The organism is Kribbella sp. NPDC054772, from assembly GCF_053611945.1.
This window is the reverse complement of sequence record NZ_JBSHBJ010000039.1, coordinates 1-42,148: the sequence shown is the minus strand read 5'-3', so window position 1 is coordinate 42,148 and position 42,148 is coordinate 1. Positions and strand designations below refer to the sequence as shown.

34 protein-coding genes and 1 pseudogene are annotated in these 42,148 nt (G+C 69.3%); 16 read left to right on the top strand and 19 right to left on the bottom strand.

What is annotated here, in order from left to right; all coding sequences use genetic code 11:
* Positions 1 to 117 precede the first annotated feature (117 nt).
* The 6 genes and pseudogenes from ACWGID_RS36490 to ACWGID_RS36465 all read left to right on the top strand — a co-directional run.
* Positions 118 to 888, top strand: a pseudogene (locus ACWGID_RS36490) (LacI family DNA-binding transcriptional regulator); the annotation flags it as partial.
* Positions 889 to 1,204: 316 nt separating this feature from the next.
* Positions 1,205 to 2,191: an ABC transporter permease gene (locus tag ACWGID_RS36485; protein ID WP_452203926.1), complete on the top strand. Its 987-nt coding sequence runs from the start codon at positions 1,205 to 1,207 to the stop codon at positions 2,189 to 2,191.
* On the top strand, positions 2,188 to 3,063 hold the full coding sequence (locus ACWGID_RS36480) for a carbohydrate ABC transporter permease (protein WP_452203925.1): 876 nt from the start codon (positions 2,188 to 2,190) through the stop codon (positions 3,061 to 3,063). Before ACWGID_RS36485 ends, ACWGID_RS36480 begins: the two co-directional genes overlap by 4 nt.
* Before the next feature lie 25 nt (positions 3,064 to 3,088).
* A complete protein-coding gene (locus ACWGID_RS36475) occupies positions 3,089 to 4,708 on the top strand; it encodes a substrate-binding domain-containing protein (protein ID WP_452203924.1) in 1,620 nt (539 codons plus the stop codon).
* Positions 4,709 to 4,720: 12 nt separating this feature from the next.
* A complete protein-coding gene (locus tag ACWGID_RS36470) occupies positions 4,721 to 6,511 on the top strand; it encodes a hypothetical protein (RefSeq protein ID WP_452203923.1) in 1,791 nt (596 codons plus the stop codon).
* Positions 6,508 to 7,206: a polysaccharide deacetylase family protein gene (locus ACWGID_RS36465; RefSeq protein ID WP_452203922.1), complete on the top strand. Its 699-nt coding sequence runs from the start codon at positions 6,508 to 6,510 to the stop codon at positions 7,204 to 7,206. The genes ACWGID_RS36470 and ACWGID_RS36465 overlap by 4 nt, the downstream gene beginning before the upstream one ends.
* On the opposite strand, the gene ACWGID_RS36460 is transcribed toward ACWGID_RS36465, so the two are convergent.
* The 3 genes from ACWGID_RS36460 to ACWGID_RS36450 form a co-directional block, all read right to left on the bottom strand.
* On the bottom strand, positions 7,182 to 8,162 hold the full coding sequence (locus ACWGID_RS36460; RefSeq protein WP_452203921.1) for a hypothetical protein: 981 nt from the start codon (positions 8,160 to 8,162) through the stop codon (positions 7,182 to 7,184). The two genes, ACWGID_RS36465 and ACWGID_RS36460, sit on opposite strands and share 25 nt — an antisense overlap.
* An 83-nt stretch (positions 8,163 to 8,245) precedes the next feature.
* Entirely contained in the window at positions 8,246 to 9,205 is a 960-nt protein-coding gene (locus ACWGID_RS36455; protein ID WP_452203920.1) for a hypothetical protein, read from the bottom strand.
* A 126-nt stretch (positions 9,206 to 9,331) separates the two neighbouring features.
* Positions 9,332 to 12,148 carry a helix-turn-helix transcriptional regulator gene (locus ACWGID_RS36450; RefSeq protein WP_452203919.1) on the bottom strand — a complete coding sequence of 939 codons (2,817 nt, stop codon included), beginning with the start codon at positions 12,146 to 12,148 and terminating at the stop codon, positions 9,332 to 9,334.
* Between the two features lie 116 nt (positions 12,149 to 12,264).
* Between ACWGID_RS36450 and ACWGID_RS36445 the strand changes: the two genes are divergently transcribed.
* Complete coding sequence (locus ACWGID_RS36445) at positions 12,265 to 12,852, top strand: dihydrofolate reductase family protein (RefSeq protein WP_452203918.1); 588 nt, start codon at positions 12,265 to 12,267, stop codon at positions 12,850 to 12,852.
* A gap of 61 nt (positions 12,853 to 12,913) precedes the next feature.
* Here the strand turns inward: ACWGID_RS36445 and ACWGID_RS36440 are convergent, their stop codons facing one another.
* The 5 genes from ACWGID_RS36440 to ACWGID_RS36420 all read right to left on the bottom strand — a co-directional run bounded on the left by ACWGID_RS36440 (position 12,914) and on the right by ACWGID_RS36420 (position 22,284).
* Positions 12,914 to 18,772, bottom strand: coding sequence for a COG1361 S-layer family protein (locus ACWGID_RS36440; protein ID WP_452203917.1), 5,859 nt, complete (start codon positions 18,770 to 18,772; stop codon positions 12,914 to 12,916).
* A gap of 115 nt (positions 18,773 to 18,887) precedes the next feature.
* Complete coding sequence (locus ACWGID_RS36435; RefSeq protein ID WP_452203916.1) at positions 18,888 to 19,514, bottom strand: 3-oxoacid CoA-transferase subunit B; 627 nt, start codon at positions 19,512 to 19,514, stop codon at positions 18,888 to 18,890.
* Between the two features lies 1 nt (position 19,515).
* Positions 19,516 to 20,286, bottom strand: coding sequence for a CoA transferase subunit A (locus ACWGID_RS36430; protein WP_452203915.1), 771 nt, complete (start codon positions 20,284 to 20,286; stop codon positions 19,516 to 19,518).
* On the bottom strand, positions 20,283 to 21,047 hold the full coding sequence (gene pcaD / locus ACWGID_RS36425; RefSeq protein ID WP_452203914.1) for a 3-oxoadipate enol-lactonase: 765 nt from the start codon (positions 21,045 to 21,047) through the stop codon (positions 20,283 to 20,285). The genes ACWGID_RS36430 and pcaD overlap by 4 nt, the downstream gene beginning before the upstream one ends.
* Positions 21,048 to 21,075: 28 nt before the next feature.
* A complete protein-coding gene (locus ACWGID_RS36420; RefSeq protein ID WP_452203913.1) occupies positions 21,076 to 22,284 on the bottom strand; it encodes an acetyl-CoA C-acetyltransferase in 1,209 nt (402 codons plus the stop codon).
* An 80-nt stretch (positions 22,285 to 22,364) separates the two neighbouring features.
* Here ACWGID_RS36420 and ACWGID_RS36415 point away from each other — a divergent pair, with 80 nt between their 5' ends.
* Positions 22,365 to 23,246, top strand: coding sequence for a LysR family transcriptional regulator (locus ACWGID_RS36415; RefSeq protein ID WP_452203912.1), 882 nt, complete (start codon positions 22,365 to 22,367; stop codon positions 23,244 to 23,246).
* Here ACWGID_RS36415 and ACWGID_RS36410 read toward each other — a convergent pair.
* A complete protein-coding gene (locus ACWGID_RS36410; RefSeq protein WP_452203911.1) occupies positions 23,240 to 24,055 on the bottom strand; it encodes an IclR family transcriptional regulator domain-containing protein in 816 nt (271 codons plus the stop codon). The genes ACWGID_RS36415 and ACWGID_RS36410 overlap by 7 nt on opposite strands.
* Positions 24,056 to 24,176: 121 nt before the next feature.
* Between ACWGID_RS36410 and ACWGID_RS36405 the strand changes: the two genes are divergently transcribed.
* Genes ACWGID_RS36405 through catC form a run of 4 tightly spaced genes read left to right on the top strand, consistent with a single transcriptional unit; the run spans position 24,177 to position 27,447 of the window.
* The gene (locus ACWGID_RS36405; protein WP_452203910.1) at positions 24,177 to 24,731 is read left to right on the top strand and encodes a flavin reductase family protein; all 555 of its coding nucleotides are present in this window, start codon (positions 24,177 to 24,179) and stop codon (positions 24,729 to 24,731) included.
* Positions 24,732 to 24,742: 11 nt separating this feature from the next.
* On the top strand, positions 24,743 to 26,296 hold the full coding sequence (locus tag ACWGID_RS36400) for a 4-hydroxyphenylacetate 3-hydroxylase family protein (RefSeq protein WP_452203909.1): 1,554 nt from the start codon (positions 24,743 to 24,745) through the stop codon (positions 26,294 to 26,296).
* Between the two features lie 12 nt (positions 26,297 to 26,308).
* On the top strand, positions 26,309 to 27,172 hold the full coding sequence (catA, locus tag ACWGID_RS36395) for a catechol 1,2-dioxygenase (protein WP_452203908.1): 864 nt from the start codon (positions 26,309 to 26,311) through the stop codon (positions 27,170 to 27,172).
* Complete coding sequence (gene catC, locus ACWGID_RS36390) at positions 27,172 to 27,447, top strand: muconolactone Delta-isomerase (protein WP_452203907.1); 276 nt, start codon at positions 27,172 to 27,174, stop codon at positions 27,445 to 27,447. Before catA ends, catC begins: the two co-directional genes overlap by 1 nt.
* On the opposite strand, the gene ACWGID_RS36385 is transcribed toward catC, so the two are convergent.
* The 4 genes from ACWGID_RS36385 to ACWGID_RS36370 all read right to left on the bottom strand — a co-directional run bounded on the left by ACWGID_RS36385 (position 27,413) and on the right by ACWGID_RS36370 (position 31,242).
* Positions 27,413 to 28,741, bottom strand: a complete 1,329-nt coding sequence (locus ACWGID_RS36385; protein ID WP_452203906.1) for a sensor histidine kinase — start codon at positions 28,739 to 28,741, stop codon at positions 27,413 to 27,415. The two genes, catC and ACWGID_RS36385, sit on opposite strands and share 35 nt — an antisense overlap.
* Before the next feature lie 2 nt (positions 28,742 to 28,743).
* Positions 28,744 to 29,430: a response regulator transcription factor gene (locus ACWGID_RS36380; RefSeq protein WP_452203905.1), complete on the bottom strand. Its 687-nt coding sequence runs from the start codon at positions 29,428 to 29,430 to the stop codon at positions 28,744 to 28,746.
* Positions 29,431 to 29,559: 129 nt separating this feature from the next.
* Entirely contained in the window at positions 29,560 to 30,171 is a 612-nt protein-coding gene (locus ACWGID_RS36375; protein WP_452203904.1) for a hypothetical protein, read from the bottom strand.
* 249 nt (positions 30,172 to 30,420) lie between these two features.
* The gene (locus ACWGID_RS36370; protein WP_452203903.1) at positions 30,421 to 31,242 is read right to left on the bottom strand and encodes a tryptophan 2,3-dioxygenase; all 822 of its coding nucleotides are present in this window, start codon (positions 31,240 to 31,242) and stop codon (positions 30,421 to 30,423) included.
* An 81-nt stretch (positions 31,243 to 31,323) separates the two neighbouring features.
* Here ACWGID_RS36370 and ACWGID_RS36365 point away from each other — a divergent pair, with 81 nt between their 5' ends.
* The 4 genes from ACWGID_RS36365 (at position 31,324) to ACWGID_RS36350 (ending at position 35,405) form a co-directional block, all read left to right on the top strand.
* Positions 31,324 to 31,839 (top strand): hypothetical protein, encoded by a 516-nt coding sequence (locus ACWGID_RS36365; protein ID WP_452203902.1) that lies wholly within the window; start codon positions 31,324 to 31,326, stop codon positions 31,837 to 31,839.
* Positions 31,840 to 31,933: 94 nt separating this feature from the next.
* Positions 31,934 to 33,397, top strand: coding sequence for a glycoside hydrolase family 76 protein (locus ACWGID_RS36360; RefSeq protein WP_452203901.1), 1,464 nt, complete (start codon positions 31,934 to 31,936; stop codon positions 33,395 to 33,397).
* 18 nt (positions 33,398 to 33,415) lie between these two features.
* Complete coding sequence (locus ACWGID_RS36355; RefSeq protein ID WP_452203900.1) at positions 33,416 to 34,864, top strand: hypothetical protein; 1,449 nt, start codon at positions 33,416 to 33,418, stop codon at positions 34,862 to 34,864.
* Positions 34,865 to 34,913: 49 nt separating this feature from the next.
* Entirely contained in the window at positions 34,914 to 35,405 is a 492-nt protein-coding gene (locus ACWGID_RS36350) for a DUF2505 domain-containing protein (protein ID WP_452203899.1), read from the top strand.
* 46 nt (positions 35,406 to 35,451) lie between these two features.
* On the opposite strand, the gene ACWGID_RS36345 is transcribed toward ACWGID_RS36350, so the two are convergent.
* The 6 genes from ACWGID_RS36345 to ACWGID_RS36320 all read right to left on the bottom strand — a co-directional run bounded on the left by ACWGID_RS36345 (position 35,452) and on the right by ACWGID_RS36320 (position 41,916).
* Positions 35,452 to 36,525 (bottom strand): hypothetical protein, encoded by a 1,074-nt coding sequence (locus ACWGID_RS36345; RefSeq protein WP_452203898.1) that lies wholly within the window; start codon positions 36,523 to 36,525, stop codon positions 35,452 to 35,454.
* Between the two features lie 192 nt (positions 36,526 to 36,717).
* On the bottom strand, positions 36,718 to 38,346 hold the full coding sequence (pruA, locus tag ACWGID_RS36340) for an L-glutamate gamma-semialdehyde dehydrogenase (protein WP_452203897.1): 1,629 nt from the start codon (positions 38,344 to 38,346) through the stop codon (positions 36,718 to 36,720).
* A 142-nt stretch (positions 38,347 to 38,488) separates the two neighbouring features.
* Entirely contained in the window at positions 38,489 to 38,959 is a 471-nt protein-coding gene (locus ACWGID_RS36335) for a VOC family protein (protein WP_452203896.1), read from the bottom strand.
* Between the two features lie 21 nt (positions 38,960 to 38,980).
* Complete coding sequence (gene ku / locus ACWGID_RS36330; RefSeq protein ID WP_452203895.1) at positions 38,981 to 39,910, bottom strand: non-homologous end joining protein Ku; 930 nt, start codon at positions 39,908 to 39,910, stop codon at positions 38,981 to 38,983.
* A 15-nt stretch (positions 39,911 to 39,925) separates the two neighbouring features.
* Positions 39,926 to 40,453: a DUF6912 family protein gene (locus ACWGID_RS36325; protein WP_452203894.1), complete on the bottom strand. Its 528-nt coding sequence runs from the start codon at positions 40,451 to 40,453 to the stop codon at positions 39,926 to 39,928.
* A complete protein-coding gene (locus tag ACWGID_RS36320; RefSeq protein ID WP_452203893.1) occupies positions 40,450 to 41,916 on the bottom strand; it encodes a WS/DGAT/MGAT family O-acyltransferase in 1,467 nt (488 codons plus the stop codon). The genes ACWGID_RS36325 and ACWGID_RS36320 overlap by 4 nt, the downstream gene beginning before the upstream one ends.
* Positions 41,917 to 42,148: the final 232 nt, after the last annotated feature.

Genomic DNA, 42,148 nt, shown 5'->3' with positions numbered 1-42,148 from the left:
GCCCCCCCCGCGCCCCCCCCCCGGGCCCCCCCCCCCGTCCGGGGGGGGGGGGGGGGGACAGGCCGCCACTTGTAGGCCGCCGGTCGGGGGGGGGGCCCCCCCGGCGAGGCCGCCCGCCGCGGGTACGTGCTCAACCTGCTGTCCACCGAGGGCGACACCGACCGCGAGCGCAGCCTCGTGCACGACCTGCGCCGGCAGCGGCCGGAAGCGCTGATCCTGGTGCGGAAACGCGACACCACGCCGACGGCGGGCTCGATGCTGCTGCAGGAGCTGATGGAGTTCGAGCGGGAGAGCGGCCGGGTGGTGATCGTCGGCGAGCCGTCGGAGCCGGTGCTGGCGATCCGCCCGCCGGACTTCGACGGCGCGAAGGACCTCGCCACCGCGATGCTGGGGCTTGGCTACCGCGACTTCGTGGTGTTCAAGGCCGATCCGCTCGTGCCGTCCGCGCAAGACCGGCTGGACGGTTTCCGCGCGGGCCTGTCGGCCGGCGGTGTCGCCTTGCCGGACAGCCGCGTCTATCCCGCCGAGCGGAGCTTCCGGGGCGGTGCCGCAGCGGCCGCGGCCTACCTCGCCGACGGGCGGGAGACCGAGCTGCTCTTCTGCACCGAGGACGAGGTCGCGCTCGGGGCGATCCAGCACTTGCGCTCGCAGGGGTACGCCGTCCCCGAGCAGCTGGCGTTCGCCGGGTACGGGCGGAGGCGCGTGAACCCGTTCGGCGAGGAGGACTGGCTGACCACGGTCCGCTCACCGTTCGAGGAGATGGGCGCGGCCGCCGTCGACGCCGCCCTCGGCCCGGCCGTTGCCGGCGTACCCCGCTCGGCCCCCGAGGTCCACATCGGCCCCAGCACGCCACCCCGCACCTCCACGACCGACCCAACCCCAGCCTGAGCCCACCACAGCCCGAGCCAGCCCCGCCCGGGCCCCGGTCTGAACCACCACGGGCCTGAGCCGACCCCGGCCGGTCCGGCCTCGGTCGCGGCCCGCCCTCCCCCGCGTGCGGCGAGCGCGCACACGCGCCGGCCGGCGCGTGTGATGGCGGTGGGAATGTGTCCGGGAATGCTTCCCGTGGGTGAGTTCGGGATGGGTGACGCCGTGCTGAATTCGTAGCGCTACGACCAAATCTTCGGTCTTGACATCGTTGATCGGCGGACCGTAGCTTTCGGGAAAGCGCGTTCCCACTTTGTTTCCCGGACGGAGCACCTCGATGACGATGACCGGTCAGCGGGCTGATCAGGGATCTCCGCCGTCCGCGTCCGCCGGTCCGCCGGCGCGTGCGCGCCGGCTGAGCCTGGCCGCCCGGATCCGGCGGGACCGGATGCTGCTGCTGTTCGCCGCGCCCGGAATGCTATTGCTGCTGGTGTTCCACTACCTGCCGCTGCTCGGGAACGTGATCGCCTTCCAGGACTACCTGCCGTTCCTCGGGTTCCGCGGCAGCGAGTGGGCCGGGCTGCACAACTTCTCGGTCCTGGTCAGTGGCGACAGCGACTTCCTGACCGCGCTGCGGAACACGCTGGTGCTGTCGCTGATCCAGACCGTGTTCGTGTTCCCGATCCCGATCCTGCTCGCGCTGGCGCTGAACAGCCTGCTCTCGGAGCGCGTGAAGAAGCTCGTCCAGTCGATCCTGTACCTGCCGCATTTCCTCTCCTGGGTGATCGTGGTCTCACTGTTCCAGCAAATCCTCGGCGGCAGCGGGATGGTCAACCAGTTCCTCCGCCAGCAGGGCTGGGGCGTACTGAACGTGGTCGGCAACCCGGACGCGTTCTTCACGCTGCTGACCAGCCAGGTGGTCTGGAAGGACAGCGGCTGGGCGACGATCCTGTTCCTCGCCGCACTGTCCCGGATCGACGTCGAGCAGTACGAGGCGGCGGCCGTGGACGGCGCGTCTCGGTGGCGCCAGCTCTGGCACGTGACGCTGCCGGGTCTGCGCGGGATCATCGTGCTGCTGCTGATCCTGAAGCTCGGCGACTCGCTCACGGTCGGGTTCGAGCAGATCATCCTGCAGCAGCCGGCCGTCGGTCAGCAGGCCAGCGAGGTTCTCGACACGTACGTCTACAACAACGGAATCGTCAACGGGGACTGGGGTACGGCGGCCGCGGTCGGCCTGGTCAAGGGCCTCGTCGGTGCCGCGCTGGTCTTCGGCGCGAACAAGATCGCCCACCTCTTCGGCGAGGCGGGGGTGTACCAGCGATGAGGAACGGACAACCTCTGCCCGGGCTGATGTCCCGCACCTTCCGCGGGGTCGCGCTGACGGTCTGCTGTTTCCTCGTACTGTTCCCGTTCGTCGGCGTGGTGACCACGAGCTTCGCCGGTCAGGACGACGTAAACCGGACCGGCGGCCTGGTGATGCTGCCGCGCGAGTGGACGTTCGAGGCGTACCACGCGATCTTCTCCGGCGGTGTGGTAACGCGCGCGTTGCTGGTCAGCGTGTTCGTCACCGCGGTCGGGACGCTGTGCTCGATGGCAGTCAGCACCCTGCTCGGCTATGCGTTGGCCTCGCCAACGATGGTCGGCCGGAGCTGGATGCTGATGCTGGTCCTGCTCAGCCTGCTGTTCTCGCCGGGCCTGATCCCGAGCTACCTGATGGTCAAGCAGCTCGGGCTGATCGACACCCTATGGGCGCTGATCGTGCCGACGATGCTCAGCGGCTTCAACGTGATCGTGGTCCGCGCGTTCTTCATGGGCATCCCGGACGAGCTGCTGCAGAGCGCCCGGATCGACGGCGCCGGCGAGTGGGCGATCTTCCGGCTGATCGTGCTGCCGCTGTCGAAGGCGGTGCTCGCGGTGGTCGGCCTGTTCTACGCGGTCGGCTACTGGAACGCGTTCTTCAACGTGATGCTCTACATCAACGACCAGTCCAAGTGGACCCTGCAGTACGTGCTCCGGACGTACGTCGTGAACAACACCCGGATCGGCAGCGACCAGGTCAACGTCGACGCGCTGCCGCCACAACCCGCACTCCAGATGGCCGTCCTGGTGGCGTCCATCGTGCCGGTGCTCCTCGTCTACCCGTTCCTCCAGCGGCACTTCGCCAAGGGTGCCCTGACCGGCGCCGTCAAGGGCTGAACCACCTTCACCACAAGGAGAAATCATGACTTCAGGCCTGTCCCGACGGGACCTGCTGAAGCTCGGTGCCGGCCTCGGCGCGATGGCAGCCCTGGGCGGCTGCGGCGGTGGTACGTCGCCGCAGGCGAACTCGCCGCAGAGCAAGGCGGGCGCGTTGCCGAAGTACCTCCGCTTCCCCGGACTGCCGGCGCCGGATCTGCCCGGCAACGACCAGGGTCTGCTCGACGCGTTCACGAAGTACCCGACGACGCTCGTGGACGCCTGGAAGGGGCGGACGCCGGGTGACGGGAAGCCGGTCACCGGGCTCGCGCAGCTGAACGGCGCCGCACCGCCCGGGCTGCCGGGCAACGTGTTCTGGAAGACAGTCAACGAGCGGCTCGGGTCGCCTGTGCAGATGCAGCTGGTGAACGCGGGCGACGACTTCAACACGAAGATCGCCACCATGAGCGCCGGGAACGACTTCCCAGACATCATGCAGATCAACAACTCGATCCCGTCGCTGGACCGGTTCCTGGCCGCGAAGATGCTGGACCTGACGCCGTACCTGTCCGGCGAGAACGTGCGGAAGTACCCGGCGCTGGCGAACATCCCGACCCGCTACTGGGAGGCCTGCGTCTTCGACGGCAAGCTGTTCGGGCTGCCGATCGCGCGCGGCCTGCTGTCCGCCTGGGGCCTGTACTACCGGTCCGACCTGATCGAGGAGGCCGGCGGCCAGGCGAAGGTAGAGAACTTCGACGACCTCTACCAGTTGGCCAAGGCAACGACCAACCCGAAGGCCGGTGTCTGGGCGTTCGCGAACAGCCCGCTGGACTACCTCCGGATGATGCTCGCGATCCCGGCCGGATGGCAGCAGTCCGGCGGCTCGATGGTGAACATGATCGAGCACGAGCACCAGCAGCAGGCGCTGGAGTCGGCCCGGAAGATCGTCGTCGGCGGTCTGGTGAATCCGGACATGGCGGCCGCACCGCCGTCGCAGTGGCAGCAGTGGTTCGGCAGCAAGAAGGCCGCCCTGCTGGGCGGGACGTACAGCGCCTGGGTCAGCCTCACCCAGCAAGGAGTACCGGTCGACAAGATCGGGATGTTCCCGGTCGCCGGGTACGACGGCGGCAGCGCGCCGGGCTGGAAGGGCGGCCTGAACAACAACATCGCGGTCATCCCGGCCAAGAACAAGGACCGCGCCGAGACCCTGCTGAAGATCGCGGACTTCCTCGCGTCCCCGTTCGGTACGTCGGAGAACCGGCTGCTGACCAGCGGCGTCGAGGGCCACAACTACACGCTCGACGGCACCAAGATCGTGCTGAACCAGGACCTCACGAACGAGCGCAGCCTGGGCCTGAACTACCTGGCCGCACCGCCGCCGGTGGTCGCGTCCTCCACCGACCCGCGGTACGTCCAGCTCGAGTACGCCGCGCAGAAGAAGCTCGCCGCCGACGGAACCATGGACCTCGCGCAGACGCTGTTCTCGGACACGAACTCGCGCAAGTTCCCGCAACTGGAGAAGGAACGCCAGAACGTGGAGTTCGACATCATCCTCGGCCGCAAACCGGTGTCGGCCTGGAAGGAGTACGTCGAGCGCTGGAGGAGCTCGGGCGGCGACAAGATCCGCCAGGAGCTGCAGAAGGCGTCCGAAGTCGCAGGCGGCTAGGACGCCCCGAGGATGAGGAACGAGATCGTGCACGAGTCCAACGACCGATTCGACACCGAGCTGATCCGGCTGGCCCGGGTCGCCGGTGACCAGGCGTACGACGCGGCGGCCGGGCTGATCGCGCAGGACGCGAAGTACAACCCGATCCACACCCGGATGTGGACCGGCGTCCGGCACCCGCACCGGGAGAGCGTGGTCTACGCGCTGGTGCTGCTCGAGTCGGGTACGGCCGCAGACGTGCCGCTCGCCGAGGAGATCCTGCTGCGCGTGCTCGCGGAGCAGGACGCCGACGACGCGTCCCCGACGTACGGGATCTGGAGCTACTACCACGAAGAGCCGCTCGACCGGATGGTTCCGCCGGACTGGAACTGGGCGGACTTCATCGGGCGGGAGCTGGCGTTCGTACTGCTCCGGCACGAGCCGCAGCTGTCCGAGGAGACCCGTACCGCGGTGCGGGTCGCGCTCGGGCACGCGGCCCGGTCGATCATCCGCCGCAACGTGACGATGAGCTACACGAACATCGCGGCGAAGGGCACGTTCGTGACCCTGGCCGCCGGTCAGCTGCTGAAGGACCCGGAGCTGACCGAGTACGCCGTACGCCGGGTCGGCCGGCTCCGGGAGCAGATCGAGGCGGCCGGGAGCTTCGCGGAGTACAACAGCGCCGGGTACTGGACCATCACGATGGAGGCGATCGCCGCGATCGTCCAGTACGTCGACGAACCTCAGGCGGTGGCCGGGGCGCGGTGGATCGTCGAGCGGCTGTGGGGGCACCTGGCCGGCCGGTGGCACTCGCGGACCGGGCAGCTGAGCGGTCCGATGGCCCGCGTGTACACGGACGAGCCCGCGCGGACGCCGGACCTGCTCGCGCTGCTCGCGAAGGCGACCGGTTTCCGGGGATTGTTCGCGGAGCTGCCGGCGCTCACGCCGACGCTCGGGCTGGCCGGACCGGCGCTGGTCGACGTCGAGGCGCCCGCCGCGGTCGTCGAGCGGTTGCTGGACACGCCAACAGGAGTGGTTCGGGAACGGTTCAGCTACCTCGAGGGACAGGTGCCGGTGGTCGGGACCACCTGGCACGGCTCGGACGCGACGCTGGGCAGTGCGAGCGTCGGCGAGTACTGGCTGCAGCGCCGCCCGCTGATGGGGTACTGGCGCGAGCCGGAGGACCCGGCCTGGGGACCCTCGCGGTTCGTTAAGCTGCACCTGATGAAGGACGACCACGACTTCTCGTCGGCCGTGTTCGCGTCGGTGCAGTCCGGCAGCCAGGTCCTGTGGTCGGTGAGCTTCGTGTCGCCGGGCGGTGACGAGCATATCGGGCTGCATCAGATCGAGGCGGGACAGGCGTTCTCCGTCTCGTCACTCCGGTTGGTACTGGAGATCGCGGGCGCCGACGGCGCGACTGTTTCGGAAGGGCCGGTGGCGGTCGGTCAGAAGTTCCGGGTGCGTACGCCGGGTGCGGACCTGGTCGGGAGTGTGGACTCGATCAGCTTCGGCGATCATCGGCCGACGTTGCGGATGGAGCGTACGGACGACCGGATCCTGCTGGTCGCGGAGCTGCTGGAGGGTCCGGCGTCGATGACGATGCAGGACATCGCCCCGGCGGAGCTGACCGGTACGTTCTCCCTGTTCGAGGGCGCCGACCGGCCTGACGTGACGGCGCCCTCGATCACGGTGTACGACGGGGACGTGCAGGCGCACTGGGTCACCGCCGACGGCACCCAGTTGCGGCTGGTGGCTCCGGCTCGGGTCACCACGAAGACGGGGCATCCGCAAGCCGTCCGTACGTCGATCGACGTACGCGCGTGACAGGGACGCTCCTGCTGACGTTCGACGATCGGCACGTCGCGGGCTGGGAGGAGGCGCTGCCGGTGTTCGACGCGGCCGGGGCACGCGTGACGTTCTTCGTCGTGGAAGCGGACTTGCTCGACGACGCGGAGCAGGCAGGTGTACGGCGGCTACTGTCCGCCGGGCATTCCGTCGGGTCGCACGGCGCCCGGCATCGCAACGCCGACGAGACGATCGCGGAGTTGGGCGCCGTGGAGTACCTGCGGACCGAGATCACCGGCAGTGTGGCGGCGTTGCGGTCGCTGGGTGCGTCGGCGAGCAGCTTCGCGTACCCGAACAGCCGGCGGGATGAGACGACGGATGCCGTGCTGCTGGAGGTGTTCAACCACCTACGGGCCGGGAGCCCGCGCACGACCGATCTCGGTACGGCGTTGGCGTCGGTCGTGCACGGGGACGCGAAGGTGTTTCCCGGGCGCGGCATCGACACCGGGCGGGGCGGCGTACCGCAACTGAACGACGCCGTCGCCCTCAGCGAGCTCTTACGGGAGCTCGCCGAGGCCGACGGGACGCTGGCGCTGTACGCCCACGAGATAGCACCGGTTGCCCAAGGCAATCATATCCACCCGGACCGCCTTCGCGCCGTACTTGCCGAGGCGCGGAGGCTGAGCCTCCGGATGATCGGATTCGACGACTACTCGCCGGTCAGCTGGTTGTAGTGCGTGGTGATCGCCGCGTGACTGGCCACGTTGAAAACGGCCGGGACCTTGCCGTACGCCGTGATCGCGGTCGCGGTGCCGTTCGTCTTGCTCAGCGCGAACTGGTAGCCGGACTGCGTGTCGTTGTCGACCGCCACGAGCAGCGAACCGCCGCGGGTCCCGCAGCCCTGGACGACGAGCGACTCGTACGCCGACCAACCCGACGAGCGGATCAGCTTCATCACCGGCTTCGCCCCGGCGGCGACCGGGATGCGCGCGGTCCAGAGCGCTCCCGCGTTCGTCGTCATCAGCAGCGTGTCGTACGTCGCCGTCTCGCTGATCACCGTCACCGTCTTGAAACCGCGGAACCCGGGGATCGGACCGAGCGCCCGGAAACCGGCGCCGACGATCTGGTAGCGGTACAGGCTGCCGTTCGTGTTCAGGCCGTACAGGTACGCGTGCCGCGGTGCGGCGACGCTGAAGTTCGACGTGGCGATCAACTTGAAGCTGGTCCAGCCGGAACCGACCTTCTTGAAGGTGGGCGACCAGGTGAAGGTGTCACCGCCGTCCCGCACGTAAGTTGTGTGCCGGTACAGGTTGCCGCCCTGCAGGAGCAACCCGTAGTAGTAGTACACCTGCGTGCCGACGGCGTTCACCGCGCCGTACCAGGTCGTGTTCGCACGGCTGCCGGCGAGCTTGAACGGCGTGTCCTGGAACGCCTGGACCTGGCGTCCCGGCATCGCCAGGGTCTCCTGCGACGTACCCGTCACGGTCGGGGACATGACGTCGCTGATGCACGGTTCACCGGCCGCCTTGAGCATGTTCGGGTTCACGTTCTTGGCGAACGGGTGCTTCGGGTCGGCCTGGCCGGTGGCGGCGGCCGGGACGGACGCGACGGCGGCGGCCAGCAGGCCGGCGCGGCGATCGCCAGTGCAAAACGCTGCAACTTCATTGGGTCTGCTCTGGAAAGATCTCACTAGCCCCCGAGATCGCGCTGACTATAGCCGCGCCCGGGGACACCGCGAGTGGCGATGTCCCCGGCTGCGGGGTACTGCGGGTGTTACTCGCCGACCAGCTGGTCGTAGTGCGTGGTGATCGAGACCTCGTTGACACCGTCGAAGACGGCCCCCGGGATCTTGCCGTACCCCGTCATCGCGGTGGCCGTGCCGTTCGCCTTGCTCATCGCGTACTGGTCGCCGGACTTGGTGTCGTTGTCGACCGCCACGAGCAGCGTGCCGCCGCGGGTGCCACAGCCCTGCGCCACCAGCGACTCGTACTGCGCGAAGCCGGTGGAGCGGATCAGCTTCAGCACCGGCTTGGCGCCGGCCGCGATCGGGATGTGCACGGTGTAGAGCGCACCCGACGTCGTCGTCATCAGGAGCGTGTCGTACGTCGCGGTCTCGCTGATCACTGTCATCGCCTTGAAGCCGCGGAAGCCGGCGAGCGGACCGAGCGCCTTGAAGCCGGCGCCGACGATCGCGTAGCGGTACAGGCTGCCGTTGGTGTTCAGGCCGTACAGGTACGCGTGCCGCGGCTGCGCGACGCTGTAGTTGGACGTGGCGATCGCCTTGAAGCTGCCCCAGCCCGACCCGACCCGCTTGAAGGTCGGCACCGGCGGCTTGTTCTCGTCGTTCGACAGGTACGTCGTGTGCCGGTACAGGCTCGTGCCCTGCAGCAGCAGGCCGTAGTAGTAGAACTGGGTGCCGGACGCGTTGACGGCGCCGTACCAGGTCGCGTCCGCGCGGGAACCGACGTACTTGAAGGGCTCCCAGACGTCGGCGCGCGGCGGCTTGGCGGCCGTCACGTCGATTTCCTGCATCGTCCCCGCCGCGGTCGGCACGCCGACGTAGTTGATGCACGGACCGCCGGCGAACGTCTTCACCGAGCTCGGGTGGGCGGCCTTCTTGGACAGGTAGGGCTTCGGGTCGGCCTGGCCGGTGGCGGCGGCCGGAATCGAAGCGACGGTGGCGGCCAGCAGGCCGGCCCCCGCGAATGCGAGCGCGAAGCGCTGCAGTTTCATAGGAGTTCCCCCTCCAGATGTGTCCCGATTAGCTCGAGATCGCGCTGACTATAGCCGAGGTCGCCGACCTGCGCGAAGGTCTTGCACCTTGTTGCAATCGTTGCTGATCAGCGTTCTGGGGCCCAGTCAGGCGCTCAGCCCGGCGCGGTGCGCGACCGCGGCGGCCTCGGTGCGGGTGGCGACGCCGAGCTTGCGCAGGATCCGGGCGACGTGGGTCGCGACCGTGTTCGGGGAGACGAACAGTTCGTGGGCGATCTCCGCGTTGGACAGGCCGCGCGCGAGGGTTCGCAGTACGACGAGCTCGCGCTCGGTCAGCCCGAGCGCCGTGGGTTCCGCGCGGACCGCCGAGTCCGATAATCCGGCCCGCCGCGCGAGGTCGTTGATTTGGGCCACCAATGGTTCCGCTGCCAGCCGGTCCGCGAGCTCACGGGCCTCCTCGAGACGTCGCCGCGCACCCGGTTTGTTGTTCGTCCGGACCGCGCTCGCCGCGCCCCCGACCAGCGCTCTGGCCAGCTCGTGCACATCCTTGGCCGACCGCCACCCGTCGGCGGCCGTGTCCCAGGCCGCGATGGTGTCGACGGCGTACGCCTCGCAGGTCAGCGTCGCCGCGTCGACGACCGGCCAGCCGGTCGCGTCGGGCAACCGGCGCCGTACGTCGTCCGACCAGCGCGGGACGTGTCGTCGCCGTCCCGGCTGGGCGTGCTCCAACCGGACCGCGGCGAGCGCAACCCGTGCCAGGCCTCGCGGATCCAGCCCGTCCCCGCCGGGGAGTACGGCGACCGTCTCGGTGAGCAGACCGTCCGCACGGGCCAGATCACCACGACCCATCTCCAGCGCGACCTCGATCGGCAAGCGCTGCAACGAGAGTTCACTGGCCGCACCGGATTGCGGAGCGACCATTCCGGCCAGGTGGTCGGAAGCTTCGGCGTAGTTGCCCCGTCCGACGGCGATCTCGGCCAGCGCGATCCGCAGACACGCGGCGTACCAAGGCGACGGGCCGTCCGCGAGGGCGGCGTACGCGACCTGCTGGGCCTCGTCCCAGCGGCCCAGGACGAGCAGGGCCATCGACCGGTTCTGCGCGAGCATCGTGCCGCGGGCGCGCATCCGGCCCCAGCGTTGGGCCTGCTGCTCGGCCAGTTCGAGCAGCTCGATCGCTGCCTCCGGATCCCCGGAGTCCGTCAGCGCCTGGCCTTCCCACTGCAGGGAGGTCAGGTACGTGTGGTGGTCGTGGACAGCTTCGGCGGTCCGCCGCGTCGCCTGCAACAGGGACCGTGCGTCCGCTGGTCCGCCACCCAGATGCAGGGTGATGCCGCCGACGGTCAACTGCGCCTCGGCCAGCGCCTGACCGTCTCCGGTTCTCTCGGCCAGCTTCAGAGCGTGCTGTGCGTGCCGTTCCATCCCAGGCCCCGGAGTGCCGACGAACTCGGTGAACGCGAGTGCCGAAAGCAGTCTGCTCCGCAGCACAATGTCTGCCCCTTCGGGCACCATCTCGACGGCTCGCAGCAGGTCGTCGCTCCCTGAGCCGTCGATCCGGCACCGCAGCATGCCACGGAGGCGGAGGAGTGCTGCGACGCGCAGCGGCTCGGTGATCGTCGTCAGAGCCTCGGTGGCATGCTCCACGCCCTGCTGGGAGCGCCCGGTCGTGAACGACGCGGTAGTGGCCTGTTCCTGGACGGTCGCGCGGTCGACCCCGATGAGGGCGGCGGCCCCTTCCACGTCGGGCCACAGCGCCAGAACGCGTTCGAGCATGTTGAGCTGCTCGTCGTACGCGTACTGCCGCTCGGCGGTCGCGGCAGCTCGCCAGGCCGCCACCAGTGCCTTCGCTGGTTGGCGCGCCACGGTCCAGTGTTCTGCGAGTGCCGCGGACGGCTCCGGTCCCGCTGCGATCGCCTCGGCGTACCGGGCGTGCAGGTGTCGACGCTCCCCCGGCAGCAAGGCGCCGTACACAGCCTCGCGGATCAGGTCGTGGCGGATCGCGTAGCCCGCCTCGAGCACCGCCAACTGGTTCCGCTCGACCAGCTCCCGCACGGCGTCGTCGACCGGCTCGTCGGACACCTCCGCCAACAGCTCATCCGGTACGGCGTCACCCGCGACCGCCACTGTGGCGAGGACTTTCCGTGCCGACGGCGACAGATCGGCGACCCGGCTGAGCAGCAGGCTGGTCAGCCCTTCGGACGAAGCCCGCCCGGAATCGAACAATGCCTCCACGAACAACGGATTGCCGCTGGACCGGCGGTGGATCTCGCTGCTGGCCACCGCGTCCGGCGGCCGCCCGTCGAGAGCCGCCAGCAGTGCCGTCACGCCCTGCCGATCCAGCGGCGCCAACTCCAGCCCCACGACCTCCGTACGGCGCCCCAGCTCGGACAGCAACTGCCGCGTCGGGTGCCCCGCAGGCAGCTCACCGGTCCGTAGGGTGCCGATGAGCAGGACAGCGGCAGAGCCGAGGTTGCGGACCAGATAGACGAACAATTCGCGGCTGGACGCGTCCGCCCAGTGCAGGTCCTCCACCACCAGCACGAGCGGGCGTTCCTCCGCTGCGCGGGTCAGCAGACCGAGGACCTCACCGAACAGCCGGACAGGCCCGCTCGGGGCCTCCGGAAGCGACAGCTCCGGCAGCCACCCTGCCAGCGCCGACCCGCTCGACGGCAGCGCGTCGGCGAGCCGGTCCGGGCCCCACGCTCGCGACAGGTTGCGCAGGATCGCCATGAACGGCACCCATGGCGTACCGTCCGCGCCGAGCTCCAGGCAGCCACCGGTGAGCACCAGCGGATCCCCGTCGAGCCCCTCGATCCCCGCGGCCACCAGGCGGGACTTGCCGATACCCGCCTCGCCGGAGACCAGCACGGTCGCCGGCTGTCCATCCCGGGTCCGCTCGTACGCCCCGCGCAGCGCGTCGAGCTGAGCCTGGCGGTTGATCAGAACTGGACTGATGACTGCCCCCATGCCGGTCATCTTCGCATCCAGCAGGTCTCGGGCCGGATGTCATCAGATCTGGTGACGACCCGGATGGGCTCCGCAGGACAGAGTTCGAGATACGTCAACCCAGCAAGGAGCCCACCATGAGCAGGACCGTAGTAGGCAACATCTCCCTCTCCCTCGACGGCCGGGTGAACGGCCCGGGCGGCGACTACGACATGGGCTGGATCGCGCCGCACGCGGTCACGCCCGGCGCGCTGGCCCACATGAGCCGGGTGACCGAGCCCGCCACCACGGCGCTGCTCGGCCGGAAGAACTACCAGGGCTTCGGCGGCTACTGGCCGACGGTCGCCGACGACGAGACCGCACCGGCGGAGAGCCGGGCGTTCTCCCGCTGGCTGAACCAGGTGGAGAAGGTGGTCTTCTCGACCACTCTCGACGAGGCAGCGTGGGAGAACAGCAGACTGGCCACCGAGGACCCGGTCGCGACGGTCAAGGAGCTGCGGGAGCAGGAAGGCGGCGACATCGTCGTACTGGCCAGCGCGAGCGTCATCCGCGCGCTGCTGGCCGCCGGCGAACTGGACCGGCTGTCCGTCACGCTCTGCCCGGAATTGGTGGCCGGAGGAGTCTCGCTGTTCGACGAGACCACCGCTGCGTCGTCGTGGACCCTCGCCGATTCCACTGCGACCGAGAGCGGCGCGCTCTGCCTCCTGTACGACCGCAAGGCCTGAACCCTGGCTAGAAACAGCCCGGCGCCCTCCAGTCCGTCAACTGGAGGGCGCCGGAGTTCCTTCAGGACCGCGTACGGCGGGAGCGCGTCGCGGCGACCACTGCGATGCCGGCCGTGATCAGAGCCAGCGCGGCGAGCAGGAGGCCCGCGCTGACCGGGCTACCGCTGTCGCCGAGGTCACCGCCAGGCTTCTGCGGCGTGGCTGGCGGTGTAGGCGGCGGTGTGGGTGGCGGAGTGCCTGGCGGCGTGGTCGGCGGTGGCGTCGGCCGGCCGGGCTGCGGTGGTGTCACCTTCACCGTGACCGAGCTCTTGTTGTCGTTCGTGTCCGGATCCGGCGTGGTCGACTCCGCCGTCGCAGCGTTCGTCACCGAGGTTCCGCCGTACGTCGTGTCGACCAGGACGTCCAGTGCGACCCGTGCCGTCGTACCCGGGTCGATTCGGCCGACCGCACACGTGACCTTCTGGCCCTGCGCTGTGCAGTACTCCGGCTTGCTGGTGAGCCGGAGTCCGTTCGCGAGCACGTCGGTGACGACCACACCGACCGCCGCCGACGGGCCCTCGTTGTGGACGGCGATGGTGTACCGCAGCGTGTGTCCGGCGACGACCGTCTCCGCCGACGCGGACTTGCTGACGCTCAGGTTCGCGGACTGTTTGGTGCGGCCGCGGACCTTCGCTTCGTTGTTCGGAACCACCGGGTCAGAGGTGGAGGAACCGACGCGGGCGATGTTCTCGAGCGTCCCGCTGAATCCGGGCACCACGGTGGCGTGGATCGTGGTCTTGATGGTCGCGCCTTCCGCGAGCACCGTCGTACCGCACTGGACTGTGCCGGCTTCCGGAGCGTCCGGTGCGCCGGGGGCGAGTGGCGGCAGGATGATGCAGGAGCCACCGGTCGCGGTCACGTTGGTGAGGCCGCGTGGCAGCTCGTCGGTGACCTCCACCAGCCGCGCGTCGGACGGGCCGTTGTTCTTCACCGTCAGCGTGTACGTCACCGCCTGGCCGGACACCGGTTCGGCCGGCGACATCGTCTTCGTGATCGCCAGGTCCGCCAGCGCGGTCACCGGCGACTCCACCGTGCCCGTGTTGTTGTCGGGGTCCGGATCGGTGGTCGGCGACGTCGCCGTCGCGGTGTTGGTGACACTCCCGCCGTCGTACCCGGAGGCCAGGCGGACTCGGAGCGAGACGACCCGCTGTCCGATCGGCAGATCACCCAGCTCGCAGCGCACCGTCCGGCCCTCGATTGTGCACCCCGCCGACGCGGAGCTGACGGTCAGTCCTGCGGGCACCGTGTCGGACAGGACCACCGAACGCGCGGTCGACGGACCCGCGTTGGTCACCACGATCGTGTAGTCGAACGTGCTGCCCGGTGTGACACCGGCCGGGTCCGAGGTCTTGGTGACGCTCAGATCCGCACGAGTCTCGACCGGAGTGGTCACCGTAGAGCTGTTGTTGCTGTCGTCCGGATCAGTCACCGGCGAGGTCGCCGTCGCGGTGTTCGCCAACGACTTCCCCTGGTACGCCGGGTCGAGCGCCGCCGTGATCACCACAGTCGCCGTCTTGCCCGCGGCGATCGTGCCGAGCGCGCAGCTGACGTCCTGGCCAGCCGTCGTACAGGAGCCCTGCGTCGGGTCGACCGTGGTCAGCGTGAGTCCGGTCGGCAGACTGTCGGTAGCCGTGACCGGTGTGGCGTCCGACGGCCCGTGGTTGACCACCGTCAGCCGGTAAGTCACGCCACCGCCTGCCACGACGGTCTCGTCGTCACTGGTCTTGATCACCTCGACGTCCGCGACCTGCCGCACCTCGCTGGTCACCGAATCCTTGTTGTTCGAGGGATCCGGATCCGTCGTCGTACTGGTCACCGCGCCGCCGTTCGTGACCGCCGCGATCTGTTCAGCGGCGACCGCCACCCGGATCACGACCACCGCGTTGCCCCCTGCCGCCAGCGTCCCCAGCGCACACGTCACCGTGGACCCGGACGTGGTGCAGGTGCCGTCCGCACTGGTTGCCTCAAGCACCGACAACCCCGCCGGTACGGCGTCCGACACGGACACTGCCCGCGCGGTGGACGGACCGTCGTTGAGCACCGTCAGCGTGTAGACCGCCTCGTCACCGGCGATCAGCGAGGTCGGCGTCACCGTCTTCACGATCGACAGATCGGCGGCCGTGGTCACCGTGGTCTCGGCCGAGTCGCTGTTGTTCTGGTCGTTCGGGTCCGGTGTCTGCGAGCTGACCGTCGCGCTGTTGACGAGCGTCCCCGCGGGCTGGTCCGGCGACACCTTCACGACCACCGTGACCGTCGCGTCGTCGTTCGGCTCCATCCGGCCGACCGGGCAGCTGACGACCGGTTCGGACAGCGCGGGGCTCTGGGTGCACGCGCCACCAGGCCCGGTTCCGCGAACGAACGTCGTACCCGATGGCAGGGTGTCGGTGATCACCGCACCGACCGCGTCCGAGGGTCCGGCGTTGTGGACCGCGAGGGTGTAGGCCAGTTCGTTGCCCGCAACGACGGTCGCCGCCGCGGTCTTGGTGACGGACAGGTCTGCCTCGGCCCGCACGCTCGGCGTGGTGGTCGAGGTGTTGTCGGAGGTCGTCGGATCCGTGGGAGTCTCCGAGTCGGCCGTCGCGGTGTTGCCCAGCTCTCCTGGACCAGTCGACGCGGCGACCGTCCCGGTCACCGTGACCACAAAGCTGTCGCCGGCCGCGAGTGTCGCCACCCGACAACGCACCTGGCCGCCTGCGGTCGTACAGATCGCGCCACCGGTCGCGCTCGCCGACACCCCAGTCACCGCAGCCGGTACGTCGTCCACCACCGAGACGCCCTGCGCATCCGACGGTCCGGTGTTCCGGACGGTCAGTTTGTAGGTGATCGCCTTCCCCGCGACCACTGGGTCCGGCGAGGCCGTCTTGGTGAGCGTGATGTTGGCCTGCGTACCGGTCGTCAGCGTGTACGTCGCCGTGTTGTTGTCGTCGACGGGATCAGGGGTCGGCGACGCGACGGTCGCCATGTTCGCGAGATTGTTCGGAGGTGCGCTGGACGGGACGTTCGCCACCACGGTAACCGTGACGACGTCGCCCGGAGCGACCGTGCCGATCGCACAGCTGACGGCGCCGCCGGCCTCGGTGCAACTGCCGCTCGAGGTCTTCGACGAGACGTACTGCAGCGGCGCCGGCACCGGATCGGTCACCTTCACCGACTGCGCCGCTGACGGGCCGTTGTTCGTCACCGTCAGCGTGTAGGTCACCGGATGGCCGGCCTGCACCGGGACCGGCTGAGCGGTCTTGGTGATCGCCAGGTCGGCACTCGCCGCCACGTTGTCCGTGGTCCGCCCGGTGTTGTTCGAGTCGTCCGGGTCAGGCGTCGTACTGTCGGCGGTCGCGGCGTTGGTGAGCTGGCCGATCGCCTTCGGAGACACGGTCCCGGTCACGGTGACAGTCGCGGTCGAACCGGCCGTCAGGTCACCCAACGCACAAGCGACCTGCCCCGAACTCACCGTGCACGACCCGGCCGAGGTGTCCGCGGTGGTCCCAGTGATCGCCGCCGGTACGTCGTCCTTCAGCTGCACGGCCTTCGCATCCGAAGGACCCGCGTTCCGCACCTTGATCTGGTAGGCGATCGGCTCGCCGGCGACGACGGGTTTCGTCAACGTGGTCTTGGTGACCACCACATCGGCCTTGGCCGCACCAGGAGTCACCGTCACGGTGCCGGTGTTGTTCGAGTCGTCCGGGTCCGGGGTGTCGCTGTTCACCTTCGCCGTGTTCTTCAGCGCGCCGCCGGTGTAACCGGCGTCGAGCGTCGCCGCGATCCGCACCGTCACGCTCGACCCGGCCGCCAGGCGTGCCAGCGTGCAGCTGACGTCCTGGCCGGCCGTCGCGCAGTTCGCCGCGGACTGAACGCCGGTAATCGTGAACGCGCTCGGGACCGTGTCCGCGATCCGCACCTGTTCGGCATCCGACGGTCCGTCGTTCCGGATGGTCAACGTGTAGACGACGGGCTCACCTGGTGCGGGGCTCGCCGGCTCCACGGACTTCACCAGCGCGAGGTCCGCCGTACGGGAGACGTCGGTGGTGACCGAGGAGATGTTGTTGTCCGGGTTCGGATCGGAGGTCGAGGTGGTGACTGTCGCAACGTTCGTCAGACTGGTCGCCGTACTCGCGGCGGAGACCCGGACCACGACGGTGATCGTGGCGGTCGCGCCGGACGCGATCGTGCCGAGTTCACAGGTGGTCGACGAGCACTTGCCCTGCGTCGGTGTCGCGGACACCAGCTCGACGCCGTCGGGCAACGTGTCGGCGACCGTCACGTCCTGCGCGGGGCTCGGACCGTTGTTGCGGGCAACCAACGTGTAGGTGAGGTTGCCGCCGGCCGCGACCGGGTCAGGCTTCGCAGTCTTGGTGATCGACACGTCGGCCTCGGCCGCGACCGGAGTGTGCACCTCGTCGGTCCGGTACGTGTACTGCTTGTTCAGCGTCTCCGCCGTGTAGTCGAGCAGACCGGTGTTGGTCAGCGTGGTCCCGGCCGCCGCCTTGTCGACCGTCACCCGGAATCGGACCGTACTGCTCTGGTTCTTCTTGATCCGGCCGCCTGTCGTGGCATCCGCACCGGTGCCGATCCGGAACCGGACCAGCCGCGAGCTTCCGTCGTACTCCGCCTGGTCGTCGCCCGCCTGGTCGGTCTTGGCACCGGAATGCGGGCCTGAGACCACGCTGAGCGAGCCGGGGACGTACGTCGTGTTCGCCGGTAGTGCATCGCGGACGACCGCGTCGAGCGCGTCGTCGTCACCGGTGTTGCTGAAGCTCATCGTGTATTCGAGGGTGTCCCCAACATTCGCCGGATCGTTCCCGGCCAGGTTCCGCACCGTCTTCGTGCCGAGGATGGTCGGCGCGTAGAGGTCGATCTGCGTGGTCAGCGCGGCCGGGTAGTAGACGTCACCGGTGCTCGCGAAGGTCAGCTCCGCACTGGTCGAGTTGTTCGGCAGGATCCCGGCGGCGTCCACCACCTTGGCATCCATGCCCAGGTTGTTCACGCTGGCCGGGGATCGGTCGGCCAGGTTCGAACCGCCGTCGGTGATCCGGCTGCCGTAGAAGTTCGCGGACGGGTTCTGGGTGTCGGCGAGCCGGGTGCCGTTGACCGCGAAGTAGTCACCCGTGATGCCGGCGTCCCCCTCGTACGTGACACTGCCGAACCGGGCGTTCACCGCACCGCTCGGCGGCGCCAGGAAGCCGGAGATGTTCGTCCGCTCCGGCTGGCCACTGCTCACCTTGGCGTACCCGTTGAACACGCTCAGGTCACGCAACGGCTCGTCGGCCTGCTGGTAGGCGATCACCAGACTCCACCCGGCGTACCGGTCGGCACCCGTCCCGGTCGCCACGTCGGCGCCCCAGTACGGACCGTTGCCCCCGGCCCGCACCAGATCGGTGACATCAAGGTACGACGAGTAGTCGTTCTTCGAGCCGGTGTTCAGCAAGTCGGTCCGGCTGGCGGTGACGGTCTGGTACTTCGTCGCGCCGGGCAACCGCAGGCGCATCGTCGTACCGTCGTCGGTGCTCGCCGAACCACCTTTGCCGGCGCCACGGGCCGCACCCCAGAACAGGCCGGCGTACAGCACCTGCGCGCCCGACGGCAGATTGACACCCGCGCTCGACGACGAGCTCGTGGACGGGTCGGAGTCCGTGTCCAGGAGCTCCATCGTCCAGTCGTTGTTGTTCGCCGACGAGTTCCCGCCGGCCAGCGACGTACGGCAGGCCGCGGACGTCCGATCGCAGGTCAGCAGACTGTTGCCGGTGATCCGGATCGCGCCGTTGGTCTGGGCGCCGAACACCTTGCCGAAGTCCCGGACGGTGTCCGCCCGGGCCGTTGCCGGCAGCACCAACCCGGTCGTCAGAACGAGCAGCAGAGCGAGCAGCATCCGCACCCGAGCGGCCATCTGAAGTCCCCGTTCTAGTCAGCAGTCGCCCGCCAGACCTACCACACAACAGACCTCAGAGTAATCATTCCACTACCGTGTGTCGCTACATCCTGTTGCCAACAGCACGCAACTGTCAACGGACGGGTGCCGCCGTCGCCTCCCGTACGTCGTCCTCGGTGACTCCGGGGGCCAGGTCGACGAGGGTGAAGGTGCCGTTGGCAACGTCCAGGACCGCAAGGTCGGTGATGACGCGGTGCACGACGCCGCGGCCGGTGAGCGGCAGGGTGCAGGTGCCGAGGAGTTTGGGGGCGCCCTGGCGGGTTCGGTGCTCCATCAGGACCACCACGCGGCGGGCGCCGTTGACCAGGTCCATCGCGCCGCCCATGCCCTTCACCATCGCCCCGGGGACGAGCCAGTTCGCGAGGTCGCCGTACGCCGAGACCTGCATGCCGCCCAGGATCGCGACGTCGATGTGGCCGCCGCGGATCATCGCGAAACTCGTCGCGGAGTCGAAGTACGACGCGCCGTCGACGACCGTCACGGTCTGCTTCCCAGCGTCGATCAGGTCCGGGTCGACCTCGTCGTCGTACGGGAACGGCCCGACGCCGAGGACACCGTTCTCCGCCTGCAGGGTGACCGACGAGCCGGCCGGCAGGTGGTTCGGGACGAGCGTCGGCAGGCCGATGCCGAGGTTCACGTACTCGCCGTCGTTCAGCTCGCCCGCTGCTCGGGCAGCCATCTGGTCACGTGTCCAAGGCATGTCAGGCCTCCCGCGGCCGCGTCGTGCGCTTCTCGATGCTCTTCCGCGCGGCCTGCTCAGCAGTCAGCGGTACGACGCGGTGCACGAACACGCCCGGCAGATGGATCGCGTCCGGCGCGAGCTCGCCGACGTCGACGACCCGCTCGGCCTCGACGACCGTCAGCCGCCCGGCCATCGCCGCGACCGGGTTGAAGTTCCGCGCCGCCGCGTGGAAGACGCAGTTCCCGGCCCGATCGGCGACCGCGGCGCGGACCAGCGCGACATCGGTGACGATCGCCTCTTCCAGCACCATCTCGCGGCCCTGGATCGTCCGCACCTCCTTGGGCGGCGAAGCGACCGCGACCGTCCCGTCCGGCGCGTACCGCCACGGCAGACCGCCTTCGGAGACCAACGTGCCGACCCCGGTCGGTGTGAAGAACGCACCGATCCCGGCCCCGCCCGCGCGCAGCCGCTCGGCCAGCGTGCCCTGCGGGGTCAGCTCGACCGTCAACTCCCCCGCGAGGTACTGACGAGCGAACTCCTTGTTCTCCCCCACATACGACGCGATCACCCGGCTGATCCGCCCGCGTTCGAGAAGCAGTCCGAGACCGGCGCCGTCGACACCGCAGTTGTTCGAGACGACCGTCAGGTCACCGGCGCCCTGCTCGAGCAACGCCTCGATCAGGAACCACGGGATCCCCGCCAGCCCGAAACCGCCGACCGCGAGACTGGTCCCGTCCGGGAGGTCGGCGACCGCCTCGGCCGGGGTCTCGACCACCTTGTCCACACTCATGCGTCCTCCTGAAGGTGGGCGACGACGGCCGGCGTCACCACGTCGGGGCGTTCCGCGGCGGCCAGGTGCGCGGCCTCCGGTACGACGAGAAGCTTGCCGTCAGCAACCGCGGTGGCGATCCGCTCCAGCTGCCACGGCGGGGTGGCCGGATCGTCGGCACCGGCGATCGCGAGGGTCGGTGCGGTGATCGCCGGCAGGTCGTCGAGAAGGTCCATCGCCGCGATCACCTCGCAACAGGCGGCGTACCCGGCGGGTGGGGTCGTGGCGACCATCTCCTCGGACTCCTTGCGGATCCGCGGGTTCCGGTCCAGCCAGGCGGCGGTGTACCAGCGTTCGACGACCGCCTGCGCGACTGCCGACGTACCCCGGGCGCGGACCAGGGCGGCGCGGTCGGTCCACGCGCTCGACGGGTCGAGCCGGGCGCCGGTGCAGAGGACGACGAGCCGGTCGACGCGGTCCGGGTTGCGGGCGGCCAGGCGGAGGCCGGTCATGCCGCCGAGCGAGAGGCCGACGAAGTGGGCGCGCTCGATGTCGAGGTCGTCGAGCAGCGTGATCACGTCGTCGGCGAGGTCGTCGACAGTGGAGGTCCCGGGCGGAACCGGCGACCGGCCGTGCCCGCGGGTGTCGAAGCGGACGACCCGGAAGTGCCGTTCCCACTCGGCGAGATTCGCGTCCCACATCTCCCACGTGGAACCGAGCGAGTTCGCCAGTACGACGGTTGGCGCGTCGGGCCGGCCGCTGACGGTGTGGGCGACCTTCATCGGACGACCACTCTCATCGGGCTGCATCTCATCGGACGGCCTCGAAGATCGCGGCGATGCCCTGACCGCCGCCGATGCAGAGCGTTTCGAGCGCGTAGCGACCGTTGCGGCGGTGCAGTTCGCGGGACAGCGTGGCGAGGATCCGGGCACCCGTGGCGCCGACGGGGTGGCCCAAGGAGATACCGGAGCCGTTCGGGTTCAGGCGGTCGTCGGTCGGGTCGACCTTCCACTCCCGCAGGCAGGCGAGAACCTGCGCGGCGAAGGCCTCGTTGAGTTCGATCAGGTCGAGCTCGTCGAGGGTCAGGCCGGCGCGATCGAGAGCCGCCGCGGTGGCCGGAACCGGGCCGATGCCCATCACCTCGGGACCTACGCCGGCGACTGCCCAGGATCGGAGCGCCACGAGCGGGCGGAGGCCACGCCGCTCGGCCTCGTCGCGGGTCGTGACGACACAGACCGCCGCGCCGTCGTTCTGACCGCTCGCGTTGCCTGCCGTGACGGTGGCGCCGGGGTCGCTCTTCAGCATCACCGGACGGAGTGCCGCGAGCCCCTCGAGGGACGTATCGGGCCGCGGGTGCTCGTCGGCGTCGACCAGCGTCGTCGTACCGCGGCGGCCCGGCACTTCCACCGGGACCAGTTCGTCGGCGAACCGCCCCTCGGTCTGCGCGGCGACGGCGCGCTGGTGCGAGCGGAGCGCGAACTCGTCCTGCTCCTCGCGAGAGACGCCGTACTCACGGCGGACGTTCTCGGCCGTCTCCAGCATGCCGCCGGGGACCGGGTGGTACTTGCCGCCGGCCGTCTCGCGGGCGCGGATCAGGCGGTCGTTCAGCTCCACGTTGCCGCGGACGCCGGTGCGCAGACCGAGTGCGTAGTGCTCGACCTGCGACATCGATTCGGTGCCCCCGGCAACCAACACGCTCGCAGCGCCGGTCGCGACCATGCCGGCCGCGTACAGCACGGCCTGCAGACCCGAGCCGCAGCGCCGGTCCACCTGCACACCCGGTACGCCGACGCCCAGGCCCGCGTCGAGAGCGGCGATCCGGCCGATTGCCGGCGCCTCGCCGTTCGGACAGCACTGGCCGAGGATCACGTCGTCGACATCACCTTCGCCCAGACCGGTCCGGCGTACCAGCTCGGTGAGCGCCGCGGTGGCGAGGTCGGCCGCGGACAGCCCGGCGAGCGCGCCGCCGAAGCGGCCCACCGGAGTACGGATCGGTTCACAGATCACGACGTCGCTCATGCCCTCGACGGTAGGCCGCCGGGACCGATATGGAGAAATACTCATTTACGCTCGATCGAGACTCTGTCAATATCAATCCCGTGGAGCTACGCCATCTGCGGTACTTCGTCGCCGTCGCCGAGGAACGTCACTTCGGGCGCGCGGCGGCCCGCCTGCACATGGCCCAGCCGCCGTTGTCGCAGCAGATCCGCCAACTCGAGAGCGAGCTCGGCCTGCAACTCCTCCGCCGTACTACGCGACGGGTCGAACTCACGCCCGCCGGCGAGGCGTACCTGGTGCGCGCCCGGCAGATCATCGCGGCGGTGTCATCGGCCGCGGGCGAAGCACAGCGGGTCGCGGCGGGCCTGCAGGGTCGGTTGGTGATCGGGTGCGTCGGGTCAGCGACGTACAGCCTGTTGCCGCAGCTGGTGCGGACGTTGCGCGAGGAGTTGCCGGACGTCGAGGTGGCGGTTCAGGGCGAGATGCTCGCACCCGATCAGGTCCGGGCGCTGGTGGACGGGCGGATTGATCTCGGCCTGCTGCGCCCACCCGTCGAGGACGAGTCCCTACGCGTCGGGGTACTGCGGGCCGACCAGCTGATCGTGGCGGTTCCCGACGGGCATCGGCTGGCCGGGCGGCGCCGGGTGCGGCTGGTCGATCTGGCCGACGAGGACTTCGTGATCCACGCCGGCGGCGGGCGATCGGTGATGCACGACACGGTGCTGGCGCGCTGCCGGGAGGCCGGGTTCGAGCCGCGGGTGCGGCACGAGGTGGCCGAGACTTCGACACTGGTGACCTTCGTGGCGGCCGGGCTCGGGATCGCCGTCGTACCGGCACCGGTGGCGGAGCTGATGGTCCCCGGAGTCGCCTACCGAGCGCTCGGCGGGCAGGCGGCAGTGGAGTTGGCCGCAGCGACGCGGGTGGACGACGAGGCGCCACACCTACAGCGGGCGCTGGCCCTCCTGACCGGGTTGGTTCAGTAGAACCCGTCGCGGGCCTGGGCATCGAGCCGACGGGTGCCGCCGAGTAACCGGAGGTCATCCGAGATTGCCGCAGCGGCGTCGCGCATCAGCGGGATGACCTTCTCGACGATCTGTTCCTCAGTACGCCGCCCGACCGTCGTCGAGTAGGCGAGCGCCGCGAGGACCCTGCCGTCCGGCGTCCGCACCGGCACGGCGGCGGACAGCAGGCCGTCCTCGAGTTCGGATTCGACGACGGCGTACCCGTCCTGCCGGACCTGGTGCAGCACATCGCGGAACGCGGTCGGATCGGTGACCGTCCGCCGCGCCAGCCGCGGCAGCCCGGCCGCGATCACGGCTTCGACCACCGACGCATCCGCCCACGCGGTCAGCACCCGCCCCATTGAGGTCGCGTGCGCCGGCACCCGGCTGCCCACGTCGATCGCGACGGCCATCACGCGGCGGACCTGGACGCGGGCGACGTACACGACGTCGGTCCCGTCGAGTTGTGCGAGGGACGCCGACTCCTGGGTCTCCTCGGCGAGCCGGAGCAGGTGCGGCTGGGCGGTCTCCACGAAGCTGTGCGTCGCCGCGTAGTGCTGACCGATCGTCAGTACGCGAGGCGTCAGCGTCCACCGGGTGCCCTGCGCGGCGACGTACCCCAGACGCTGCAAGGTCAGCAGGATCCGCCGGACCGCGGGCCGCGACAGCCCGGTCGCGGCGGCGACCTCCGCGAGCGTCGGCGTCGGCCGGTCCGCATCGAACGCGAGCAGTACGGCGAATCCGCGCTCGATGCTCTGGATGTAGTCGCGCTCGCTCCCCTCCCCACTCATGGCGGCCATCCTTCCACGAAAAGTTGTTGAGCCCTTGACAGTCGCGCGTCAGGACTCCAAGGTCTTGTCGTACGCCAAGCGTACGGCTTGTACGCAGAGCGTACATCGAGGAGGAACGCTGATGGACTCCCGAGAACTCCGCACCGCATTCGGTCAGTTCGCCACCGGCGTCACCGTGGTGACCTGCACCAGCGACGAAGGCCTTCCGCACGGCGCCACCGTGAACGCGTTCACCGCCGTGTCGCTCGAGCCCGCGCTCGCGCAGGTCACACTCACCCGCACGTCGAAGGCGTGCCAGTACCTCGACGGCAAGCCGTTCGCGATCAACGTGCTCGCCGACGACCAGCTCGACGTCGCCTGGCACTTCGCCGGACGGCCCAGCCAACTGCCAGGCCGCACCCCCGGCTGGGTCGACGGTCCCACCGCTCCGCTGCTCGACGGCGCGGCCACGACGATCTCGTGCCGGCCGTGGCGGACGTACGACGGCGGCGACCACCTGATCGTGATCGGTGAGGTGCACGCGGTCGAGATCACCGCCCGGGACCCGCTGCTGTTCCACGGCGGCCGGTTCCGCTACCTCGGTCCGGTAGAGACCCACTGGTCCGGCTCCATCGACTGCCCGAACAGCGGCTGGTTCGACGCCAGCGCCGTCTTCACGCCGCTTTCCCTTGTCTGAAAGGACTTCTCATGACCACGACTGTCGAGCAGGAAACCACCACCAAGCGCCCGATGAACGGAGCGGAGTACCTGGACTCGATCCGCGACGACCGCGAGATCTGGATCTACGGCGAACGCGTCAAGGACGTCACCGAGCACCCCGCGTTCCGGAACCCGGCCCGGATGACCGCCCGGCTGTACGACGCCCTGCACGACCCGGCGACCAAGGACGAGATCACCGTCCCGACCGACACCGGCAACGGCGGCTACACGCACCCGTTCTTCCGCACCCCGCACAGCGCGGCCGACCTGCAGAAGGACCGGGTCGCGATCGAGCACTGGGCCCGGCAGACCTGGGGCTGGATGGGCCGCAGCCCCGACTACAAGGCCAGCTTCCTCGGCACGCTCGGCGGCAACACCGACTTCTACCAACCGTACGAGGAGAACGCGAAGCGCTGGTACAAGGAGTCCCAGGAGAAGGTCCTGTACTGGAACCACGCGATCATCAACCCGCCGGTCGACCGCAACCTGCCGCCGGACGAGGCCGGGGACATCTTCATGCGGGTCGAGAAGGAGACCGACGCCGGCGTGATCGTGTCCGGCGCGAAGGTGGTGGCGACCGGTTCGGCGATCACCAACTACAACTTCATCGCGCACTACGGCCTGCCGATCAAGAAGAAGGAGTACGCGCTGATCTGCACGGTCCCGATGAGCTCCCCTGGTGTGAAGCTCATCTGCCGGCCGTCGTACACCATGCAGGCCGACGTGATGGGCAGCCCGTTCGACTACCCGCTGTCCAGCCGGATGGACGAGAACGACACCATCTTCGTCTTCGACAAGGTGCTGGTCCAGTGGGAGAACATCTTCCTGTACGGCGATGTCGACAAGATCAACGGCTTCTTCCCGCAGTCCGGGTTCATCCCGCGGTTCACCTTCCACGGCTGCATCCGGTTGTCGGTGAAGCTCGACTTCATCGCCGGACTGTTGCTCAAGGCCCTCGAATGCACGGGCAGCAAGGACTTCCGCGGCGTCCAGACCCGCGTCGGTGAGGTGATCGGCTGGCGGAACCTGTTCCGCTGCATGGCCGACGCGATGGCACTCAACCCCGACCCGGGCCCGAACGGAACGGTGCTGCCGAAGCTCGACTACGGCCTGATCTACCGCCAGTTCATGATCACCGGGTACCCGCGGGTGAAGGAGATCATCCAGCAGGACGTTGCCTCCGGCCTCATCTACCTGAACTCCAACGCGATCGACTTCAAGACTCCCGAGGTACGCCCGTACCTCGACCGCTTCGTGCGCGGGTCCAACGGGTACGACGCCGTCGAGCGCACCAAGCTGATGAAGGCGCTGTGGGACGCGGTCGGCACCGAGTTCGGCGGGCGGCACGAACTGTACGAGCGGAACTACTCCGGCAACCACGAGAACGTGAAGGCCGAGATCCTGTTCGCCGCCGAGGCGCAGGGCGAGACCGCCGCGATGAAGGGCTTCGCCGAGACGATGCTTGCCGAGTACGACCTGGACGGCTGGACCGTGCCGGACCTCGTCAACCCCACCGACGTCAGCCGGATCCTGAACCGCTGAAGGAGCGACGTCATGACCACTGTTCACCATTCCCCGACCGCGGCCGGCTCCGGCGCCAACGCGAGTGAGAACTTCAAGGCCAAGCAACTGGCCGACGCCGGCACCTCGCCCGAACGGGTCAGTGAGGTCGTCACCGCCGTCCTGGAGGGCGTGCACGCCGCGATCAAGGACCACCAGGTCACGTATCCCGAGTTCCAGGCGGCGAAAGCCTGGCTGATGGCGGTCGGCGACGGTGGTGAGTGGCCGCTGTTCATGGACGTGTTCGTCGAACACGTCGTGGAAGAGGTCGCGGCCTCGTCGCAGCGGGGCACGCTCGGCACGATCGAAGGTCCTTACTACCTTGGCTCGCAAGTCCGGCTCCCGGCCGAATGCGAGCTCCCGCACCGCGCGGACGAGCAAGGTACGCCGCTGGTGTTCAGCGGTCAGGTCCGCGATCTCGACGGTGCGCCGCTGGCCGGGGCCGAGGTCGACATCTGGCATGCCGATGCCGACGGCTACTACTCGGGCTTCGCGCCGGACATCCCGGACGGCAACCTGCGCGGCGTCGTGGTGACCGACGCGGAGGGGCGGTTCGCGATCCGGACGGTGCAGCCGGCGCCGTACCAGATCCCCACCGACGGACCGACCGGCAAGCTGATCGAGGCGGCCGGATGGCATCCGTGGCGGCCGGCCCACCTGCACCTGATGGTGCGGGCCGACGGCCACCGTACGATCACCACACAGCTCTACTTCGCCGGCGGCGAGTGGCTCGACTCCGACGTCGCCGAGGCCACCAAGCCTGAGCTCGTCCTTGATCCGGTCGACGACGGTTCGGGTGTCCGGCGGGCGACGTACGACTTCGAGCTCGAACCGTCCCGAACCGACAAGGATCAGTGATGCTCTTCCACGTTCGTATGGATGTCCACCTGCCGCCCGACCTGGATCCCGACGTCCGCGCCGAGCTGGTGGGCCGCGAACGCGAGCGGGCGATCGAGCTGCAGAACTCCGGCGTCTGGCCGGAGCTGTGGCGGATCGTCGGCGAGTACGCGAACTTCAGCATCTTCGACGTCGCGTCGAACGACGAGCTGCACGACCTGCTGTCGAGCCTGCCGCTGTTCCCGTACATGACGATCCAGGTCACCCCGTTGGCGAAGCACCCGTCGAAGATCTGAGGGTCAGTTCGACCTCGTTGTGGCGCAGGGTGAGGTGGCCGCCGGCGGCCTCGGCGCACCGGCGGGCGATGTCCAGCCCGAGGCCGGTCGAGCCGCGGTCGCTGCGGCCGCGCTCGCCCGCGCCCAACGGGATCCCGGGACCCTCGTCGGCGACCACGATCCGTACGCCGGAATCCGTTGGCGCGACCGTGATGCGCGCCGGAGTCCCGTCCGGGGTGTGCGCGACGACGTTCTCGACCAGCGCGTCGAGCGCCGCCCCCAGATCTTCGGCAGACGACCGCACCAACGCTGGAGCGTCCGGGAGGTCGAGTGTCAGTTCGCGGCCTTGATCCTCGAACAGCGGTTCCCAGAACGCCGCCCGCCGGCGCGTCACGTCGACGGCGTCGCAATGCGGCACCCGGCCCTCGCGCTGCGGTCGCCGGGCCGCGCTGATCACCGCGGTCAACGTCCGCTCCAGAGCAGTGACCTGGGTGTTCAGCTCCTCGGCACTCTCCCGGTCCGGCAGTGCCTCGACCTGCAACCGGAGCGCGGTCAACGGCGTCCGCAACCGGTGCGACAGATCCGCGACCGCCTCGCGCTCGACTGCGATCACCTCGTCGATCCGGTCCGCGAGCCCGTTCAGCGCGGCGCCGACCTTCGCCACCTCGGCCGGGCCGGTGGTCGGGGCGCGGGCATCCATGTCGCCCTGGGCCAGCCGTTCCGCTGTTCCCGCGGTCTCCTCCAGTGGACGCGCCAACCGCCGCGACACCAGCTCCGCGCCGACGATGCTGAGCAGGAGGACGAGCAGACTCGCGCCGATGAGGATCAGTAGCCGCGGCACCAGACCCTCGTACAGCTCGGCGTTCGTCAGGTAGAGACAGACGGACGCGGGGCCTTGCGGCGTACCGACTCCGACGTCGACCGCGAGACCGTCGTCGACGCTGCGGTAGTCCGCGTCGCCGACCTTCGGCGGGCCCTTCTGGTCCTTGTCGCCGTCGCCGTCTCCGTTTCCGGCCGGCACGTCCGTCGGCGTCGGCACCCCGCCGGGCGGCGGGTTTCCGAGAGTCGTTCCGTCGGGCATCCGCACCGAGATCTGCCCCGGCCCGTCCGGCAGCCCATCGAGGTACGCCGTGATGTCGTCGGCCGTGTGGTCCTGGTCGCCGACGTAGTACGCCACCGACTCGGCCCGGTACCGCGCCTTGTCCTTCGACTCGTTGGCGGTCGTGGTGCGCAACAACAGCACCAGCGGTATGGCGAACGCGAGCACCACCAGTGTGGTCATGCCGACCGACAGGAAGAGGATCCGGCGGCGCATACTCAGCCGTCCGCCTCGGCGAGCTTGATCCCGACACCACGCACGCTGTGCAGGAAACGCGGTTCCGCCGCAGTTTCCCCCAGTTTCCGGCGCAGCCACGACAGGTGGACGTCGACGGTCCGGTCGCCGCCACCCCACGGCAGCCCCCAGACCTCCGCGAGCAACTCCCGCTTGGTCACCACGGCCCCCGGGCGCCGCGACAACGCGGACAGCAGATCGAACTCCTTCCGGGTCAGATCCACCGGCGCCCCATCGACCGTCACCTCGCGGCTGCGCGGATCGATCCGCAGGCCACCGATCTGCACGGTCGACTCCGCCTGCGGGTCCTGCCCGAGCCGCCGCAGTACGGCACGGATCCGGGCATCCATCTGGGCCGCGCTGAACGGTTTGATCACGTAGTCGTCCGCGCCGGCATCCAGGAGCCGTACGACGCTGGCGTCGTCGTCGCGGGCCGTTGCCACGATCACCGGCACGTCACTCACAGCGCGCACCATGGCGAGCACGTCGCGACCGTCGAGGTCCGGGAGCCCGAGATCCAGCAGCAGTACCTCGGGTTTCTCGCGCGCCACCGCAGCGACCCCGTCCGCACCGGCGGCCACCGCCGAGACGACATGCCCGGCCGCCGTCAGAGACTTCCCCAACGACGCCCGAATCGCATCATCGTCCTCGATCAGCAACACCCGCGCCATGCCCCGAGCGTATCCGCCCCACCCTCAACCCCAGCTCAAGCCGCAGTTAAGCCCCGGGCGAGCCTTCGTGGAAACTTCTGGCCACCAGACGGTCCTTTCTTTCCACAAAGCGGGCTCCCGTCGGGTGGTTCAGGGCGGGGGTGGTTTGAGGCCGGTGGTGCGGAGTTCGAGGGTGGCGAGTTCGGTGATGACCGTGCGGTCGCCTTCGCGCCAGGCGGCGACCGGGTCGTCGGAGATCCGCGCGAGTTTGTGCATCGGCTGGTTCGCCATCGCCCGCAGCGCGAACAGATCCAGATCCGCCGCACTGTCGATGAACTTCTGCGCCGCGCTCGCCCGCCGCGCGAACCGGATCCGCCGCGGCAGCCAGATCAGCACCGCGAACAGCACCGGCAACGCGATCGTCACCCCCGCCAGCAGGTACGCGAGCTGCTCGACCGCATGCGCCTGATCCCGCCCCGCCTGCGCCAACTTCCCCGCCGCACCTGCAGCCCCGTCGATCGGCGCCCGCAACTGGTCCCCCACCGCCGGCACCTTCCCGATCGGCTCCGACATCCGCCGCAGATCCCCCGCCAACCCGTCCCCAGCCTCAGCCGCCTTCCGCCCCGGCGTCCCCAACGCATTCGTGACCCGGTACACGAGCAGCCCAAGCTCAACACACAGCCAGACCCACCCCACCAACACCAGATCCCCCACCACCTGCCCAACCCGCTGCACCCCCACATCGGAGTAGAGCTTCACCACACCCGCCCTTCCCTGACCCCGACTCGTCGGCCGCGACCCTAGCGCGCCGGCCACCACACCAGCAGCCCAACCAGCCCGCCGGCCCGAAGACATGTACCCGCCCGCCACGGGCGGCACGCACCCGAGAAGGCAGCCGATAACAACTGCGGGCGAACGCACCTGGCGCCGGCGACAGAGCCACCCGTGGTCGTCGCACCACCACTTCACCTCCGACGGGCGCTCGCGAAGTACGCGCGGGTGAGAGGAGGACTACAAACTGCTGCGGAGGTTCCAGAGGAGGGGGTAGTAGCGGAGGTCCAGGCGGCTGCGGAGGTAGTTGGCGCCGGAGGAGCCGCCGGTGCCGGGTTTGGTGCCGATCATGCGTTCGACCATGACGACGTGGCGGGCGCGCCAGGCGGCGGCGAGTTCGTCGTGTTGGAGGAGGGCTTCGGCGAGTTCCCAGATGGCGGCGTACTGCGAGCGGTTGCCGGCGATCTTGCGCAAGGCACCGCGGAGGTTGTCCTCGGTGGTGGTGTCGAAACCGCCGGCCCGTACTACTTCGACAAACGCGTCCCACAGCGTCGGTTCGTCGAGGCGGCGGCGCAGGCGCTCCTGTTCCGCCTCGGTCAGGCCGCGGAACCGGCGTACGAACGACGGGTCCTTCGCGCCGGACAGGAACTCGATCTCGCGGAACTGCACCGACTGGAACCCGGACGCCGGCGACAACCTATGCCGGAACTCCCCGAAGTCCTGCGGCGTCATCGTCTCCAGTACGTCGACCTGCTGCGTGAGCACCCGTTCGATGGTGTGCACGCGGCGCAGCAGGTGTTCGGCCAGCCAGAGCTCGCCGGACAGCATCGCGTCGCGGGACGCCGTCAGCTCGTGCAGGATCTGCTTGAACCACAGCTCGTACACCTGATGGATGGTGATGAACAGCAGCTCGTCGTGCGCCGGCGGCTCGGACTCGAGCCGCTGCTGATCGAGCAGCTCGGTCAGCCGCAGATAGCTGCCGTAGGTGAGCCGCCCGCCCTCCTCGCCGAAATGCACGTCGACCCCACCCCACTGCCCCGCCACCCCGTCACCAGTGCTCATGACACGGAGACTAACCGACCAATCCGTGACCGGTCAGCTAGTCATTCGTTGCCCTAGGGGTACGCCAAGTCGAGGAGTTGCATGTCCGCCACGGTCGAGACACCGATCGTCCCGGGACCGGTGCACGGTCCCACCAGGGAAGAACCGTTGATCGAGGCGTTGCTGCTCGACGACTACCGGTCACTGGTCCACCTCGCCTATCTGATCCTCCCGCCTGCGATCAGCCGGGCGAGGCGGGTGGCCGCGGCGCACGCGGTGGTCCACCGGGCGCTCCCGCCGGGGCTCGAGCTGCCGGGTGAGCTCGAGCTGCCGTCCAGCCTCGTCGTGGCGTCGGACTTGCGCGTCCCGGCGACCAGGCACCGCGAGTTCATGCGGCGGCGCGTCGTCCAGGAGGCGACCCGCGAGGCGGAGCGCCGGCCGGTACTGGCGCGACTCGGGAGCGTGCTCGCCCCCGCAGACGGCCTCGGATTCGACCCGTGCGCGACTCGCACCGACCGCACCGCCCTGCACCGCCGCTGCGCCCGCGGCCGCCGGGTCACCATCGCTGCCACAGTCCTGCTCACCACCATCGTCCTCGCCACCCTGCTGCTGTCCTGACTTCCTGACGCCGCCCTGACTTCTTGACTGGGTGCAGTCCGGCCCTTACCTTCAGTGACACCGCTTTCTTCCTACCGCCCCAGGGAGATCCGTGATGTCCGTTGGAATCGTTTCCAGCATTGCCCTGCTGATTGCACCGCTCGGCGCGCCCCTACCGGCGCCGGCCTCCGAGACCCCACCGGTGAACATGTCCACTCAGGCAACGATCTGCAACAAGTACTGCGACGCTCGCGACCCCGCCCTGGCCCCCAAGGACCGCACTCCGGTCTCCACCAGCTTGTTCGGGCGCACGATCACCCTGCACATCGATGACGACGACGCGATGGGCTGGGCCTCGATCGCGAACGGCAGTCCGGGCGACGAGGTCTGGCTCGACCGCTCCATGGACGGCGGCCGCACCTGGACCGCCGGCAGCCGCCTCGGCAACACCGCGATCCCGGCCGGGCAGACCGGCTGGCGCACCCTGATGTACAACGCCGACGACTGGAACACCCTCGGCGTCGGCGCTCTCCGCGCCTGCGGCAAGGCCGGCGACCGCGCCGACATCGCCTGTACGCCGTGGGCGCGACCGACCTGGAACGCCTGGGACCGCCGCACCGCGGCTGCCACCGCATTGATGCAGGACTACAACCTCAGCACCGGCCTGTTCGACACCACCGGCTGGTGGAATTCGGCCAACGCCCTCAACGCGCTGATCGACAACATCCGAGTCAGCGGCATGCACAGCTACGACTACGCGATCGCGCGCACGTACGACCTGAACCTGAACCAGTTCGAGGGCCAGTTCCGCAACGACTACATCGACGACACCGGGTGGTGGGGTCTCGCGTGGGTCGCGGCGTACGACCTGACCGGTGATGCGAGGTACCTGCAGACCGCGCGTGTGGACGCCGACCACATGGCGGCGTACTGGGACAACACCTGTGGCGGCGGCGTGTGGTGGAGTGAGGCGAAGACGTACAAGAACGCGATCACGAACTCGCTCTACATCCAGCTCAGCGCGCAACTGCACACCCGGATCTCAGGCGACAGCACGTACCTGCAGCGCGCGCAGGCCGGATGGACATGGTTCCAGCAGAGCGGCATGATCAACGGCTCGAACCTGGTCAACGACGGCCTCGACAAGGCCACCTGCAAGAACAACGGCCAGACCGTGTGGACGTACAACCAAGGTGTCCTCATCGGTGCGCTCACCGAGTTGTCCAAGGCAACGAACAACTCGGCGTACCTGACCACCGCGCGGCAGCTCGCCGACGCGGGGACGACGGCCGCCTCGCTGCACACCGCCGACGGCATCCTGCGCGAACCGTGCGAGAGCGGCGACTGCGGCGGTGACGGCCCGTCGTTCAAGGGCGCGTACTCGCGGGGCCTCGGGAAACTCAATGCAGCGCTTTCCGACCATCCGTACACGTCCTACCTGCAACGCCAGGCCGATCGTGCGTTCACCGCGGACCGTACGCCGATGGACCAGTACGGACTGCGGTGGTACGGACCGGTCGACAAGCTCGATGCCGCGCGTCAGCAGTCCGCGCTTGATCTGCTCAACGCGGCCCCCTGACGGCGGTACGTTCGCAGTGTGACGACGATCTTCGAGCGCGCCGACTGCACGCTCACCCTGCGGATCGACGACCGGATCGAGTACACGATCGACGGCGGCGATCGCCAGTTCGTCATCAGCAGTCCACTCGAAGGTCTCGCCACACTGACCGCCTTCCTCGGGGAGGCCGCGAGCACTGACCTTGAGGAGTCCGGCACGCTCGCCGACGCCAGCCGGGCCGCGGCCGTGCGCGACGGATTCGATCGCTACGCCTTCGGGAGCATCGCCTCGGAGGTCCGCCGCTGGTGTCATCAGGCCGGCCTGTCGTCGACGTGGCAGGTCGACGGACGGCGTACCCGCCGCGAACACATCCTCGCCGTCGTCCCGCAGCCCGGCACGGAAAGGAGCGTCACGGTCAGCGTGGCGTTCTGGACCCCCGGCGACGCCGACGAGTTCTCGTTCACCGAGGAGTACCGCGGACCCACCGAGATCATCGGCTACAGCTTCGGAACCGGCATCCGGTACGACGAACTGCCCCGCCTCACCACCTACCTCGAGGGAGACCGCGGTACGCCGGGCGACCCGGAGGACCGTCTGGTTGCGGTCCTCGACGAACTGGTTGCCCAAGGCACCATCAATCCGCTGGCCGGCCAGGGCGCGCTGCGCGAGCTCTTCGAGACCTGGTGCCACGAGGCCGGGATCGACACCCGGCACCGCAGCCGTGGGACCGACCGCCGCGAGACCCTCGTCACCGTCGACACCCGGCCGGATCAGGTCGCCACGATCTCGTTCTCGATCGACGCGTACGCCAAACAGTTGGGTTTCCAGGAGGGGTACGGCCCAGCGGACGAGAACTGGCGGGACGCGCTCTACCAACTGCAGTTCGGCTACGACCAGATCGCGAAACTCCAAGCCTGGCTGACGAATCGGGTCGGCCCCGTCGACGAACGGCTCACCCCGGACGACGCCGTGGTCGCCGCCTGGCGCGTACTCGCCGACCGTGGCGAGCTGACGCCGCGGCGCCCGATGGAGGTCCGGGACCGCGTCGCCGGCTGGCTGACCGAGGCCGGTGTCGTGTTCCGCAGCTACGGGTCCGCGTGGCGCGAGACGCTGCTGCGCGTCCACCGGCAGCCGAGCGACTGCATCTTCACGTTGTCGCTGACGATCGATCCCGCGGACCGCGCCAAGGGCATCACGTTCACCGAGTTCTACGACTACGGACCGAGCGGCGACGATCCCGGCCGCGAGTACGGGTACAGCGTGCACGCGCCGTACGACGCCCTGGACACCTTGGCGAACGCCTACGCGCCGGGCACCGACGGACCCACGCAGGACCGGCTCGTGAACGCTTTCAAGGACCTGGTCGCGACCGGTCAGCTAGGTGACCAGAGAGTGCTGAAGGCGAATCAGCAGGCGGTACTGCAGGGTTTCGAAACCGCGGGAGTGCCGGCGACCCCGGACGTGTGGGTCTGGCTCAACTCCGACTGACACCCGCACGCTCACGCCGGTGACCGATGTGTAATGCCATGATGGCCGCATGGAGCTGAAGCTGTCGGCGTCGTACGACGCCACCCCTGAGGAAGTGTTCGCGATCGTCACCGACACCACGTTCCGCGAGCAGGCCTGCGAGAAGACCAAGGCGCTGTCGTACGACGTGAAGGTGAGCACATCAGGCGCCGACACGATCGTCCGGGTCCAGCGCAAGATGCCGGCCACCGACATTCCGGACATGGCCCGGAAGTTCGTCGGCGAGACGCTGACCGTCGTCCAGACCGAGACCTGGCACGCACCCGCCGCCGACGGTTCACGGAAGGCGGACGTGTCCGGCGAGATCAGCAACACCCCGGTCACGCTGAAGGGCACCGCGAGCATCACCCCGAACGGCGCGCAGACCGTCCAGGCGATCGAGCTCGACGTCAAGGTCGCCGTACCGCTGATCGGGAAGAAGCTCGAGCCAATCGTCGTCGACGCCATCCGCGCCGGCCTGGTCAAGGAACACGACCTCGGCCGCGAGTGGAGCGCGAAGTAAGCCGTGTCGCTGCGCTGACCTGATCACCTCCGGTGGCAACCTGAAATCAAGAGTCGCACCGGAGGTGACCGTCGTCATGCGAAGTTCCCTGCGCAAGAATCGCGACCGCACCACATCTGTCGAGGCCCCCGACACCGACCAGTACTGCGCCTTCTGCGCCACGGTCATGCCGTTCGAACGCCTCGAGCCCGCGGACTACCAGGTCGACGAGCCGGCGGAATGGATCTGCACCGCGTGCGGCTCCGCCCTCCTGGTAGACCCACCCACCCAAGAACTCACCCAAACCGCCTGACCCCGCAGACCACGCAACCCGGTCTGTCCCGCTCGTCTGCCTGCTGGTCGGTTGTTTACCCGGTGGCGCGTTACAGCCCGGCACCGGACCCAGAACCCGCCAGTCGGGGTCCGACCCGACGTACCGAACAGCTGTCAGCGGGCCCGGGCGTCGGCGGCCGCTAGGCCGGTACGCATTGCTTGCCGGACCTCGGGCGCCCAGGGGGCCGGTGTTGGTCAGCGGGATCTCGGTGATGAAACGCCGCTCGCGTTCGGGGATCCGCGCCACGACCAGATCAGGGTCGTCGACCACCGCCGCGTAGAGCCTGGGCCCGTCCGCGCTGAACAGGTCCGCCGCGACGAGCCGACCGTCCGCGGTCCGCATGATGTTGTCCGGGTTGTCGTCCAGCCGCGGCGCGAACCACGGCAGCTCCAGCTGTCCCCGCTCGTACACCCGGCGTACGACGTCCGCGAGCTCGGCCAGCTCGGGAGCGCGGTCGGCCAGGGTTCGATGGAACCTGGCCGCCTGATCCGGAGCGACCGGTTCGAGCCACTCCAGCAGTTGCAGATCCCCGCCGCCCGCCAACCGACGATGGGCAAGGAGCCGTGGGACCTGGCGTGTGTGCGCCGCCTCTCGATACAACGCGGCCGTGTACGGCCCGGCCGGGTCGAACGGACTGATCCGCGCCGCAACACGACCGTCCGGCGACCGATAAGCGACCGCCCAGTCCCCCGCCCCGCACCGCGTCCACCCCGCCCGCAACAACACACGGGCCAGGTCACGGTGGTCACCCTCCGGCTCCAGCGCACGCAGCACGGCCCGAGAGACGCTCCCCTCGCCGCCAGTCACGCCGCCGAGCATAAGCACCCAGCTCAGCCCACCGCACCCCGATATCTCCGGCTGGGACGGCTGCCGTGTCCGGGCACAGGAACCAGTGACCGTGCACAGGAAATAACAGGTCTCAACCCACCAGTTCCTGTGCAAGCCCCCAACACTCGACCAGCCCGCACGCCCCGCCCGCTGCGCCGGTGGGGCGGGTACTCAGCCCTGGTGGGGGTAGCGGTAGTCGGTTGGCGGGGCGAAGGTTTCCTTCATCGACCGCGGGGAGGCCCAGCGGATCAGGTTCCACATCGAGCCGGCCTTGTCGTTGGTGCCGGAGGCGCGGGCGCCGCCGAAGGGCTGCTGGCCGACGACGGCGCCGGTCGGCTTGTCGTTGACGTAGAAGTTGCCGGCCGCGAAGCGCAGGTACTCGGCGGCCTCGGCGACAGCGTGCCGGTCCTGGGCGATCACGGCGCCGGTCAGACCGTACGGCGCGGAGTGCTCCATGTTCTTCATCACGGTCGCGTAGTCCGCGTCGTCGTACACGTGCACGCCGAGGATCGGGCCGAAGTACTCCGTGGTGAAGATCTCGTCGGTCGGGTCGTCGGAGACCAGCAGCGTCGGGCGGACGAAGTACCCCTCGCTGTCGTCATAGGTGCCACCGGCAACAACGTCGATCGAGGACGTCGCCTGGGCGCGGTCCAGCGCGGCCTTGTGCTTGGCGAACGCGCGGTCGTCGATCACGGCGCCGATGAAGTTCGACAGGTCGGTGACGTCGCCCATCGTCAGCGACTCGGTCTCGGCGACGATGTCGTCCTTGATCAGGTTCCACACCGAGCGCGGCACGTAGGAACGCGACGCCGCCGAGCACTTCTGCCCCTGGTACTCGAACGCGCCCCGCACCATCGCGGTCTTCAGCACCGCCGGGTCCGCCGACGGGTGCGCCAGGATGAAGTCCTTGCCGCCGGTCTCGCCGACCAGCCGCGGATACGTCTTGTACGCCGCGATGTTCGTCCCGACCGTCCCCCACAGCGACTGGAACGTCTTCGTCGAGCCGGTGAAGTGGATGCCCGCGAGATCCGGATGCGTCAGCGCGGCCTTGCTCACCTCGAGGCCGTCACCGGTGACCAGGTTGATCACGCCGGCCGGCAGGCCCGCGGCCTCGAACAGCCGCATCGTCCAGTGCGCCGCGAACTGCTGCGTCGGCGACGGCTTCCAGACCACGGTGTTGCCCATCAGCGCGGGCGCGGTCGGCAGGTTGCCGGCGATCGCGGTGAAGTTGAACGGGGTGATCGCGTAGACGAAGCCCTCGAGCGGCCGGTAGTCGACCCGGTTCCACACGCCCGGGGACGAGATCGGCTGGTCGCTGACGATCTGCCGCGCGAACGCCACGTTGAACCGGAGGAAGTCGATCAGCTCGCATGCCGCGTCGATCTCGGCCTGCTGGACGGTCTTCGACTGACCGAGCATGGTGGCCGCGTTCAGCGTGTCGCGCCACGGGCCGGCGAGCAGGTCAGCGGCCTTCAGGAAGATCGCGGCGCGGTCGTCGAAGGACAGCGAGCGCCACGACGGCGCCGCCGCGAGCGCCGCGTCGACAGCGGCCTTACCGTCCGCTTCGGTCGCGTTGCCGAGGGTGCCGAGGACGTGCGCGTGCTTGTGCGGCTGCACCACGTCGACCCGCGCGCCGCCGCCGAGCTTCTGCTCGCCGCCGATGGTGCAGGTCAGGTCGATCGCACCGGCCGCGGTGAGCTCCTTCAGCTTCCCTTCCAGGCTCGCGCGCTCGGCCGAACCGGGCGCATAGCCCTTGACGGGCTCGTTGGCGGGCGTCGGGACGGCGGTGACGGCATCCATGCTGCGGACTCCTCGATCGTGTGGTGGACCGTGCGGGCAGGGACCGGTGCGGATGGCCGGCGCAACCCGTGACCTCTGCATCGTGCCACGCCGTACCCCCGGACCACGAACCCGACTGGTAGCCCCTGTGGACAACCAGGTGCTAGCGGCGCCACGGCATGTGTTGGAGGGCCCACGTGTTGCCGTCCGGGTCCTCGAACCAGGCGTAGAACACGCCTCCCATGTCCTGGGTCTCGCTGACCTCGACGCCGCGCCCGATCAGCTCCTGGCGAGCCGCCTCGATGTCCTTCACGACCAGGTGCAGGCCGCGCTGGGTACCGGGCGGCATCGCCAACTGGTCCAGCCCGGTGGTGAGGCTGATCGAGCAGAACGACCCCGGTGGGGTGAGCTGAATGATCCGCACCCCCTCGGCCGGCGTCACGTCGACGTCGAGGTGGAAGCCGCACTGCTCGGTGTAGAACTGCTTGGCCCGCTCGATGTCGGACACCGGGATCGGGATCAGCTCCAGCAGGTACGCCCCCGGCTTCACCACGACCGCGCTCGGATCGTCCGGGATCTCGGAGATGTCCTTCGGGATCTCGGTCGTCGTCGGCTGTACCGGCAGATCGGTCATGCGACTCCCCCCTCAGCCCAGTCAGGCCGACTTCTTCGTGGCCTTCTTGGCGGTCTTCTTGGCCGGCGCCTTCTTGGCGGCGGCAGCCTTCTTAGCCGGCGCCTTCTTCGCGGCGGCCCTCTTGGCCGGTGCCTTCTTCGCCGGCTCGGCGTCCGCGGCGCCACCGCCCGCACGCCGGGCCTTGGCGGCCTCGACGGAGGCGCGCAGCGCAGCGACCAGGTCGACGACCTCGGCGCCCTCGGTCTCCTCTTCCTCGGACTCCGGCAGCGGCACGCCTTCGGCCTTCGCCTCGACGACCTTCTCCAGCGCCACGCGGTACTCGTCGTGGTACTGATCCGGGTCGAACTCACCGCGCAGCGTGTCGATGTACGACGACGCCATCGCCTTCTCCTGGGACCGGATCTCCACGTCCTCGGACGGCGCCGCGAACGACTTGTCCCGGATCTCGTCCGGCCACAGCATCACCTGCAGCACCAGGACGTCGTCCACGGTGCGGAGCAGCCCGAGGCTCTCCCGGGACCGCAACGCGACCTTGACCAGCGCGTACAGCTCGGAGCCCTCGAGGGCGTCCCGGAGCAGTACGTACGGCTTCGCGCCCGGACCACCGTCAGCGGCCAGGTAGTAGGACTTCCCCAGGTAGAGCGGGTCGACCTGGTCCGCCGGCACGAACTCGAGCACGTCGATGACCTTCTTGCTGGACAGCGGCAGGTCCGCGAAGTCGTCGGAGTCCAGCACCACCATCCGGCCGTCGGGCATCTCGTACCCCTTGCCGATGTCGGAGTACGGCACCTCTTCGCCGTCGATCGAACAGATCCGCTTGTACCGGATCCGGCCCCCGTCGGCGACGTGCACCTGGCGGAACGAGATGTCCTTCTCCTCGGTCGCGGAGAACACCTTGATCGGGATCGTCACCATCCCGAACGAGATGGCCCCCTTCCAGATCGCCTGCATCGCCATCAGCTCCCGTCAGATTGATCCGTTCCGCCCCCGCGGCCCCTCCGCCGCGAGCAGATCTGGAATCTCCTGTGTCGCGTACCACATCAGGTCTTCACCCTCGCACGAATCCAGGGCGAACACCGCGTCGTCGTTGCCGTTCTGAGCGGCCTCCCAGAGGTCCGCGGCCTTCCCGACCACCGGGACCGCGTCGGCCGCGTCCAGGTGCACCGAGGCCACCAGCCGCCACGGGATCACCACGTGCAGCTCGAGCCGGGCGTCACCGAGCTCGACCGACCCGTCGGCCGGCGGTACGGCGCTCACCTCGGCAGCGATCACCACGCGTCGCCGAGCGGTCCCCGAATCGTCGGCCAGCAGTCCCACCGAGGCGCGGGCCGCCTGCGCCATCGCGGCGTACTCCAGCTCCTCGTCGTCGCCGTCGGCGTACCACTCCCGCAGCGCCGGGGTCACGCCGTACGCCGTCAGCGGGGCCGGACCGATCTCCCCAGCGTTGCACGCCACGCTCAGCAACCGGAGCGTGGATGGGATGTAGACCCTCATGAACCCGCCTTCTTGTTGGTACCGCGGGGTTTCTTCCGGCCCCGGGAGGCCCGGTTCCGGCTGCCCTTGGTGGTGTCCAGCAACTCGTCCAGCGCATCGGTCACACATTGGGCGAAAACAGCGAGGTCCGGCATGGCGGTGCGGTCCGCGTTCAGACCGTAGTACACCTTGCCGTCGTACGACGTGACGCCGACGGAGAGCCCTTGCCCGGGCATCAACGGAACCACCGGGTACGACGCCAGCATCGGGGCACCCTGCGCGTACAGCGGGAACTGCGGACCCGGCACGTTGGTGATCACCACGTCGTCGATCGGCCGCACCGTGGTGGTCGCGACCCGGGCGGCGAGCGCGTGCAGCGTCGTCGGGGCGAACCCGGCGATGCCGACCAGCGAGCGGGCGCTGACCGCGCGGCCGGTGTCCTTGTGCACCTTCGTCTGGTACGAGATCTGGTGCAGCCGCATGACCGGGGAGTTCTCCCCGATCGGCAGGTTCACCGTGGAGGCGATCACGCGGGAGCCGAGCGAGGTCGGCTCCTCGTCCTCGTCGTCGCGGATGCTGACCGGGACCACCGCGCGCACACTCCGGGTCGGGCCGACGCCCTCACCGCGGGTCATCATCCAGGCCCGTAGCGCACCGGCGACCACGGCGAGGATCACGTCGTTGACGGTGCCGCCGTGCATCGCCCGGACGGTCCGGTAGTCCTCCAGGTCGGTCTGCACGGTGGTGAACCGGCGCTGACCGGACGTCTTCACGTGCAGCGTGCTGTCCTGTGCGTGCCGCTGCGCGACCAGCGAACCGACCACGTCACCGAGCACCTCGCGGACCGAAGTCGAACCGGTCAGGCTGGCGATCTCGGCGCGAGCCAACTCCAGGGCCCCGGTCGGATGCCGGCCCGCGTCGATGAACACGCCGGCGAGCAGCTCCAGAGCGGACGGCGGGTGGTCGGGCTGCCAGGTGTCGGTCGGCGTGTCCCTGGGGTGCGCGGTCGCGTCCAGCACGACCTGACCGATGTCGACCGTGCTGTTGCCGTCGACAAGCGCCTGGTGGGACTTCGCGATGATCGCGAACCGGTCACCTTCCAGACCCTCGACCAGGTACATCTCCCACAACGGCCGGGCCCGGTCGAGCCGCCGGGACATGATCCGGGCGACCAGCTCGAGCAGCTGCGCGTGCGTGCCCGGGCGGGGCAGCGCGGAGCGGCGGACGTGGAAGGTGATGTCGAACTCTTCGTCGTCCACCCACACCGGCCCGGCGAACCGGCCGGGGATCTGCTGGACCCGCTGCCGGTACCGCGGCACGAACGCGATCCGGTCGCGGATCAGCGCCACCAGGCTCTCGTAGTCGAACCCTTCGTCGCCGTGCACCGGCGGCTCGAAGATGTCGACCGTCCCGACATGCATCGGGGTGGCCGGCGACTCGGCCTTGAGAAAGGTGAGGTCGAGCGACGTCAGCCGATCGGGCATTGCCATCACCTTCCTCTCAGTAGTTGCTGTCACCCTAGCGGCCACGTCAGACAGTGGGCTGCGACACTGACCGTGGAGGGCGTCTGGGATCCCTGCGCCGTCGCGAGCAGGTGCTCGGCGGAGTGCCTCGCCGCGCTGGAGGGAAGGTCTCGATGTGGTTTTATGGTGGGGGGTGCTCACGCGCGGGGGGGTGGGCCCGCCCGGGCGCGCGGGGGGGGGGGGGGGGGCCCAC

Coding starts and splice junctions, on each gene's coding strand:
- ACWGID_RS36400 (WP_452203909.1), top strand. CDS start 24,743: ATGACCACGACTGTCGAGCAGGAAACCACCACCAAGCGCCCGATGAAC.
- ACWGID_RS36335 (WP_452203896.1), bottom strand. CDS start 38,959: ATGACCGATCTGCCGGTACAGCCGACGACGACCGAGATCCCGAAGGAC.
- pruA (WP_452203897.1), bottom strand. CDS start 38,346: ATGGATGCCGTCACCGCCGTCCCGACGCCCGCCAACGAGCCCGTCAAG.
- ACWGID_RS36470 (WP_452203923.1), top strand. CDS start 4,721: ATGAGGAACGAGATCGTGCACGAGTCCAACGACCGATTCGACACCGAG.
- ACWGID_RS36325 (WP_452203894.1), bottom strand. CDS start 40,453: ATGAGGGTCTACATCCCATCCACGCTCCGGTTGCTGAGCGTGGCGTGC.
- ACWGID_RS36380 (WP_452203905.1), bottom strand. CDS start 29,430: ATGGCGCGGGTGTTGCTGATCGAGGACGATGATGCGATTCGGGCGTCG.
- ku (WP_452203895.1), bottom strand. CDS start 39,910: ATGCAGGCGATCTGGAAGGGGGCCATCTCGTTCGGGATGGTGACGATC.
- ACWGID_RS36405 (WP_452203910.1), top strand. CDS start 24,177: ATGGACTCCCGAGAACTCCGCACCGCATTCGGTCAGTTCGCCACCGGC.
- ACWGID_RS36450 (WP_452203919.1), bottom strand. CDS start 12,148: ATGGGGGCAGTCATCAGTCCAGTTCTGATCAACCGCCAGGCTCAGCTC.
- ACWGID_RS36445 (WP_452203918.1), top strand. CDS start 12,265: ATGAGCAGGACCGTAGTAGGCAACATCTCCCTCTCCCTCGACGGCCGG.
- ACWGID_RS36430 (WP_452203915.1), bottom strand. CDS start 20,286: ATGAGTGTGGACAAGGTGGTCGAGACCCCGGCCGAGGCGGTCGCCGAC.
- pcaD (WP_452203914.1), bottom strand. CDS start 21,047: ATGAAGGTCGCCCACACCGTCAGCGGCCGGCCCGACGCGCCAACCGTC.
- ACWGID_RS36485 (WP_452203926.1), top strand. CDS start 1,205: ATGACGATGACCGGTCAGCGGGCTGATCAGGGATCTCCGCCGTCCGCG.
- catA (WP_452203908.1), top strand. CDS start 26,309: ATGACCACTGTTCACCATTCCCCGACCGCGGCCGGCTCCGGCGCCAAC.
- ACWGID_RS36360 (WP_452203901.1), top strand. CDS start 31,934: ATGTCCGTTGGAATCGTTTCCAGCATTGCCCTGCTGATTGCACCGCTC.
- ACWGID_RS36410 (WP_452203911.1), bottom strand. CDS start 24,055: ATGAGTGGGGAGGGGAGCGAGCGCGACTACATCCAGAGCATCGAGCGC.
- ACWGID_RS36350 (WP_452203899.1), top strand. CDS start 34,914: ATGGAGCTGAAGCTGTCGGCGTCGTACGACGCCACCCCTGAGGAAGTG.
- ACWGID_RS36475 (WP_452203924.1), top strand. CDS start 3,089: ATGACTTCAGGCCTGTCCCGACGGGACCTGCTGAAGCTCGGTGCCGGC.
- ACWGID_RS36440 (WP_452203917.1), bottom strand. CDS start 18,772: ATGGCCGCTCGGGTGCGGATGCTGCTCGCTCTGCTGCTCGTTCTGACG.
- catC (WP_452203907.1), top strand. CDS start 27,172: ATGCTCTTCCACGTTCGTATGGATGTCCACCTGCCGCCCGACCTGGAT.
- ACWGID_RS36480 (WP_452203925.1), top strand. CDS start 2,188: ATGAGGAACGGACAACCTCTGCCCGGGCTGATGTCCCGCACCTTCCGC.
- ACWGID_RS36385 (WP_452203906.1), bottom strand. CDS start 28,741: ATGCGCCGCCGGATCCTCTTCCTGTCGGTCGGCATGACCACACTGGTG.
- ACWGID_RS36455 (WP_452203920.1), bottom strand. CDS start 9,205: ATGAAACTGCAGCGCTTCGCGCTCGCATTCGCGGGGGCCGGCCTGCTG.
- ACWGID_RS36435 (WP_452203916.1), bottom strand. CDS start 19,514: ATGCCTTGGACACGTGACCAGATGGCTGCCCGAGCAGCGGGCGAGCTG.
- ACWGID_RS36320 (WP_452203893.1), bottom strand. CDS start 41,916: ATGCCCGATCGGCTGACGTCGCTCGACCTCACCTTTCTCAAGGCCGAG.
- ACWGID_RS36370 (WP_452203903.1), bottom strand. CDS start 31,242: ATGAGCACTGGTGACGGGGTGGCGGGGCAGTGGGGTGGGGTCGACGTG.
- ACWGID_RS36420 (WP_452203913.1), bottom strand. CDS start 22,284: ATGAGCGACGTCGTGATCTGTGAACCGATCCGTACTCCGGTGGGCCGC.
- ACWGID_RS36365 (WP_452203902.1), top strand. CDS start 31,324: ATGTCCGCCACGGTCGAGACACCGATCGTCCCGGGACCGGTGCACGGT.